Annotated in this window: 50 protein-coding genes, 1 tRNA gene and 1 pseudogene (2 of these 52 only partly in view); 23 read left to right on the top strand and 29 right to left on the bottom strand. The window is 72.2% G+C overall.

Going from position 1 to position 55611, the window contains the following annotated elements; genetic code table 11:
* The 6 genes and pseudogenes from pknB to ACQEVM_RS01310 form a co-directional block, all read right to left on the bottom strand.
* Positions 1 to 87: pseudogene (gene pknB, locus ACQEVM_RS01335) on the bottom strand (Stk1 family PASTA domain-containing Ser/Thr kinase) (it extends 1964 nt beyond the left edge of the window).
* 192 nt (positions 88 to 279) lie between these two features.
* Positions 280 to 1740 carry a peptidoglycan D,D-transpeptidase FtsI family protein gene (locus ACQEVM_RS01330; RefSeq protein ID WP_433073717.1) on the bottom strand — a complete coding sequence of 487 codons (1461 nt, stop codon included), beginning with the start codon at positions 1738 to 1740 and terminating at the stop codon, positions 280 to 282.
* Positions 1737 to 3161, bottom strand: coding sequence for an FtsW/RodA/SpoVE family cell cycle protein (locus tag ACQEVM_RS01325; protein WP_433073714.1), 1425 nt, complete (start codon positions 3159 to 3161; stop codon positions 1737 to 1739). Before ACQEVM_RS01325 ends, ACQEVM_RS01330 begins: the two co-directional genes overlap by 4 nt.
* 31 nt (positions 3162 to 3192) lie before the next feature.
* Positions 3193 to 4653, bottom strand: coding sequence for a PP2C family protein-serine/threonine phosphatase (locus ACQEVM_RS01320; protein WP_433073711.1), 1461 nt, complete (start codon positions 4651 to 4653; stop codon positions 3193 to 3195).
* Between the two features lie 144 nt (positions 4654 to 4797).
* Positions 4798 to 5295: an FHA domain-containing protein FhaB/FipA gene (locus ACQEVM_RS01315; RefSeq protein WP_053675567.1), complete on the bottom strand. Its 498-nt coding sequence runs from the start codon at positions 5293 to 5295 to the stop codon at positions 4798 to 4800.
* Between the two features lie 10 nt (positions 5296 to 5305).
* Positions 5306 to 6148 carry an FhaA domain-containing protein gene (locus ACQEVM_RS01310; RefSeq protein ID WP_433073707.1) on the bottom strand — a complete coding sequence of 281 codons (843 nt, stop codon included), beginning with the start codon at positions 6146 to 6148 and terminating at the stop codon, positions 5306 to 5308.
* Between the two features lie 291 nt (positions 6149 to 6439).
* Here ACQEVM_RS01310 and ACQEVM_RS01305 point away from each other — a divergent pair.
* The 6 genes from ACQEVM_RS01305 to ACQEVM_RS01280 all read left to right on the top strand — a co-directional run bounded on the left by ACQEVM_RS01305 (position 6440) and on the right by ACQEVM_RS01280 (position 11990).
* A tRNA-Leu gene (locus tag ACQEVM_RS01305) sits at positions 6440 to 6522 on the top strand.
* Positions 6523 to 6747: 225 nt separating this feature from the next.
* A complete protein-coding gene (locus ACQEVM_RS01300; protein WP_433079746.1) occupies positions 6748 to 8409 on the top strand; it encodes a sensor histidine kinase in 1662 nt (553 codons plus the stop codon).
* A gap of 8 nt (positions 8410 to 8417) precedes the next feature.
* Positions 8418 to 9077 (top strand): response regulator transcription factor, encoded by a 660-nt coding sequence (locus ACQEVM_RS01295; RefSeq protein ID WP_351749760.1) that lies wholly within the window; start codon positions 8418 to 8420, stop codon positions 9075 to 9077.
* A gap of 68 nt (positions 9078 to 9145) precedes the next feature.
* The gene (locus ACQEVM_RS01290) at positions 9146 to 10579 is read left to right on the top strand and encodes a DUF2252 domain-containing protein (RefSeq protein WP_433073702.1); all 1434 of its coding nucleotides are present in this window, start codon (positions 9146 to 9148) and stop codon (positions 10577 to 10579) included.
* 59 nt (positions 10580 to 10638) lie between these two features.
* A complete protein-coding gene (locus tag ACQEVM_RS01285; protein ID WP_433073699.1) occupies positions 10639 to 11526 on the top strand; it encodes a J domain-containing protein in 888 nt (295 codons plus the stop codon).
* 119 nt (positions 11527 to 11645) lie between these two features.
* Positions 11646 to 11990 carry a rhodanese-like domain-containing protein gene (locus ACQEVM_RS01280; RefSeq protein WP_433073696.1) on the top strand — a complete coding sequence of 115 codons (345 nt, stop codon included), beginning with the start codon at positions 11646 to 11648 and terminating at the stop codon, positions 11988 to 11990.
* Between the two features lie 33 nt (positions 11991 to 12023).
* On the opposite strand, the gene ACQEVM_RS01275 is transcribed toward ACQEVM_RS01280, so the two are convergent.
* The 6 genes from ACQEVM_RS01275 to paaA all read right to left on the bottom strand — a co-directional run bounded on the left by ACQEVM_RS01275 (position 12024) and on the right by paaA (position 16981).
* Entirely contained in the window at positions 12024 to 13166 is a 1143-nt protein-coding gene (locus ACQEVM_RS01275) for an acyl-CoA dehydrogenase family protein (RefSeq protein WP_433073693.1), read from the bottom strand.
* A gap of 155 nt (positions 13167 to 13321) precedes the next feature.
* Positions 13322 to 14449, bottom strand: coding sequence for a 2Fe-2S iron-sulfur cluster-binding protein (locus ACQEVM_RS01270; protein WP_433073690.1), 1128 nt, complete (start codon positions 14447 to 14449; stop codon positions 13322 to 13324).
* Positions 14450 to 14935: a 1,2-phenylacetyl-CoA epoxidase subunit PaaD gene (gene paaD, locus ACQEVM_RS01265; RefSeq protein WP_433079744.1), complete on the bottom strand. Its 486-nt coding sequence runs from the start codon at positions 14933 to 14935 to the stop codon at positions 14450 to 14452.
* Between the two features lie 14 nt (positions 14936 to 14949).
* Positions 14950 to 15699: a 1,2-phenylacetyl-CoA epoxidase subunit PaaC gene (gene paaC / locus ACQEVM_RS01260; RefSeq protein ID WP_433073687.1), complete on the bottom strand. Its 750-nt coding sequence runs from the start codon at positions 15697 to 15699 to the stop codon at positions 14950 to 14952.
* Positions 15696 to 15980, bottom strand: a complete 285-nt coding sequence (gene paaB, locus ACQEVM_RS01255) for a 1,2-phenylacetyl-CoA epoxidase subunit PaaB (protein WP_053675581.1) — start codon at positions 15978 to 15980, stop codon at positions 15696 to 15698. The genes paaC and paaB overlap by 4 nt, the downstream gene beginning before the upstream one ends.
* Positions 15977 to 16981 (bottom strand): 1,2-phenylacetyl-CoA epoxidase subunit PaaA, encoded by a 1005-nt coding sequence (gene paaA / locus ACQEVM_RS01250; RefSeq protein ID WP_433073683.1) that lies wholly within the window; start codon positions 16979 to 16981, stop codon positions 15977 to 15979. Before paaA ends, paaB begins: the two co-directional genes overlap by 4 nt.
* Positions 16982 to 17128: 147 nt before the next feature.
* On the opposite strand from paaA, the gene ACQEVM_RS01245 reads away from it, so the two are divergent.
* From ACQEVM_RS01245 to ACQEVM_RS01235, 3 genes are read left to right on the top strand one after another with little or no spacing between them, the layout of a single operon-like run.
* Positions 17129 to 17851 carry a DUF5819 family protein gene (locus tag ACQEVM_RS01245; protein ID WP_433073680.1) on the top strand — a complete coding sequence of 241 codons (723 nt, stop codon included), beginning with the start codon at positions 17129 to 17131 and terminating at the stop codon, positions 17849 to 17851.
* The gene (locus ACQEVM_RS01240) at positions 17839 to 19038 is read left to right on the top strand and encodes an HTTM domain-containing protein (protein WP_433073677.1); all 1200 of its coding nucleotides are present in this window, start codon (positions 17839 to 17841) and stop codon (positions 19036 to 19038) included. Before ACQEVM_RS01245 ends, ACQEVM_RS01240 begins: the two co-directional genes overlap by 13 nt.
* Positions 19039 to 19091: 53 nt before the next feature.
* Positions 19092 to 19859: a TrmH family RNA methyltransferase gene (locus ACQEVM_RS01235; protein WP_433073674.1), complete on the top strand. Its 768-nt coding sequence runs from the start codon at positions 19092 to 19094 to the stop codon at positions 19857 to 19859.
* Here the strand turns inward: ACQEVM_RS01235 and paaN are convergent.
* Positions 19856 to 21538 (bottom strand): phenylacetic acid degradation protein PaaN, encoded by a 1683-nt coding sequence (gene paaN / locus ACQEVM_RS01230; protein WP_433073671.1) that lies wholly within the window; start codon positions 21536 to 21538, stop codon positions 19856 to 19858. The two genes, ACQEVM_RS01235 and paaN, sit on opposite strands and share 4 nt — an antisense overlap.
* 167 nt (positions 21539 to 21705) lie before the next feature.
* Between paaN and ACQEVM_RS01225 the strand changes: the two genes are divergently transcribed.
* Complete coding sequence (locus ACQEVM_RS01225) at positions 21706 to 23274, top strand: 3-hydroxyacyl-CoA dehydrogenase (RefSeq protein ID WP_433073668.1); 1569 nt, start codon at positions 21706 to 21708, stop codon at positions 23272 to 23274.
* Entirely contained in the window at positions 23271 to 23858 is a 588-nt protein-coding gene (locus ACQEVM_RS01220) for a TetR/AcrR family transcriptional regulator (RefSeq protein WP_433073665.1), read from the top strand. The genes ACQEVM_RS01225 and ACQEVM_RS01220 overlap by 4 nt, the downstream gene beginning before the upstream one ends.
* Before the next feature lie 194 nt (positions 23859 to 24052).
* Here ACQEVM_RS01220 and ACQEVM_RS01215 read toward each other — a convergent pair whose 3' ends face one another.
* Positions 24053 to 24652: an Lrp/AsnC family transcriptional regulator gene (locus tag ACQEVM_RS01215; RefSeq protein WP_433073662.1), complete on the bottom strand. Its 600-nt coding sequence runs from the start codon at positions 24650 to 24652 to the stop codon at positions 24053 to 24055.
* 178 nt (positions 24653 to 24830) lie between these two features.
* Here ACQEVM_RS01215 and pdhA (ACQEVM_RS01210) point away from each other — a divergent pair, with 178 nt between their 5' ends.
* Genes pdhA (ACQEVM_RS01210) through ACQEVM_RS01200 form a run of 3 tightly spaced genes read left to right on the top strand, consistent with a single transcriptional unit; the run spans position 24831 to position 28338 of the window.
* A complete protein-coding gene (gene pdhA, locus ACQEVM_RS01210; protein ID WP_267801868.1) occupies positions 24831 to 25961 on the top strand; it encodes a pyruvate dehydrogenase (acetyl-transferring) E1 component subunit alpha in 1131 nt (376 codons plus the stop codon).
* Positions 25961 to 26974: an alpha-ketoacid dehydrogenase subunit beta gene (locus ACQEVM_RS01205; protein ID WP_433073658.1), complete on the top strand. Its 1014-nt coding sequence runs from the start codon at positions 25961 to 25963 to the stop codon at positions 26972 to 26974. The genes pdhA (ACQEVM_RS01210) and ACQEVM_RS01205 overlap by 1 nt, the downstream gene beginning before the upstream one ends.
* Positions 26974 to 28338: a dihydrolipoamide acetyltransferase family protein gene (locus tag ACQEVM_RS01200; RefSeq protein ID WP_433073655.1), complete on the top strand. Its 1365-nt coding sequence runs from the start codon at positions 26974 to 26976 to the stop codon at positions 28336 to 28338. The genes ACQEVM_RS01205 and ACQEVM_RS01200 overlap by 1 nt, the downstream gene beginning before the upstream one ends.
* Before the next feature lie 63 nt (positions 28339 to 28401).
* On the opposite strand, the gene ACQEVM_RS01195 is transcribed toward ACQEVM_RS01200, so the two are convergent.
* From ACQEVM_RS01195 to ACQEVM_RS01150, 10 genes are all read right to left on the bottom strand, one after another.
* Entirely contained in the window at positions 28402 to 29382 is a 981-nt protein-coding gene (locus tag ACQEVM_RS01195; RefSeq protein WP_433073652.1) for an NAD(P)H-quinone oxidoreductase, read from the bottom strand.
* A 45-nt stretch (positions 29383 to 29427) separates the two neighbouring features.
* Positions 29428 to 30528, bottom strand: a complete 1101-nt coding sequence (locus tag ACQEVM_RS01190; RefSeq protein ID WP_433073649.1) for a potassium channel family protein — start codon at positions 30526 to 30528, stop codon at positions 29428 to 29430.
* On the bottom strand, positions 30516 to 31856 hold the full coding sequence (locus tag ACQEVM_RS01185; protein WP_433073646.1) for a molybdopterin molybdotransferase MoeA: 1341 nt from the start codon (positions 31854 to 31856) through the stop codon (positions 30516 to 30518). Before ACQEVM_RS01185 ends, ACQEVM_RS01190 begins: the two co-directional genes overlap by 13 nt.
* Complete coding sequence (locus tag ACQEVM_RS01180; RefSeq protein ID WP_433073643.1) at positions 31853 to 32716, bottom strand: NTP transferase domain-containing protein; 864 nt, start codon at positions 32714 to 32716, stop codon at positions 31853 to 31855. The genes ACQEVM_RS01185 and ACQEVM_RS01180 overlap by 4 nt, the downstream gene beginning before the upstream one ends.
* 188 nt (positions 32717 to 32904) lie before the next feature.
* Positions 32905 to 33447, bottom strand: coding sequence for a bacterial proteasome activator family protein (locus ACQEVM_RS01175; protein WP_433073640.1), 543 nt, complete (start codon positions 33445 to 33447; stop codon positions 32905 to 32907).
* A gap of 158 nt (positions 33448 to 33605) precedes the next feature.
* On the bottom strand, positions 33606 to 36335 hold the full coding sequence (locus tag ACQEVM_RS01170; protein ID WP_433079742.1) for an FtsX-like permease family protein: 2730 nt from the start codon (positions 36333 to 36335) through the stop codon (positions 33606 to 33608).
* Between the two features lie 101 nt (positions 36336 to 36436).
* Positions 36437 to 37180 (bottom strand): ABC transporter ATP-binding protein, encoded by a 744-nt coding sequence (locus ACQEVM_RS01165; protein WP_351372318.1) that lies wholly within the window; start codon positions 37178 to 37180, stop codon positions 36437 to 36439.
* Positions 37181 to 37206: 26 nt separating this feature from the next.
* Positions 37207 to 37881, bottom strand: coding sequence for a PadR family transcriptional regulator (locus ACQEVM_RS01160; protein WP_433073636.1), 675 nt, complete (start codon positions 37879 to 37881; stop codon positions 37207 to 37209).
* A 108-nt stretch (positions 37882 to 37989) separates the two neighbouring features.
* Positions 37990 to 38712, bottom strand: coding sequence for a hypothetical protein (locus ACQEVM_RS01155; RefSeq protein ID WP_433073633.1), 723 nt, complete (start codon positions 38710 to 38712; stop codon positions 37990 to 37992).
* 176 nt (positions 38713 to 38888) lie between these two features.
* Positions 38889 to 40523: a protein kinase domain-containing protein gene (locus ACQEVM_RS01150; RefSeq protein ID WP_433073630.1), complete on the bottom strand. Its 1635-nt coding sequence runs from the start codon at positions 40521 to 40523 to the stop codon at positions 38889 to 38891.
* A gap of 228 nt (positions 40524 to 40751) precedes the next feature.
* On the opposite strand from ACQEVM_RS01150, the gene ACQEVM_RS01145 reads away from it, so the two are divergent.
* A complete protein-coding gene (locus ACQEVM_RS01145) occupies positions 40752 to 42398 on the top strand; it encodes a protein kinase domain-containing protein (protein ID WP_433073627.1) in 1647 nt (548 codons plus the stop codon).
* An 88-nt stretch (positions 42399 to 42486) separates the two neighbouring features.
* Here ACQEVM_RS01145 and ACQEVM_RS01140 read toward each other — a convergent pair whose 3' ends face one another.
* Positions 42487 to 42909, bottom strand: coding sequence for a pyridoxamine 5'-phosphate oxidase family protein (locus ACQEVM_RS01140; protein WP_433073624.1), 423 nt, complete (start codon positions 42907 to 42909; stop codon positions 42487 to 42489).
* 107 nt (positions 42910 to 43016) lie between these two features.
* Positions 43017 to 43679 (bottom strand): response regulator, encoded by a 663-nt coding sequence (locus ACQEVM_RS01135; RefSeq protein WP_433073621.1) that lies wholly within the window; start codon positions 43677 to 43679, stop codon positions 43017 to 43019.
* 480 nt (positions 43680 to 44159) lie between these two features.
* On the opposite strand from ACQEVM_RS01135, the gene pdhA (ACQEVM_RS01130) reads away from it, so the two are divergent.
* The 4 genes from pdhA (ACQEVM_RS01130) (at position 44160) to ACQEVM_RS01115 (ending at position 48710) form a co-directional block, all read left to right on the top strand.
* Positions 44160 to 45368: a pyruvate dehydrogenase (acetyl-transferring) E1 component subunit alpha gene (gene pdhA, locus ACQEVM_RS01130; RefSeq protein WP_433073618.1), complete on the top strand. Its 1209-nt coding sequence runs from the start codon at positions 44160 to 44162 to the stop codon at positions 45366 to 45368.
* A 5-nt stretch (positions 45369 to 45373) separates the two neighbouring features.
* A complete protein-coding gene (locus tag ACQEVM_RS01125; protein ID WP_433073615.1) occupies positions 45374 to 46354 on the top strand; it encodes an alpha-ketoacid dehydrogenase subunit beta in 981 nt (326 codons plus the stop codon).
* Positions 46355 to 46364: 10 nt separating this feature from the next.
* On the top strand, positions 46365 to 47837 hold the full coding sequence (locus ACQEVM_RS01120; protein WP_433073612.1) for a dihydrolipoamide acetyltransferase family protein: 1473 nt from the start codon (positions 46365 to 46367) through the stop codon (positions 47835 to 47837).
* A gap of 117 nt (positions 47838 to 47954) precedes the next feature.
* The gene (locus tag ACQEVM_RS01115; protein ID WP_433073609.1) at positions 47955 to 48710 is read left to right on the top strand and encodes a hypothetical protein; all 756 of its coding nucleotides are present in this window, start codon (positions 47955 to 47957) and stop codon (positions 48708 to 48710) included.
* A 14-nt stretch (positions 48711 to 48724) separates the two neighbouring features.
* On the opposite strand, the gene ACQEVM_RS01110 is transcribed toward ACQEVM_RS01115, so the two are convergent.
* Positions 48725 to 49144 carry a PPOX class F420-dependent oxidoreductase gene (locus tag ACQEVM_RS01110; protein ID WP_433073606.1) on the bottom strand — a complete coding sequence of 140 codons (420 nt, stop codon included), beginning with the start codon at positions 49142 to 49144 and terminating at the stop codon, positions 48725 to 48727.
* Positions 49145 to 49220: 76 nt separating this feature from the next.
* Entirely contained in the window at positions 49221 to 50447 is a 1227-nt protein-coding gene (locus ACQEVM_RS01105; RefSeq protein ID WP_433073603.1) for a DUF1266 domain-containing protein, read from the bottom strand.
* 169 nt (positions 50448 to 50616) lie between these two features.
* On the opposite strand from ACQEVM_RS01105, the gene ACQEVM_RS01100 reads away from it, so the two are divergent.
* Complete coding sequence (locus ACQEVM_RS01100; protein WP_433073600.1) at positions 50617 to 52506, top strand: C1 family peptidase; 1890 nt, start codon at positions 50617 to 50619, stop codon at positions 52504 to 52506.
* A 14-nt stretch (positions 52507 to 52520) separates the two neighbouring features.
* Positions 52521 to 52865 carry a protease inhibitor I42 family protein gene (locus ACQEVM_RS01095; RefSeq protein WP_433073597.1) on the top strand — a complete coding sequence of 115 codons (345 nt, stop codon included), beginning with the start codon at positions 52521 to 52523 and terminating at the stop codon, positions 52863 to 52865.
* On the opposite strand, the gene ACQEVM_RS01090 is transcribed toward ACQEVM_RS01095, so the two are convergent.
* The gene (locus ACQEVM_RS01090; RefSeq protein WP_433073594.1) at positions 52822 to 54027 is read right to left on the bottom strand and encodes a DUF418 domain-containing protein; all 1206 of its coding nucleotides are present in this window, start codon (positions 54025 to 54027) and stop codon (positions 52822 to 52824) included. The genes ACQEVM_RS01095 and ACQEVM_RS01090 overlap by 44 nt on opposite strands.
* Positions 54028 to 54234: 207 nt before the next feature.
* On the opposite strand from ACQEVM_RS01090, the gene ACQEVM_RS01085 reads away from it, so the two are divergent.
* Positions 54235 to 54885: a GntR family transcriptional regulator gene (locus ACQEVM_RS01085; RefSeq protein ID WP_433073591.1), complete on the top strand. Its 651-nt coding sequence runs from the start codon at positions 54235 to 54237 to the stop codon at positions 54883 to 54885.
* Positions 54882 to 55611, top strand: the 5' portion of a protein-coding gene (locus ACQEVM_RS01080) for an MFS transporter (RefSeq protein WP_433073588.1). Its footprint extends 653 nt past the window's final position; 730 of the gene's 1383 nt are visible here — the first part of the coding sequence; its start codon is at positions 54882 to 54884; the stop codon falls past the right edge of the window. The genes ACQEVM_RS01085 and ACQEVM_RS01080 overlap by 4 nt, the downstream gene beginning before the upstream one ends.

Raw genomic sequence — 55611 nt, 5'->3', positions numbered from 1 at the left:
GTGGCCGAGGTAGACCTCGGCCATGCCACCGCGGCCGAGCACGTGGCTCAGCTCGTACCGGCCGCCGAGGCGACGCGGCTCTTCCATAACTTGCAGCCCTCTCCGTCAGTCCCGACCGCACCGGTGTGTGGTCCGGCGGTGTGCTGTTCGCGCAAAGGCTACCGGCCGATCGTGGGTGATCGGTTCGTGACCACAGGCTGATACCCGACCGGTACCGTACGCTCCGATCCGGACCGGATCAGTGGTCCGGATCACCCTCCCCGCCGTGCCGGCGGACGCTCATCCCTTGCTCTTCAGTACGGCTTCCATGACGGCCTTCGCGACGGGAGCGGCCAGCCCGCCGCCGCTGATGTCCTCGCGTTCGGCGGCGCTGTCCTCGATCACGACGGCGACGGCGACGGGCGAGGTGCCGTCGGGGTTCTCGGCGTACGAGATGAACCAGGCGTAGGGGCGCTTGGCGTTCTTCTCGCCGTGCTGGGCGGTGCCGGTCTTGCCGCCGACCACGTAGCCCTTGATCTTGGCCGGGGTGCCCGTGCCCTTCTCGACGACGTTGACCATCATCTGCTGGACCTTCTGCGCGTTCGCCGGGGAGAGCGGGCGGCTCATCTCCTGCGGCTCGTGCTTCTCGACGGTGTCGAGATTGGGAGCGGTCAGCTGGTCGACCATGTACGGCTTCATCAGCTTGCCGTCGTTCGCGATGGCGGCGGTGACCATGGCCATCTGGAGCGGGGTGGCGGCGGTGTTGAACTGGCCGATGGAGCTCTGCGCGTTGCCGTCCTTGCCCATCGTCTTGTCGTAGACGCTGGCGAAGGCGCGGACCGGGGTGTCGACGGTGCTGTTGAAGCCGAACTTCTGGGCGGTCTCGACCATCTTGTCGCGGCCGACCTTGTCGCCCATGTTCGCGAACACGGAGTTGCAGGAGACCTGGAGCGCGAAGTTCAGCGTCGCCTTCTCGCAGCCGCTCGCGTGGTTGACCATCGGGGTCCGGGTACCGGGCAGCATGTACGGCTCGGGGGTGTCCGTGGCGGCGTTGATGTCGCTCACCACGCCGTTCTCCAGGGCGGCCGCGGCCGTGACCACCTTGAAGGTGGAGCCCGGCGGGTAGGTCTCGCGCAGGGCGCGGTTGACCAGGTTCTTGTCCTCGCTGTCCTTCAGCTGGACCCAGGCCTTCTCGTCGTTCTTCGAGAAGCCCGCGAAGCTGGACGGGTCGTACGAGGGGGTGCTGACCAGGGCCAGGATGGCGCCCGTGCGCGGGTCGAGCGCCGCGACGGCACCCTTCTTGTTGCCCAGCTGCTTGAAGGCGGCCTTCTGCGCGGCGGCGTTCAGGGTCGTGACGACGTTGCCGCCGGCCTTCTTCTCGCCGGTGAACATGCCGATGGTGCGGTCGAAGAACAGCCGGTCGTCGTTGCCGGTGAGGATGCCGTCGTCGAGGCTCTCCAACTGCGTGGAGCCGAACGCCTGCGAGGCGTACCCGGTGACGGGCGCCCACAGGGGGCCGTCGAGGTAGGTGCGCTTGTACTTGAAGTCGCTGCCGTCGGTCACGGAGGAGCCGGTGATCGGGTTGCCCTGGACGATGATGTTGCCGCGTTCCGTGGCGTACTGGGCGATCTGGACCCGGCGGTTCTCCTTGCGCGTGCTGAGGTCCTCGGCCTGGACGTACTGCAACCAGTTGGTCCGCACGAGCAGCGCGAGGACGAGGAGCCCGCAGAACAGCGAGATGCGACGCAGGGGCTTGTTCATGACGGACGAACCACCTGGGTCATCTCGGAGTCGGGGGACGGAGCGGGGGCCGGAGCGGGGCGCCGTGCGGTGTCGCTGATCCGGATGAGGATGGCGATGAGCACCCAGTTCGCGAGGACGGAGGAGCCGCCCGACGCGAGGAAGGGCATCGTCATGCCGGTGAGGGGGATGAGGCCCATGACTCCGCCGGCGACGACGAAGATCTGGATGGCGAAGGCGCCGGAGAGACCGATGGCGAACAGCTTGCCGAAGGGGTCCCGGGCGGCGAGGGCGGTGCGGGCACCGCGCTCGATGATCAGGCCGTAGATCAGGAGGAAGGCCATCACGCCGGCCAGGCCGAGTTCCTCGCCGACCGTGGAGAAGATGAAGTCGGAGTTGGCGGCGAAGCCGATCAGGTCCGAGTTGCCCTGTCCCCAGCCGGTGCCGAGCACGCCACCGGAACCGAAGCTCATGATCGACTGGCCGACCTGCTCGCAGGCACCGGACTTGGCGTAGCAGGCGAAGGGGTCGAGCCAGGCGTCCACGCGGGCCTTGACGTGGCTCGCGGTGGTGCCGACGACGACCGCGCCGCCGACGGACATGAGCAGACCGATGACGATCCAGCTCGTGCGCTCGGTGGCGACGTACAGCATGATCACGAACATGCCGAAGAACAGCAGCGAGGTGCCGAGGTCGTTCTCGAAGATGAGGACGAGCAGGCTCATCGCCCAGATCATCAGGATCGGGCCGAGGTCGCGACCGCGCGGCAGGTAGAGACCCATGAATCGGCGGCTTGCCAGGGCCAGGGCGTCACGCTTGACCATCAGGTACCCGGCGAAGAAGATCGCGATGACGATCTTCGCGAACTCGCCCGGCTGGATCGAGAAACCGCCGACGCTGATCCAGATCTTCGCGCCGAAGACGTCGGCGCCGAGACCCGGGACGACGGGCAGGATCAGCAGGACCAGCGCGGCCGCCATCGAGATGTACGTGAACCGCTGGAGCACGCGGTGGTCCTTGAGGACCAGCAGCACGCCCACGAACATGGCCAGGGCCATCGCCGTGTACATCATCTGCCGCGGCGCCGACTCGGAGAACGCGCCGAAGCTCCGCTTCGCGAGGTTCTGGAGCCGCTCGGACTGGTCGAGCCGGTAGATCAGCACCAGCCCGAGGCCGTTGAGCAGGGTGGCGAGCGGCAGCAGCAGCGGGTCGGCGTACTTCGCGTAGCGACGCACGGCGACATGCGCGAGACCGGCCAGGACGCCGAGGCCGAGGCCGTAGGCCACCATGCCCGGGGGCAGGGAGCCGTTCATGGCCAGGCCCACGTTGGCGTAGGCGAAGATCGGGATGACCACGGCGAAGCCGAGCAGCAGGAGCTCGGTGTTCCGCCGGCTCGGCGCCTCGATGGCGCCGATGGTGGTCGTGTTGGTGACAACGCTCATGGTGTGGCAGGCCCCCTGCGCCCGCGTATCTCTACTGCTTTTCGCACTGGCCGGCCAGTTGCTGCTCGGCGGCAGTCAGGCTGGGGCCGGGTGTCGTGCTGGGCTTCGCCTCGGCGGCGCGGCGGGCTTCGTCCTTCTTGCAGGCGGACACCTGCGCGCTGAGCTCGTCGATCTTCTGACGCGCTCCGTCGAGGCTGTCCTCGCTGATGGTGGCCTCGACCTGCTTGCGCTTGAAGGGCGGCAGGTACTTGAGTTCGATGTCGGGGTGATCCGCCTCGACCTTCGACAGGTGGATCCACGCGAGGTTCTGGCTGATGCCGCGGTACAGCGCGACGTGCTCGTCCTTGACGCCCACGTAGAACTGGGTCTGCGTCCACCGGTGACCGGCGTACACGCCGCCGCCGACGAGCCCGGCCACGAGCAGCAGGAGCAGCGTGCGCACGGTCCACTTGCGACCTTTGCCGCGACGTCTGCGCGGGTGGTCGTACGTGTCCTCTTCGGCGTCGTAGGCGTCGGGTTCGCCGAAGCCGTACGCGCCGCCGCCCTGGCCCTGGTCCTGGTTCTGGTCGGGGTAGCCGTAACCGGTGGCCTCACCGCTGCCGGGAGGGCCGAAGGAGCCCGCGGGCGGGGAGGCCTGGCGGCCGAGCCCGGAGGCGCGGCCGGCCGGGGTCTGCATGGCGTTGCCGTCGAACAGCTGGTGCTGGTTCTCGGCGACCGCGCCCACGACGACCGGGCTGTCGTTGATCTGGGCGGCCAGGGTGTCGCCGCTGTCGGTGTCGAGGACGTCGGCGACGATGCAGGTGATGTTGTCGGGTCCGCCGCCGCGCAGGGCGAGTTGGATCAGCGCCTGCACGGTCTCGTGGGGACCGTGGTAGTCGGCGAGGGTCTCCTCCAGGGTCTGGTGGGAGACCACGCCGGAGAGCCCGTCGGAGCAGATGAGGTAGCGGTCGCCGGCGCGGACCTCGCGGATCGACAGATCGGGTTCGACGATGTCGCCGCTGCCGAGCGCACGCATCAGCAGCGAGCGCTGCGGGTGGGTGGTGGCTTCCTCTTCGGTGATCCGGCCCTCGTCGACGAGCCGTTGCACCCAGGTGTGGTCCTGGGTGATCTGGGTGAGGACGCCGTCGCGGAGCAGGTAGGCGCGGGAATCGCCGACGTGCACGAGGCCGAGCCGCTGACCGGTCCACAGCAGGGCGGTGAGCGTGGTGCCCATGCCTTCGAGCTGGGGGTCCTCCTCGACCATGACGCGCAACTGGTCGTTGGCGCGCTGCACGGCCACGCTGAGCGCGGTGAGGATGTCGGAGCCCGGGACGTCGTCGTCGAGCTGCACGAGCGTGGAGATCACCTCGGAGCTCGCGACCTCACCGGCTGCCTGGCCGCCCATGCCGTCGGCGATGGCGAGGAGACGTGGACCGGCGTAGCCGGAGTCCTCGTTCCCCTCGCGGATCATGCCCTTGTGCGATCCGGCGGCGAACCGTAGGGACAGACTCATGCGCACCTGCCCTGTCGACGATGCCTCCGGGTACAACCGGTCTCGAGCCACACTGCCCACCCTCCGGTCGGGAGCGCGCTCCGGTCGCAGTCCCCGGTGGGACGGACCGCCGCGGCTCGCTCGCTCCGCTCGCTCATTCTCGTACTACTTCCGCAGCTCGATGACGGTCTTGCCGATGCGGATCGGGGCGCCCGGCGGGATGGGCGTCGGGGTGGTCAGCCGGGTCCGGTCGAGATACGTGCCGTTGGTGGACCCGAGATCCTCGACGATCCACTGGCCGTCACGATCCGGGTAGATCCTGGCATGACGGCTCGACGCGTAGTCGTCGTCCAGCACGATCGTGGAGTCGTGGGCGCGGCCCAGCGTGATCGTCTGCCCGGCGAGGGCCACGGTGGTGCCCGTGAGGGTGCCCTCCGAGACGACCAGCTTGGTCGGCGCACCGCGCCGCTGGCGCTGCTGTGGTGGCGCGGACTGCCGCCCCGCCTGTTGCGGAGCGCTGTTGGCGCCGCCCCGGCGCGAGCCGCGTTGCGTGACTCGCGTTCCGAAGAGGTCGCTGCGAATGACCTGGACGGCCACGATGACGAACAGCCACAAAACGGCCAGGAAACCCAACCGCATGACCGTCAGGGTCAGCTCTGACATTGCCCCCGCTTCACCCTTCGGCTTGCCGATAAATGATGGTCGTGCTGCCCACGACGATCCGCGAGCCGTCGCGGAGCGTAGCGCGGGTGGTGTGCTGCCCGTCCACCACGATGCCGTTGGTGGACCCCAGATCCTGGATCGTCGGGGGCGTTCCGGTCCGGATCTCACAGTGCCGGCGGGAAACGCCGGGGTCGTCGATCCGCACATCGGCCTCGGTGCTTCGGCCGAGTACGAGCGTGCCGCGCGAGATCTGATGGCGGGTGCCGTTGATCTCGATCCAGCGGCGCATGGTGCCGCCGCCGGAAGTCATGGGGGCCGCTCCGCCGGGACCGCCGGGGGCGGTCCTGCGGGCGCCGGGTCCGCCGGGGGGCGGGGCGCTGGGCATGGGCGGGGCGGCGACCGGGGGGTACCCGTATCCGCCCTGCGGGCTGTCGGGAGCCGGGGCCTGCCCCTGGGGGCCGCCGCCGGACTGGGAGGTGCTGGAGGCGAGCGTACGGCTTCGGACGCGGTAGAGGCCCGTGTCGAGGTCGTCGGCCTTCTCCAGGTGGACCTTGATCGGTCCCATGAAGCTGTACCGCTGCTGCTTGGCGTAGTCGCGGACGAGGCCCGCGAGCTCGTCGCCGAGCTGACCGGAGTAGGGACTCAGGCGGTCGTAGTCGCCGGCGCTGAGTTCCACGATGAAGTCGTTGGGCACGACGGTCCGCTCACGGTTCCAGATGGTGGCGTTGTTGTCGCACTCCCGCTGGAGGGCGCCGGCGATCTCCACCGGCTGTACCTCGGACTTGAACACCTTGGCGAAGGTGCCGTTCACCAGACCTTCGAGTCGCTGCTCGAACCGCTTCATGACTCCCATGGGGCACCTCCTCCGTCGTTGTCGCCCTGTACTGCTTACTGATCGTATCCACGCGTGGCGGATTCGGCTGGTTCCCCTTCGGCCTCGCGCCGAGGAGTGTTGGTCCTCACAAGCGATCGTAGGGGCGCTCAAGGGACAGTGTCCCGCACCGGGACGGGAGTGCGGGAGGGGCTGTCGAGAGTGAGGTGGGGGGAGCGGGAAAAGGGATGTGATTCCACCCCGTCTGGCGTGCTAATCTTTCGACGTCGCCAGGGGAACGGCCCGAAAGGGAAGATCCACTGGTAGCCGCTCGGGCGAGTGGCGGAACGGCAGACGCGCTGGCTTCAGGTGCCAGTGTCCTTCGGGACGTGGGGGTTCAAATCCCCCCTCGCCCACTTCGAGTGGTTCTCGAACCACTAGGGTCGAATTGAGAGAACCCCCACTCCGGAGAAATCCGGAGTGGGGGTTCTTTCGTCGTGTCCGGAAGTCGATGTGTGGCGGCGCTCTCTCCGGGGCCTTCTCGCCGTCGTCAGACTTTCGTCGGGTGGGGTGCGACGAAAGAGGGCGGCGGGCGACGCGTGCGGATGTCTAGGGTCGGGCACGTGGAAGCGACGGCGGGGATGCGTGCGGGGTGGGACTGGCTGAGGGGGCCGGAGCCCTGGTCCCGTCGGATGGTGGCGGGGGACCTGGCGCTGGCCGGTGTGATCGCCCTGCTCGGCCTGGGGATCGAGGAACTCGACGACGGCACCCCGCTGCGGATGTGGGCCGGCGCCCTGGTCGTGGTGGCGCTGACGCTGCTGCGCCGGCGACTGCCCGCGACCACGCTGATCGTGGGGGCGGCGGTGTCGCCGTTCCTGCCCGGAACGTTCCTGATCACTGCCCTGCTGGGCTGGTCGGCGGGGCGCCGGGTCGAGGACGTCGGTCGGGCCCTGGGGGCCTTCACCGCCGCCTTCGTCGCCGAGGTCGGCTTCAGCGTGGTGGCCGAGTGGTCGCATACGCGGCTCCTGCTGACGATCGTGTTCTCCACGCTGATGTTCCTGGCCGTCACCGTCATGCCGGGTCTCGCCAGCCGGTACTGGTCCCAGCGCCGTACGTTGCTGCGCGCCCTCCAGGAACGCAACGGACAACTGATGCGCGAGCGGGCCATGGTCGCCGGACAGGCCCGACTGCGGGAACGGCAGCGCATCGCGCAGGACATGCACGACAGCCTGGGCCACCAACTGGCGCTGATCTCGGTGCACACCGGCGCCCTTGAGGTGGACCCCAAACTCACCGACCGGCAGCGCGAGGCGGTCGGAGTGCTGCGGCACGCCTCGGTGGCCGCGATGCACGAACTCCGAGAGGTGGTCGGGATCCTGCGCGATGGGGTCGAGGCACCCGTCCCCGTCGAGGAGGCGTCGCAGCCCGCCGCCCGGGGGGTGGCCGGGATCGCCGGGATCGTGGAGGCGGCGCGCATCGCGGGTACCGACGTCCGGCTGACCGTCTCGGGACAGCAGCGGCCGCTGGTGGCGGCCTGCGATCACGCGGCGTACCGGATCGCGCAGGAGGCGCTCACCAACGCCTACAAGCACGCGCCGGGGGCGCGGATCACCGTGGAACTGCGGTACGAGGACGACTCCCTGGTGGTGGAGATCGCCAACGGTCCCGCGGAGGGACCGGGAGCCGGCGAGGTGGTGTCCGGCGGGCAGGGGCTGACGGGGCTGCGCGAGCGGGCCCGGCTGGTCGGCGGCATGGTCCACACGGGGGCCGCCGAGGGCGGCGGGTTCCGGGTGGCGGGTGTTCTTCCGTACGGCGCGGAACCGGCCGGGACGGTCGAGGACGTGGCCGACGACTTCGGACAGCAGACGCAGGCCATGGGGCTCAAGGGCGCACCGCCGATGGACTGGGCGGCCGTCGACCGGGAGTTGGCGGTCCGCAGCCGCACCGGTGGCGTCGCGTTGGGCTGCGGCATCGCGGTCGCCGCGGTGATCCTGCTCGTCATCGTGATCGGGGCGGGCGTGGCCCTGCTGGTGGGTTCCGCGAACAACGCCATGATCAGCGAGTCCGAGTTCGACGCGACGCACGTGGGCGAGGCGGAGGACGCGGTCCGCAAGCGCCTTCCCGACGGGGACAGCATCCTCACGTCGGGTCTGACGGGGAAGGGGCCGGCGGAGCCCGCCGGCACGGACTGCGTGGCGCTGCTCTCCTCGGAGGAGACGCGGCTGAACACCGATACGGTTTACCGGTTCTGCTTCAAGGACGGGAAGCTCGTCGACAAACAGACGTACGAGGTCAAGCAGTAGGAGCACGGGTGACACCCAGAGTGATCCGCGTCGTGATCGCCGACGACGAGCCGCTGATCCGGGCGGGCATAAGGATGATCCTGACCTCGGCGTCGGACATCGAGGTCGTGGCGGAGGCGGCCAACGGTCGGGAGGCGGTGGAACTGGCCCGGGCGCACCACCCCGACGTCATGCTGCTCGACATCCAGATGCCGGTGATGGACGGGCTGACAGCACTGGGCGAACTGGGCCGCGCCGTGCCCGAGGTGCGGGCCCTGATCCTCACCACCTTCGGCGAGCGGGAGAACGTCCTGCGCGCGCTGGGCGAGGGCGGTGCCGGGTTCCTGCTGAAGGACTCGGCGCCGGGTGAACTGATCGGCGCGGTGCGGGCCGCGGCGGCCGGCGACGCCTATCTCTCGCCCGCGGCGACCCGGCACGTGGTGGATCAGCTGGCCTCCGGGCAGTCCACCGGGCGGGGCGAGGAGGCCCGCCGTCGCGTGGCCGGGCTGAGCGAGCGGGAACGCGGGGTGCTGGCCTTGCTCGGCGAGGGACTGTCCAACGCGGAGGCCGGGCGCCGGCTGCACATGAGCGAGGCCACGGTGAAGACCTACGTCAGCCGGATCCTGGCGAAGCTGAAGTGCGAGAACCGGGTGCAGGCGGCCCTGCTGGCCAGGGACGCGGGCCTGTAGATACGGTCGGGGCCCGCATCGATCGATGATGTGGGCCGAGTACGACGTGACGGGTGGGGGCGGCAGGCATGGCGACGGTACCGGGGCAGCGCGAGAGAGCGGCTGACGTGGCGGACGGCGGGCGGATCCCGGTGGTGGAGGGGTTCGCTCCCCGTGTCGAGGGCGGCTCCCCCAAAGAGGCCGGCAAGGCGCTGAGGCTGCGGGTGCCGCGCGCGGCGCACGCGCGGTTCGAGCCCCCGACCGACCGGCCCGACGCCGTGCGGGCCGTCGAGGAGTCCAATGTGGGCCGGGTCGCCGAGCTGACGCCGATACGGGTGGGCCGGATGGCCGCCAACCCCTTCGCGTTCCTGCGCGGGTCGGCCGGTCTCATGGCGCACGACCTGTCCGGCGGCCCGGTGACCGGCGTCGGCGCCCAGATCTGCGGTGACGCGCACGCGGCGAACTTCGGCCTCTACGGGGACGCGCGCGGGCGACTGGTCATCGACCTGAACGACTTCGACGAGACCGAGTTCGGTCCGTGGGAGTGGGACGTCAAGCGGCTCGCGACCTCGCTGGTGCTGGCGGGGCGGGTGGCCGGGGCCGACGAGGACACCTGCCGGGCCGCCGCCCTGGACGCGGTGGGCGCGTACCGCCGGACCCTGCGGCTGTTGGCCAAGCTGCCCGCGTTGGATGCCTGGAACGCCATCGCCGACGAGGAACTGGTCTCGCACGCCGACGCCCGTGATCTGCTCGGCACGTTGGAGCGGGTCTCGGAGAAGGCCCGGAACAACACCTCGGCCCGGTTCGCCGCCCGGTCGACGGAGGTCGGGACCGACGGACGGCGCCGCTTCGTGGACGCGCTGCCGGTGCTGCGCCGGGTCGGCGACGCCGAGGCCGCGGCCGTGGCCGCCTCGCTCGGCCCGTACCTGCACACCCTCCAGGGGGACCGGCTGCCGCTGCTGGCCCGATACGCGATCCACGACGTGGCCTTCCGCGTGGTCGGGACCGGAAGCGTGGGAACGCGCTCGTACGTGGTGCTGCTGCTGGACCACCGGGGAGAGCCGCTGGTCCTCCAGGTGAAGGAGGCGCGGCCCTCGGTACTGCTTCCCCACCTGCCCGCGCTGGGCTTCCACGCGGCGCCGGAGGAGCACGACGGGCGGCGGGTGGTGGCCGGGCAGAAGCGGATGCAGGTGGTCTCGGACATCCTGTTGGGGTGGACCACGGTGGAGGGGCGGCCGTTCCAGGTGCGCCAGTTCCGCAACCGCAAGGGCAGTGTGGACCCGGCGGCGCTGGCCGTGGACCAGATCGACGACTACGGCCGGATGACCGGGGCGCTGCTGGCCCGGGCGCACGCGCACAGCGTCGACCCCCGACTGCTGGCCGGGTACTGCGGCAAGAACGAGGAGCTGGACGAGGCGATGGCCGACTTCGCGGTGGCCTACGCGGACCGCAGCGAGGCCGATCACGAGGTCCTGGTGGCGGCCGTGCGCAACGGGCGGATCGCGGCCGAGGCCGGGGTCTGAGTGTTTCACGTGAAACATGGGCCCGACCGGACCGGCCGGACCGGCCTTAGGGTGGCCGGGTGAGCGAGCAGACCGAGCAGAGCGACCAGACAGATCCCGAAGAGCCCGTCGCGTCCACCGACGCAGGTGTCGACGCAGGTGTCGACGCAGGTGGGGCCGGTGGGGCCGGTGAGGAGCGGCCCGAGGCTCGGCTGGACCGGGCCGTACGGGCGGCCGAGCAGGCGCTCATCGAGTTCGAGATCGCGGTGGAGACCTTCCGGGTGGAGGTCGAGAACTTCTCCCGCCTGCACCACCAGAAACTCGGACCGATGTACTCGCGTCTCGACGAGCTGGACGCGTTGATCGCGGAGGCCAGGGCGGCGCGCAGCGGCGACCCCGAGGATCTGCGGCGGGCACACGAGGCACGCGCCCTGGTGATGCCGATGCCCGGTGTCGACGAGCTGTTCAACGACTGGCTCGACTCGGACGGGATGTCCGACGACGCGTCCGCCATGCTCACCGAGCGGTCCGTGCGACCGCCGGAGCGGGTGCGGCCGTCGGAAGAGGTGCGCAAGCTCTACCGCGAGCTGGTCCGCAAGGCACACCCCGACCTCGCGCAGGACGAGACCGAGCGCGAGCGACGCGACGCCTTCATCGTGCGGGTCAACGCGGCCTACGGACGGGGCGATGAACAGGCGCTGCGCGAGCTGGCCGAGGAGTGGGCGGCGGGCCCCGTGCCGGAGGCCGCCCGGCCGAGCGAGAGCGAGGAGCTGTACGCGCGGCTGGAGTGGCTGGCGGCGCGCAAGGAACTGCTGGCGGCGGTGGCGCGCGAGCTGGAGGACAGCGCGATCGGTTCGATGCTGCGGATGGCACCGGAGGATCCGGACCGGCTGCTGGAGGAGATCGCGGAACAGCTGCTGGAGCGGGTGTCCGAGCGTGAGTCGGAGCTCGCCGAACTGGCCGGCTAGCGCGGCGGGCGGTGTCGCCGGGAGCCGCCGCGCGCGCGGGGCCGCGTCGGGTGGCTGGGGCGTCGGTGGGCGGTCGGATAGGTTGGCAGCCGGATTCGTGACGAGAGAAGGCGACAGCTATGAACTTCGGACCGCTTCCCTCGGTGGACGCCGCCGCGGTGCCCTCCGAAGGCTTTGTCCTGGACGTCCGTGAGGACGACGAATGGGCGGCCGGGCATGTCGAGGGCGCGCTGCACATCCCGATGAGCGACTTCGTCGCGCGCTTCGGCGAGCTGACCGAGGCCATCGAGGACGACGGTCGGGTGCACGTGATGTGCCGGGTCGGCGGGCGCTCCGCGCAGGTCACCCAGTACCTGGTGCGCCAGGGGATCGACGCCGTGAACATCGACGGCGGCATGCAGGCCTGGGACGGTGCCGGGCGCCCGATGGTGAGCGACAACGGGAACCCGGCCTTCGTGCTGTAGTCCGCTCCCCGGGGGTCGCACCCCGGGGTTCGCTCAGGTGAGGGGGTGGGCGGCCAGCAGGTCGCCCAGGGCCTCCTCGTGCGCCGCGGCCGGGCCCAACTGGAGTTCCAACTGCTTGGCCCAGGCGTGGTAGCGGTGCAGCGGGTACTCGGTGTCGGCGCCGAAGCCTCCGTGCAGGTGTTGGGCGGTCTGCGCGACCCGGCGTACGCCCTCCGAGGCCCAGATCTTGGCCACCGCGACGTCGCCGGCGATCGGCAGCGGCCCGCCCGCGCCGGCCGTCGCCGGTTCGAGCCGCCAGGCGGCCTGCCAGAGGGTCACCTCCATGGCCCGCAGGTCGATGTAGCGGTCGGCCGCCTGGACGGCCACGGCCTGGAAGGTGGCGACGGGAAAGCCGAACTGCTCGCGCTTGCCGGTGTACTGGCTGGTCATGGCGAGTACGGCCTCCCCCAGCCCGAGCGCGAGCGCGCACGTGCCGGTGGTCAGCAGCCGGCGGAGCCCGTCCCAGGCGTCGGGCGCGTCGAGGAGGTGCGTGACGGGCACCCGCACGCCGTCGAGCGTGAGCTCGGCGAGCCGCTCCCCGCTCGTCGAGTACTGGTCCGCGAGGGTCACCCCCTCGCCGGTGCGCGGCACCAGCGCGAGCACGGCCTCGCCCTCCCCGGCGTGGGCCGGGACGGCGATCCAGTCGGCGTTGTGCCCCCAGGCGACGGAGGTCTGCACCCCGTCCAGGACCCACTGGGCGCCGTCCCGCCGCGCGGAGACCGCGAGTTCGGCGGGATCGTGTCCGGTGCGACCGTGCGCGGCGGCGGTGAGGACGATCTCGCCCCGACCGGCGCCGGGCAGCAGGGCCGCCGCCAGCTCGGGGCTGCCGTGGGCCTGGACGGCCATCGCGGTGGCGCAGTGCTCCAGCAGCGGCACCCGGGCCAGCACCTTCGCCGCCTCGCGGAGCACCAGGCACAGGGCGATGGCGTCGAGCCCCGCCCCGCCGTGTTCCTCGGCGAGGACCAGGCTCAGCAGGTCGGATCCGGCGAGCCTGGCCCACAGGGGGCGGTCGAAGTCGTCGGCCACGGCCCCGGGCGAGAGCGCGGGACTGGGTACGCCGTCGGGGGCGACGTTCGCGAACACGGCCCTCGCCGCCTCGACGGCCGCCTGCTGTTCCTCGGTGAAGGTGAAGTCCACTGCCTGTCCTCCCGCGTGCACCGGATCCCGTTCAGGTCTGACGGAGCGTCAAGATAGAACAGGTTCTCAAAAATGCACAGCCTCGGAGAAGGGGCGGCCTCGGAGAGTGCACGGCCGCGGAGAATGCGCGGCCGTGAGCGGGAGGAGGCGGCCGGTCAGCGGTCGAAGTCGATCTCCACTTCCTCCGTCACCGCGTGCGACTGGCAGGCCAGGACGAAGCCGGCCTCCGTCTCCTCCGCCTCCAGCGCGAAGTTTCGGTCCATCCGGACCTCGCCCGAGACCAGGAACGCCCGGCAGGTTCCGCACACTCCGCCCTTGCACGCGTACGGGGCGTCCCCGCGGTTGCGCAGCACCGCGTCCAGCAGGGACTCGCCGTCCTCGACCGGCCAGGTGCCCGAGCGGCCGTCGAGCCGTGCCGTGACGCGGCCGTGGGTGGCGGTCGCGGTACGGGTCGGGGCCGACGGGGCGGCGTCCTCGACGTGGAAGATCTCCTCGTGCACCCGGGTCCGGCCGACGCCCAGCGCGCCCAGGGCCCGTTCCGCGCCCTGTACCAGGCCGTAGGGGCCGCACAGGAACCAGCCGGTCACCTCGGCGACCGGCAGCAGTGCGGGCAGCAGCGTCGTCAGGCGTTCCTCGTCCAGCCGGCCGGACGGCAGCCCGGCCTCCTGCTCCTCGCGGGACAGGACGGTGACCAGCTGGAAGCGGTCCGGGTAACGGTCCTTGAGGTCCGCGACCTCCTCCAGGAACATCGTCGAGGCGGCCGTACGGTCACTGCGCACCAGGCAGAAACGGGCGTCGGTCCGGGCCGACAGCAGCGAGGCGGCGATCGACAGCACCGGGGTGATGCCGCTGCCGCCGACGATCGCCGCGTAGTGCGCGGCGGCCGGCGCGGCCACCGGGTCCAGCACGAACCGCCCGGCGGGCACCATCACGTCGAGCACGTCGCCGGCGGCGATCTCCTTGTGCGCGAAGGTGGAGAACTCCCCGCCTTCCACCAGTCGCACTCCGACCCGCAGCAGCGCGGGGCCGGCGGCGCCGGGCGCGGGCGAGCAGATCGAGTACGTACGGCGGACCTCCGTCCCCTCGGGGCCGCGCCGGCGCAGGGTGAGGTGCTGGCCGGGCGCGTGGAGGTACTCGGCGCGCAACTCCTGGGGCACGCTCAGGGTCAGCGCCACCGAGTCGTCGGTGAGCCGGTCGACCGCCGCCACCGTCAAGGAGTGGAACGCGCCGTGTCGTGCGGGGCGCGCGGACACCGGTGTGGGCGACGGCGGGGACACGGCCATCTAGAGCTCCTTGAAGTGGTCGAACGGTTCGCGGCAGGCGACGCAGCGGCGCAGTGCCTTGCACGCGGTGGAGGAGAACCGGCTGAGCAGCTCGGTGTCGGTCGATCCGCAGTGGGGGCAGCGGACCGACAGGGTGAGCGGTACCGGTCCGCCGGCGGAGTGGGGGCGGGGCGGGGCGATGCCGAACTCGGCGAGCTTGCGGCGGCCTTCGGCGCTGATGTCGTCGGTCGACCAGGCGGGGGCCAGGACCGTCCGGACCCGGACCTCCGGTATGCCGTGGTCGGTCAGCACCCGCCGGATGTCGTCGGACATGGCCTCGATGGCCGGGCAGCCCGTGTAGGTCGGGGTGAGGGTGACCTCGACGTGCCCGTCGTCGTGCATCCGGACCCCGCGCATGACGCCCAGCTCGGCGAGACTGAGGACGGGCAGCTCCGGGTCGGGGACCGACCCGGCCAGGTCGGCCAGCTCGGTCTCCAGCCGGGTCATTTCCGTGCCGGTGGTCACCACGACGCTCCCGGGTGGCTGCGGTGCAGGTGCTGCATTTCCGCGAGCATCCGCCCGAACGATTCCGTGTGCAGCCCCTCGCGGCCGGCGCCGGCCGCCCAGGCGCCGGTGCGCCTGCCCTCGGGCAGGGTGAGCCCGGCCCGCTCCAGGACGTTGCCCACGGCGGCGAGCCAACGCTGCTCCAGGGCCTGCCAGTCCACGCCGTCGAGCCCGTCGATCGGCTTGAACATCTCCCCCGTGTACCGCCACAGCGCGGTCAACGCGGTCAGCATCCGGGCGCGGCTCTCCTCGGTGCCGTCGCCGAGCCGCAGCGTCCACTGCTCGGCGTGGTCGCGGTGGTACGCGGTCTCCTTGACGGCCTTGGCCGCCAGCGGGGCGAACGGGCCGTCGCCCGCGGCCAGCTCCGTGTACAGCTCGTGCTGGTGGAAGGAGAAGTAGAGCTGGCGGGCGATGGTGTGGGCGAAGTCGCCGTTCGGCTGCTCGACCAGCTGGAGGTTGCGGAAGGACCGCTCGTCGCGCAGGAACGCCAGCTCGTCCTCGTCCCCGACCATGGAGAGCAGGACGCGGGCCTGTCCGAGCAGGTCGAGGGCGATGTTGGCGAGGGCGACCTCCTCCTCCAGGACGGGGGCGTAACCCGCCCACTCGCCGAGGCGGTGGGACAGGATCAGCGCGTCGTCGCCGAGGGCGAGGGCGGCGGGGCGGAGCGTGGCGGGGCTGGTCTCGGTGGTGGTGTCGGTGCCGGTCACAGGTGGCGCACCCCCTCGGGGATCTCGTAGAAGGTGGGGTGCCGGTACGGCTTGTCCGCGGACGGGGCGAAGAACGGGTCCCGCTCGTCGGGGGACGAGGCGGTGATCCCGGTGGAGGGCACCACCCAGATCGAGACGCCCTCGTTGCGCCGCGTGTACAGGTCACGGGCGTTGCGCAGGGCCATTTCCGCGTCCGGTGCGTGGAGGCTTCCGGCGTGCGTGTGCGAGAGGCCGCGGCGCGAGCGCACGAACACCTCCCACAGGGGCCAGTTCTGCGTCATACCCGTGCCTCGCTTTCGGTGCTTGCCTTGCTCGCTTGCTTCTCGGCGTACGCCGCGGCCGCGTCGCGGACCCAGGCGCCTTCCTCGTGGGCCGTGCGGCGGCGCGTGAGGCGTTCCTCGTTGCAGGGGCCGTTGCCCTTGAGAACGTCCCAGAACTCGGCCCAGTCGATGGCGCCGAAGTCGTGGTGTCCGCTCTCCTCGTTCCACTTGATGTCCGGGTCGGGCAGCGTCAGGCCCAGCGCCTCGGCCTGCGGCACGGCGATGTCCACGAAGCGCCGGCGCAGCTCGTCATTGGAGTGCCGCTTGATCCGCCAGGCCATGGACTGCGCGGAGTGCGCCGACTCGTCGTCCGGCGGGCCGAACATCATGAGCGAGGGCCACCACCAGCGGTCGACGGCGTCCTGCGCCATCGCGTGCTGCTCCTCGGTGCCCTTGGAGAGCGCCATCAGCAGCTCGAAGCCCTGGCGCTGGTGGAAGGACTCCTCCTTGCAGATCCGGACCATGGCGCGGGCGTACGGGCCGTAGGAGCAGCGGCAGATCGGAACCTGGTTGGTGATGGCCGCGCCGTCCACGAGCCAGCCGATCGCGCCGACGTCGGCCCAGGTCAGGGTGGGGTAGTTGAAGATCGACGAATACTTCTGCCTACCCGAGTGGAGCTTGTCGAGGAGTTCGTCGCGGCTGGTGCCGAGGGTCTCCGCGGCGCTGTACAGGTACAGGCCGTGGCCGGCCTCGTCCTGGACCTTGGCCATCAGGATCGCCTTGCGGCGGAGCGAGGGCGCGCGGGTGATCCAGTTGGCCTCGGGCTGCATGCCGATGATCTCGGAATGCGCGTGCTGGGCCATCTGGCGGACCAGGGAGGCGCGGTACTCGTCGGGCATCCAGTCGCGCGGCTCCACTCGCTCGTCCGCCGCCACGGCGGCGTCGAAGGCAGCCAGCAGCTGGGCCCCGAGGTCGGTCCCCAGGGCTTCGTCCTGCCCAGACTCCGGGGTCACTGTGACCATTCCGGGCCCCCTGTCAGAGTTTGTCGGCCGGTCGCCGGTCACCCGACCGACCGATCGTTCGGTTCGTCCTCTTCAATGGTGAGACGGCGGCCCGTAGGGTGTCAACCTCTGTGGGCAACCCTGTGGAAGCCGGATGATCGGGGCGGGATGGATTCGAACGAGCGCGAGCCTTCGGAACAGCCCGTTCCGGAGCCCCTCACGCCGGGTGCGCCCGCCGACACCGAGGCCGGCCCGCCGGTCGTCGCGCCGCCGCCCCGGGCGCCCGGGATCGCCGGTCTGTCCACCCCGTACCGGGTGGTCGTGGCCCTCGCGCTGGGGATCGTCGCCGTGGCCGCCTGCGGACACCTCGCGGCCGTCTTCCTGCACGTGGCCCCGTCCAACACGCTCAGCAAGCGGCACGCGAGGACGATCGACGCCTGGATCTACCCCGAGTTCGAACAGAACTGGAAGCTCTTCGCCCCCAACCCCCTCCAGCAGAACATCGCGGTCCAGGTGCGGGCCCAGGTACGGACCCCGGACGGCGAGCTGACCACCGGCGGCTGGCGCGACCTGTCCGCCGAGGACGGCGCGGCGATCCGCCACAGCCTGCTGCCGAGCCACACCGAGCAGAACGAGCTGCGGCGGGCCTGGGACTTCTTCACCGGCTCCCACGACGAGAACAACAAGCCGAACGGCGAGCGCGGCGCCTTGTCGGAGGAGTACCTGCGCCGCATCGCGATGGACCGGCTGGGGCCCCGGGAACGGGAGGACGACCGGATCGTACGGATCCAGTTGCGCTCGGCGACGACCGCCGTGGCCGCGCCGAAGTGGAGCGACGAGCAGAGCGACACCCGGACCTACTACCGGGAGCTGCCGTGGTGGACGGTCTGAGGCCGAGCGCGCGCAGCCGTGCCCGCGCGGCCGCCGGGCGGGCCCTGGCGCAGGTCACCGGCCGGGCGCTGGGGCCCTACCAGAGCGCCGTGGTGCGCATCGGGTTCTCCGCGACCTGGCTGTTCTTCCTGCTGCGGGAGTTCCCCCACCGGCACGAGCTGTACGGGCCCGACGGCCCCTGGAGCTGGGGGATGGCCGAGCGGCTGATCGCCTCGAACCGGGCCTTCACGGTGCTGATGTGGTCCGACGCGACCTGGTGGTTCGAGCTCGTCTACGGCGTCTCGGTGCTCGCGAGCGTGCTGCTGATGCTGGGCTGGCGGACCCGGGCGACGTCCGTGCTCTTCATGATCGGCGTGCTGTCCCTCCAGAACCGCAGCGTCTTCATGGGGGACGGCGGGGACAACGTCATCCACCTGATGGCGATGTACCTCGTGCTCACCCGGTGCGCGCGGGTCTGGTCCCTCGACGCCCGCCGGGCGCGGCTGCGCGGCTCGGCCTCGGCCGGAGCGGCGGGGCCCGTGCTGTGGAGCGTGCTCGGGCTGCTCTTCGCCCACGGGGCGGTCACCGGGAGGTTCGGCGCCGGCTGGCTCGCCGCGTTCGCGGCGCTGTGGGTGGTGCTCGGGCTGTGGTGGCTCGTCGACCGCTTCGAGCCGCAGGGGGAGGGCAGGGCCGTCCTCGACGTGCTGGCGAACCTGCTGCACAACGCGGGGATGCTGGTGATCATGGCGGAGGTCTGTCTGATCTACGCCACTGCGGGCTGGTACAAGATCCAGGGCTCGCGCTGGCAGGACGGCACCGCGCTCTACTACCCGCTCGGCCTGGACTACTTCACCCCGTGGCCGGGGTTGTCCGGGGTGCTGGCGGGCAGCGGGACCCTGGTGATGCTGCTGACCTACGGGACGGTCGCGGTACAGGTCGCGTTCCCGTTCACGCTGTTCAACCGGCGGATCAAGAACGTGCTGCTCGCGGTGATGATGCTGGAGCACGCCGGGATCGCGGTGCTGCTCGGACTGCCGTTCTTCTCGCTGGCCATGATCGCGGCCGACGCCGTGTTCCTGCCGACGGTGTTCCTCGTCTGGCTCGGGGCCCGGGCCGGCGCCCTGCGCCGGCGCGACCGGGTCGCCCCGGAGCCGCCGCCGGGCCCGCTCGACACCCCGACCCCGACCCCGGCCGAGGTCGCGCGCTGACGAGGACGCCCGCCGGTCCCGGGGCACCCCGCGCGGCCCGTAGGGTCGGCGGTATGAGTGAGCAGCACGGGGAGCCCGGACAGGTGGCGCGGGAGTGGCGGGAGGCCGCCGGGCGGGAGGACGTGGTCCTGCTCGACGGGTTCCACGCGCTGAAGCACGCGCTGCGCTTCGGCGCCCGCGTGGAAGCCGTCGTCGCCGATGATCCCGAGGCCGTCGGGGCGCTGGCCGCCGAGCTGGCCCCGGACGTGGAGGCGCGGGTCCGCGGGCTGGTGCGCGGGGCGGAACTCAAGGGGTTGCTGTCCCGGGTGCACCCCACCGGGGTGGCCGCGCTCGCCGTGCGACCGGACCGGGAGGCGGGCCGTGAGGCGCTGCGCAGGCCGGGCCGCACCGCCCCGATCGTGGTCCTGGACAACCCGCGCAACCTCGGCAACGTGGGCGCCGTCGTCCGGCTCGCCGCCGGTTTCGGCGCCACCGGGGTGGTCACGCGGGGCGACCTCGACCCCTGGCACCCCAACGTGGTCCGGGCCGGGGCCGGCCTGCACTACGCGACCACCGTCGACCGGGTCGAGCTGGAGACCCTGCCGCCCGGGCCGCTGTACGCGCTCGACCCGGAGGGCGAGGACATCCGTGCCCTCACCCTCCCGGACGACGCCCTGCTCGCCTTCGGCTCGGAACGCCACGGGATCTCGCCGGAGCTGCGGGCCCGCGCCGATCACCTGGTGTCCCTGCCGATGCGGCCGCAGGTCTCCAGCTACAACCTGGCCACCAGCGTGGCCATGGCCCTCTTCCACTGGGGCGGGCCGCACCCGGACACCTTCTAGGCCTGGCGGCGGACCTCCACCACGCGGAACCGGTTCGCGACGAAGGCGCCGTCGCACAGGGCCGCGTTGGCCGCCGGGTTGCCGCCGGAGCCGTGGAAGTCCGAGAAGGCCGCCGTCTGGTTGACGAAGACGCCGCCGGTCAGGTTCAGCGACAGCTGCGCCGACTCCTCCAGGCAGACCGCCTCGACGGCCCGCTCGGTGTCCGCCGACGTGGTGTACGCGCCCACGGTCATCGCGCCCTTCTCCCGCACCGTGCGGCGCAGCAGCTCCAGTGCGTCGGCCGTGGAGTCGACCGCGACCGCGAACGACACCGGGCCGAAGCACTCCGAGAGGTAGGGGGCCTCCGGGTCGGCCTTGGCGGCGTCCAGCTTGACCATCACCGGCGTGCGGACCACCGCGTCCGGGAACTCCGGGTTCGCGACCTCCCGCGAGGCCAGCGCGACCTCGCCCAGTCCGGCCGCCGCCTCCAGCCGGGCCTTGACGTCCGGGTTGACCAGCGCGCCCAGCAGGGCGTTGGCCCGGGCGTCGTCGCCCAGCAGGCCGCCCACCGAGGCCGCGAGGTCGGCCACGACCTCGTCGTACGTCTTGTGTCCGGCGTCGGTGGCGATGCCCTCGCGCGGGATCAGCAGGTTCTGCGGGGTGGTGCACATCTGGCCGCTGTAGAGGGACAGCGAGAACGCCAGGTTGGACAGCATGCCCTTGTAGTCGGCCGTGGAGTCGAGGACGACGGTGTTCACGCCGGCCTTCTCCGTGTACACCTGCGCCTGGCGGGCGTTGACCTCCAGCCAGTCGCCGAACTCCGTGGAGCCGGTGTAGTCGATCAGCTTGATCTCGGGGCGCACGGCGAGCGTCTTGGCGATGCCCTCGCCCGGCCGCTCCACCGCCAGCGCCACCAGGTTCGGGTCGAAGCCGGCCTCGGCGAGGACCTCGCGGGCCACCCGCACCGTCAGTGCGAGCGGGAGGATCGCCCGGGGGTGCGGCTTGACCAGGACGGCGTTACCGGTGGCCAGGGAGGCGAACAGGCCCGGGTAGCCGTTCCAGGTGGGGAAGGTGTTGCAGCCGATCATCAGCGCGATGCCGCGCGGCACGGCGGTGAACGTCTTGCCGAGCTTGAGCGGGTCCTTCTTGCCCTGCGGCTTCTCCCAGTCGGTCTGCCCCGGGACGCGGGTCTGCTCCTCGTAGGCGTAGGCCACGGCCTCCAGGCCGCGGTCCTGCGCGTGGGGGCCGCCCGCCTGGAACGCCATCATGAAGGCCTGGCCGCTGGTGTGCATCACCGCGTGGGCGAACTCGTGGGTGCGGGCCGAGATCCGGGCGAGGATCTCGATGCAGACCACGGCGCGGGTCTCGGGGCCGGCGTCCCGCCAGGCGCCCATGCCCGCGCGCATCGCGGGCAGCAGCACCTCGGGGTCGGCGTGCGGGTACTCGACGCCCAGCTCGGGGCCGTACGGGGACACCTCGCCGCCCGTCCAGCCGTCGGTGCCGGGCTGGTCGAGCTCGAAACGGGTGCCGCGCAACGCCTCGAACGCCGCGAGGCCGTCGGCCGGGGCGGTCTCCCCGTAGGCCTTGGGGTGCTCGGGGTGCGGGGACCAGTAGGCGCGGGTGCGGATGGCCGACAGCGCCTGGTCCAGGGTGGGACGGTGCTTCTCGGTCAGCTGGGGGACGGTGGGCTCGGCGGCCATCAGGGACCAACTCCTCGTTGAGCCGGGCAAGATCGGGCTGGTTCGCAGACTGGGATCAGGCAGGGGCGGGTGAAGAAGAGCAGACTGGAGTTAGAGTAACCGAACGATCGGTCGGGACAAGAGGGCCCGGCGGACCTGTGGACAAGTCGGTGCGGGAGGATCGGGTCATGACAGCAATCGAGCGGTCCCGCACTGTGGCGGTCATCGGCGCCGGCACCATGGGGCAGGGCATCGCCCAGGTCGCCCTCCTCGCAGGTCACCCGGTGCTGATCCACGACGTCAACGAATCCCTCGCGCGGGACGGCCTCGGCCTCGTGCAGGACCGCGTCGAGCGCATGGTCGCCAAGGGGCGCCTGGACCGCGCCGAGGCCGACGACGCGATCGGCCGGATCGGCTGCGCCCGCGACCTCGCCGCACTCGCGGACGCCGGACTCGTCATCGAGGCCGTCGTCGAGGACGTCACCGTCAAGCGCGCGCTCTTCGCCGCGCTCGAAGAGGTGGTTTCGCCGGACGCGCTGCTGGCCACCAACACCTCCTCCCTCTCCGTGACGGAGATCGCCGCGGGACTCGCGCACCCCGGCCGCTTCCTCGGCCTGCACTTCTTCAACCCCGCCCCGCTGCTCCCGCTCGTCGAGGTGGTCAGCGGCTTCGCGACCGACCCGGCCGCCGCCGAGCGCGCGTACGACACCGTCCTGCGCTGGCGCAAGACGCCGGTCCGCTGCGCCGACACCCCCGGCTTCATCGTGAACCGGATCGCCCGCCCCTTCTACGCCGAGGCCTTCGCGGTGTACGAGGAGCGGGGCGCCGACCCGGCCACCATCGACGCCGTGCTCCGCGAGAGCGGCGGCTTCAAGATGGGCCCGTTCGCGCTGACCGACCTCATCGGCCAGGACGTCAACGAGGCCGTCACCCGCTCCGTCTGGGAGTCGTTCTTCCGCAGCCCCAAGTTCACCCCCTCCCTCGCGCAGCGCCGGCTGGTCCAGTCGGGTCGACTCGGCCGCAAGTCGGGCCACGGCTGGTTCCCGTACGGCGAGGCCGCCCCCGAGCCCGTCCCGCACACCGCGGGCCCCGAGGAGGCACCCGCCAAGGTCACCGTCGTCGGGGACCTCGGCCCGGCGTCCGCGCTGACGGACCTCCTGGAGGAGGCCGGGATCGCGGTCGAGTCCACCGAGCACGGGGGCCCGTACATCCAGCTCCCCGGCGAGGGGCAACTGGTCCTCGCGGACGGCAAGACCTCCATCGAGTTCGCGGACGTCGTCTACTTCGACCTCGCGCTCGACTACCGCGACGCCACCCGGATCGCCCTGTCCGCCGGCGAGGACACCACCGAACAGACCCTGGCCGAGGCGATCGGCCTGTTCCAGAAGCTCGGCAAGAAGGTCTCCGTCATCGGCGACGTCCCCGGCATGATCGTCGCCCGGACCGTCGCCATGCTGATCGACCTCACCGCCGACGCCGTCGCGCGCGGGGTCGCCGCCGCCGAGGACATCGACACCGCGATGCGACTCGGCGTCAACTACCCGATGGGCCCCGCCGAATGGCACGACCGGCTCGGCCGGGACTGGGCGTACGACCTCCTGCACCACCTCGACGAACGCTGTCCGGGCGGCCGCTACGCCCCCTCGCTCGCGCTGTACCGGCTCGGCTACGCGGCGGGCGACGAGGACGCGGTCGACGAGGGTACCGACGGGACGGGCGCCGCGGGCACGGACGGGACGGAGGGGGACACGGAGTGACGACGCCCCGGAGGGACACCTACACACCGGAGACGCTGCTCTCCGTCGCGGTCCAGGTCTTCAACGAGCGCGGCTACGACGGCACCTCGATGGAGCACCTCTCCAAGGCCGCGGGGATCTCCAAGTCCTCGATCTACCACCACGTCGCCGGCAAGGAGGAACTCCTGCGCCGGGCCGTCAGCCGGGCGCTGGACGGTCTCTTCGCGGTCCTGGAGGAGCCGGGCTCGGTACGCGGCCCGGCGGTCGAGCGCGTCGAGTACGTCACCCGGCGGACGGTCGAGGTGCTGCTCGCCGAACTCCCCTACGTGACGCTGCTGCTGCGGGTGCGCGGCAACACCCGGACCGAACGCTGGGCACTGGAGCGCCGCCGCGAGTTCGACCACGCGGTGGCCGACCTCCTGAAGGCCGCGGCGGCCGACGGCGACCTGCGCGCGGACGTGGACATCAGGCTCGCGACCCGCCTGCTCTTCGGCATGGTCAACTCCCTGGTCGAGTGGTACCGCCCCCACCCGGGCGCCGACCACGCCCAGCTCGCCGACGCGGTCGTCCACATGGCCCTGGACGGTCTCCGCGCCCAGAAGTGACCCCGGCCGGCACGGCCGCGGCGTCCGGATGTCACCCGGACGGGCCGGCGGGCGCGCGGGAGTCCCGGTGCCGCCCGAGGAACCGGGCCGTCGGGGCCGTCGCCCCGAGGTCCCGGCGCATCACGGCCCTCATGGCCTTGAGCGGCTCCCGGACGGCGTACCGCGCCTCGGCCGCGCCGGCCGCCGTCTCGCCCTCACGCCGGGTCCGGGTCGTCCGGGAGGGTGGGGGCGGGCGGGGGCGTGCCCGTGTCGAGGAGGTCCGTCTCCTCGAACACCAGCAGCGTGCGGGTGGACAGGACCTCCGGGATGGACTGGAGGCGGGTGAGCACCAGCTCCCGCAGGGTGCGGTTGTCAGGGGTGTGGACCAGCAGCAGGACATCGAAATCACCGCTGACCAGGGCGATGTGCGCCGCGCCCGGGAGTTCGCGGAGCTGCTCGCGCACCGTCCGCCAGGAGTTCTGCACGATCTTCAGGGTGATGTAGGCGGAGGCCCCCTGGCCCGCCCGCTCGTGGTCGACCCGTGCCGTGAAGCCGCGGATGACCCCGTCGTCGATCAGCCGGTTGATCCGGGCGTACGCGTTGGCCCGTGACACGTGGACCTGCTCGGCCACCGACCGTATCGACGCCCTGCCGTCCGCCTGGAGGAGCCGCATGATCGACCGGTCGATCGAATCGAGCGGCCGGGGCGGCGCGGCGGCCGTCGCGGGGGGACCGGACGGGACCGGTGGGGCGCCCGCGACACCACCGGCCACCGCCGGCGCGGAACCGGCTCCGGCCATTTGTTCATCCGGCATTGCCCACTGCCTCCCTGCGTTGGACGTCCTGCACCCATCCCACGGCCCCGCCGCCACTTTGTCCACAGCCTGGAGCCGGCTGTAGCCAAATTGCGCGAACAACCGAACAATCGGTAGGTGAGGCGCCTCACACCCGGGGTGCTCCCTGCCCGCTTCCCACGAGGAGGTGTACGCCGCCATGACGGTCCAAGAGCTGCCCGGTGCCGGTGCGTCCCACCGTTTCACGCCGCCCGCCTGGAGTCCCCGTACGGATGCCGCCCCGCTGCTCCCGGACCCCGAGCCGTACCGGGTGCTGGGCACCCCGGCCGCCGACGGGCTCGACCCCGAGCTGATGCGCCGGTGCTACGCCGAGCTCGTGCGAGGCCGCCGCTACAACGCCCAGGCCACCGCGCTCACCAAGCAGGGCCGGCTCGCCGTGTACCCCTCGACCGTCGGCCAGGAGGCCTGCGAGATCGCCGCCGCGATGGTCCTGGAGGAGCGCGACTGGCTCTTCCCGAGCTACCGCGACACCCTCGCCGCCGTGGCGCGCGGGCTGGACCCCGTACAGGCCCTGACGCTCCTGCGCGGCGACTGGCACACCGGGTACGACCCGCGCGAGCACCGGATCGCCCCGCTCTCCACCCCGCTCGCCACCCAGCTCCCGCACGCGGTCGGCCTGGCACACGCCGCCCGGCTGCGCGGGGACGACGTGGTCGCGCTCGCCATGGTCGGCGACGGCGGCACCAGCGAGGGCGACTTCCACGAGGCGATGAACTTCGCCGCCGTCTGGCAGGCGCCGGTCGTCTTCCTCGTGCAGAACAACGGCTTCGCGATATCCGTCCCGCTCGCCAAGCAGACCGCCGCCCCGACCCTGGCCCACAAGGCCGTCGGGTACGGGATGCCGGGCCGGCTGGTCGACGGCAACGACATCGCCGCGATGCACGAGGTGCTGTCCGAGGCGGTGCGGCGGGCCCGCTCGGGCGGCGGCCCCACCATGATCGAGGCCGTCACGTACCGCATGGAGGCACACACCAACGCCGACGACGCCACCCGCTACCGCTCGGACGCCGAGGTGGAGGCCTGGAAGGCGCACGACCCGGTGGCCCTGCTGGAGCGCGAACTGACCGCGCGCGGCCTGCTGGACGCGGAGGGCATACAGGTGGCCAAGGACGCGGCCGACGCGATGGCGGCGGCGCTGCGCGACGGGATGAACGCCGACCCGGTGCTCGACCCGATGGACCTCTTCGCGCACGTCTACGAGGAGCAGACCGACCGGCTGCGCGAACAGGCCGAGATGCTGCGCGCCGAACTCGAAGCGGGGAACGAGTGATGACGACCACCACCGCGGCCAAGCCCGTCGCCAAGCCGGCGACCATGGCCCAGGCCCTGGGCCGGGCGATGCGCGACGCGATGGCCGAGGACCCGACCGTCCACGTGATGGGCGAGGACGTCGGCACGCTCGGCGGGGTCTTCCGGATCACCGACGGGCTCGCGAAGGAGTTCGGCGACGACCGGTGCACGGACACCCCGCTGGCGGAGGCCGGCATCCTCGGCGCCGCCGTGGGCATGGCCATGTACGGGCTGCGGCCGGTCGTGGAGATGCAGTTCGACGCGTTCGCGTACCCGGCCTTCGAGCAACTGATCTCGCACGTCGCGAAGATGCGCAACCGCACGCGCGGCGCCATGCCGCTGCCGATCACCATCCGGGTGCCGTACGGCGGCGGGATCGGCGGTGTCGAGCACCACTGCGACTCCTCCGAGGCGTACTACGTCGCCACCCCCGGCCTGACCGTGGTCACCCCGGCGACCGTGGAGGACGCGTACGGGCTGCTGCGCGCGTCCATCGCGAGCGACGACCCGGTGATCTTCCTGGAGCCGAAGCGGTTGTACTGGTCGAAGGCCGACTGGTCGGCCGAGGCCCCGGCGGCCGTGCCCGGCATCGGCAAGGCGCTGGTCCGCAGGGCGGGCACGAGCGCGACGCTGATCACCTACGGCCCCTCCCTGCCGGTGTGCCTGGAGGCCGCCGAGGCGGCCCGCGAGGAGGGCTGGGACCTGGAGGTCGTGGACCTGCGCTCGCTGGTCCCGTTCGACGAGGAGACGGTCGTCGCCTCGGTGCGACGCACCGGGCGTGCGGTGGTGGTCCACGAGGCCGGCGGCTTCGGCGGACCGGGCGCGGAGATCGTCGCCCGCGTGACGGAGCGCTGCTTCCACCACCTGGAGGCGCCGGTGCTGCGGGTGACCGGGTTCGACATCCCGTACCCGCCGCCGATGCTGGAGAAGCACCACCTGCCCGGCGTGGACCGGATCCTGGACACCGTGGCCCGCCTGCAGTGGGAGAACTGATGCCGCAGGTACTGGAGTTCAAGCTGCCGGACCTCGGCGAGGGACTGACCGAGGCGGAGATCGTCCGCTGGCTGGTGGCGGTCGGCGACGTCGTCGAGATCGACCAGCCGGTGGTCGAGGTGGAGACGGCCAAGGCGATGGTCGAGGTCCCCTGCCCCTACGGCGGTGTGGTCACCGCCCGGTTCGGGGAGGAGGGGACCGAGCTGCCGGTGGGAGCCCCGCTGATCACCGTGGCGGTGGGAGCGGGCACGGAGCCGACGGAGAGCGCCGCGCCGGCCTCCTCCGGTTCCGGGAACGTGCTCGTCGGCTACGGCACGGACCACTCGCGTCCGGCGCGTCGCCGGCGGGTCCGCCCGGCGGCGTCCGGGTCGCATCCGGTCGCCGCGGTCGCCCCCGTGGCGGCCGGCTCCACCCTCGCTCCCGCCCGTGCCCCGGCAGCCGCCCGGGTCGCCGCGGTCGCTTCCGCCCCGGTCGCCGTGGCGGTCGGGCCGGTTCCGGTGATCTCGCCCCTGGTGCGCAAGCTGGCCCGGGACAACGGGCTCGATCTGCGGGCGCTCAGCGGGTCCGGGCCCGAGGGCCTGATCCTGCGCGCGGACGTCGAGGCGGCCCTGCGGGCGCCGCAGTCGACGGCCGAGCCGGCCGCCCCCGAGCCGGTCCCCGTCGCCGCCGTCGCAGGCGAGGTGCGGATCCCGCTCAAGGGCGTACGGGGGGCCGTCGCCGAGAAGCTCTCGCGCAGCCGGCGGGAGATCCCCGAGGCCACCTGCTGGGTCGACGCGGACGCCACCGAACTGATGGCCGCGCGGACCGCGATGAACGCCGCGGGCGGCCCCAAGATCTCGGTACTGGCGCTGCTGGCCCGGATCTGCACGGCCGCCCTGGCCAAGTACCCGGAACTCAACTCCACCGTGGACCTGGCGGCGAAGGAGATCGTCCGGCTGTCGTCGGTGCACCTCGGCTTCGCCGCGCAGACGGAACGCGGCCTGGTCGTCCCGGTGGTCCGGGACGCGCAGACCCGCAACCCCGAGACGCTGTCGGCGGAGTTCGGGCGACTGACGGAGCTGGCGCGGGCCGGGAAGCTGACCCCGTCCGACCTCACGGGCGGGACGTTCACCCTCAACAACTACGGGGTGTTCGGGGTGGACGGCTCCACGCCGATCATCAACCACCCGGAGGCGGCGATGCTGGGGGTGGGCCGGATCATCCCGAAGCCGTGGGTGTACCGGGGGGAGCTGGCCGTCCGTCAGGTCGTACAGCTGTCGCTGACGTTCGACCACCGGGTCTGCGACGGGGGCACGGCCGGCGGCTTCCTGCGGTACGTGGCCGACTGCGTCGAGTCGCCCGCCGTCCTGCTGCGCTCGCTGTAGCACCCCGCCGTCCCGGGGCCGCCGTACGCGGCCCCGGGACGGACACGGGATCGGCCGAGGGGCTCAGGCCGTGGTGAGCAGCAGCTTGCCGACGTGCGCGCTGGATTCCAGGACGCGGTGCGCCTCGGCGGCGTCCCGCATCGGGTAGGCCGCGTGGACCACGGGGCGCACCCGCCCCGCCGTCACCAGAGGCCACACGTGTTCTCGTACCGCCGCGACGATCGCCGCCTTCTCCTCCAGCGGCCGGGCCCGCAGTGAGGTCGCGGTGATCGCCGCCCGCTTCGCCAGCAGCGCGCCCAGGTTCACCTCGGCCTTCACCCCGCCCTGGAGCCCGATGATCGCCAGCCGGCCGTTGACGGCCAGGGCGTCCAGGTTCCGCGCCAGGTACTTCGCGCCCATGATGTCCAGGATCACGTCCGCCCCGGCCCCGTCCGTCGCGGACCGCAGCTCCTCGACGAAGTCCTGCTCGCGGTAGTCGATCAGGATGTCCGCGCCCAACTCCGCGCAGCGCGCCAGCTTTTCCTTGCCGCCCGCCGTCACCGCCACCCGCGCGCCGATCGCCTTGCCCAACTGGATCGCCATGGTGCCGATCCCGCTGGAGCCGCCGTGCACGAGGAGGGTCTCGCCGGGGCGCAGCCCCGCCACCATGAACACGTTCGACCACACCGTCGTGACCACCTCCGGCAGCGCCGCCGCCGTCACCGGGTCCAGGCCGTCGGGCACCGGCAGCAACTGTCCCGCCGGGACGGCCACCCGCTCCGCGTAGCCGCCGCCGGCCAGCAGGGCGCACACCTCGTCGCCGACCGACCAACCGGACACTCCCGGCCCGATGGCGGTGATCCGACCGGAGCACTCCAGCCCCGGGTACCGGGACGCGCCGGGCGGGGGATCGTAGAACCCCTGCCGCTGGAGGACGTCCGCGCGGTTCACGGCGCTCGCCGCGACCTCGACGAGCACCTCGCCCTCGCCCGCCACCGGATCGGGTACGTCGGTCCAGACCAGGGCCTCGGGGCCGCCGGGCTGCTCGATGGTGATCGCATGCATGGCCCGGAGGCTACGCGACCCGCTCCCCGCCGGCCGGCAACCCGGCTACTCCGCGGGCCCCAGGGTGGCCGGCGGCGTGTGCGGCGGCACCGCGCGGACGATGGTGATGACGCGGTCCGTGGACTGGAGCGGGCTGGCGTGCGGGTCGTCGTACGCCAGCAGCCGGTGGCCGCGCAGCACGCTCACCACGAGGTCCTCGGTCTCCCGGACCGACTTGCCGACCTCCGGCTTCCGGACGGGCCGCTCGATCAGGTCCAGGCCGCTGCCCTGCTGGATCAGGTCCTCCATGACGGTGCCGGCGCTGGGACTGAGCACCGACAGGCCCAGCAACCGGCCCGCCGCGCTCGCGCTCGTGATCACCGCGTCCGCGCCCGACTGGCGCAGCAGCGGGGCGTTCTCCTCTTCCCGCACCGCCGCGACGATCTTCGCGCCGCGGTTGAGTTGACGCGCGGTCAGCGTCACCAGGACGGCCGTGTCGTCCCGCTGCGTGGCGATGACGATCTGGCGGGCCTTCTGCACCTCGGCGCGGAGCAGCACGTCGGAGCGGGTGGCGTCGCCCACGACGCCCGTGAGCCCCTCCGCGTTGGCGATGTCGACCACCTTGGCGCTCGGGTCGACGACGACGACCTGCTCCTTGTGGAGGCCGGTGGCCAGCAGCGTCTGCAGGGCCGAGCGCCCCTTCGTGCCGAAGCCGATCACGACCGTGTGGTCACGCAAGTTCTTCCTCCAGCGGTTCAGCCGCCATTCTTCCCTGGTCCGCTCGGTGAGGACTTCCAGGGTGGTGCCGACGAGGATGATCAGGAACAGCACCCGCAGCGGCGTGATCAGCAGGACGTTGAGCAGCCGCGCGCTGGCGCTGTACGGGACGATGTCGCCGTATCCGGTCGTCGACAGGGTGACGGTCGCGTAGTAGACGCAGTCGAGCAGGTCGATGCTGTCGTCGGCGTTGTCGTGGTAACCGCCCCGGTCGAGCCACACGATCAGGACGGTCAGGCACATCACGAACAGGGCCATCAACAGGCGTCGGGTGACCTGTCGCAGGGGCTTCTCGACTTCCCGTTTGGGCAGTTTGATGCGCCGGGAGACGAGCTTCTCGTCCGCGCCCCGGGCCATGGCGTCCTGGCCGTGCAGTTTCACGTGAAACATCCCCCCGCTGCCCACGGCAGATCGAGTACTTCGAGTTCCTGCCCGGACCGCGCGCCGCCGATCGGTACGACGGCCAGCGCGTCGGCGGCAGCCACCCCCCGGAGCATCGCGGGGCCGTGGTAGCGCAGCGGCACCGCGTGCTCGTCGGTCAGCAGCACCGGGACGAGACGGGTGTCGTACGGGTGCCCGGGTACGTCCCCCTCGACCGCGACCGTGTACCGGGGGCGTTGCCGGCGCCCCGCGAGGGCCCGCAGCAGTGGTTCGGCCAGGGTCAGCAGCCCGGACACGGCGGCGAGCGGGTTCCCGGGAAGCCCCACCAGGTGGCGGCCGGCGGTCCGGTCCCCGAGCCGGGCCAGCAGCATCGGATGCCCGGGACGCACGGCGACCCCGTCGACGAGGAGTTCGGCCCCCGCGCGCCGCAGCACGGGACGCACGTGGTCGACGGGGCCGGAGGCGGTGCCGCCGGTGGTGACGACGAGGTCGGCGTCGGAGGTGGTGACGGCCTCGAACAGGGCCTCGGCCCCGGCGGGGTCGTCGCCGAGCCGCCGTGTTCCGACGACCTCGGCGCCGAGTCGGGTGAGCCACGGGCCGAGCATGGGGCTCAGGGCGTCGCGGATCAGGCCGTCGTGCGGGAGGCCCTCGGTCAGCAACTCGTCGCCGAGCACCAGGATCTCCACGCGCGGCCGGGGCCGGGTCTCCAGTTCGTCGTACCCCGCGGCCGCCGCCAGACCGAGCACCGCCGGGGTGACCAGGGAGCCGGCGGGCAGCAGCAGGTCGCCGGAGCGGCACTCCTGGCCGCGCGGGCGGATGTCCTGGCCGGTGGCGACGGGCCGTTCGGCGAACAGGTGGGAGCCGGCTTCGCGGGAGTGCTCGGAGCGGATCACGGCGGTGGTGTCGGCGGGGATCCGGGCCCCGGTGGCGATCCGTACGGCCTCGCCGTCCGCGAGGGGTTCGGGCCGGTCCGCGCCGGCCAGTACCCCGCCGTCCCGGACGGTCCACGGGCCGGGGCCGGCGACCGCCCAGCCGTCCATGGCCGAGGTGTCGAAGGACGGCAGGTCGGTGAGGGCGTCGAGGGGCCCGGTCAGCACCTCGCCGAGGGCGTCGGGGAGCGGGACCCGGTGCGAGCGGGCCCGCACGCCGGAACCGGCCCGGACGGCCGCCTCCCGGGCCCGGAGCCAGGGCGCGGCGCGGTGCCCGCCACCGTCCGGGGCGCGCGAGACGAGGGCCAGGGCCTCGTCGAGGGCCTGGTCGGCGGAGGAGCCGGGAGACCCCTCGGGGCCCGGGGCGGCGGCTTCGGCCGGAACGCGCTCGGCGTCGGTACGGGTCATCCGGAGCCGGCCTCGGTGTTCTTCTCGGGGGTTTCCGCCGCCCAGCGCAGCGCCAGGTCGGCCGCCTTGCGGGAGGCCTCGGCGACGGCCCGGGCCGGGTCCGCTCCGGCGGCCTCGGCCCGGGCGGCGGCGTAGCCGATGAGGAAGGTGGTCAGCGGGGCGGCGGGCCGGGCGACGCCGTGGGCGGCGTCACGGGCGAGGTCGAGCAGGGCCTCGGTGTCGACGTCCACGTCGATGCCCAGCTCGTTCTTGACGGCGGTGATCCATTGATCCAGCACGGTCCCATGCTCTCTGATCCGGGCCCGGGCGGCCGCGAGATCGTCCCAGGTGTCGCAGTCGAAGGAGGCGAGTGGCGCAGTGGCGGTGACGGTCGCCACGTCGAGTCGGGCGGTGAGTTCGCGCAGGGGGAGGCCCGCCAAGTCACCGTGCGCGGCGGCCAACCGGGCGAGCCCCGCACGGAGCGGCTCCGTACGGTAGGAGGCGACGAGGGGTTGGTCCCGACCGTCCGGATCCCGCAGCATCGCCCCGTCGGGGCCGGGCGCGTCCAGCAGGGACCGTACGGTGGCGCGGTCCAGGAACGGCAGGTCGGCGGAGAGCACGAGCACCCGCGCCGCGGTCGTCTCCCGCAGCCCGGCGTCCAGCGCGGCCACCGGTCCGCCGCCCGGCGGGTCCTCGCGGGTCCAGCGCACGGGGCGGGAGGTGGCGCGGGTCCCGCCGACGACGACGGTGGCGTCCGCGTCGACGCAGGCGTCGAGCACCCGGTCGAGCAGGGCCCGGCCGCCGACGTGCAGGGCGGGCTTGTCGGCTCCGCCGAGTCGCCGCGCGGCGCCGCCTGCGAGGACGATCGCGTCGTAGCTCATGCCTCTGAGTATGAGGGGGCCGTGTTGCGCGAGGGTTCCCCCGGTTACCGGCCGCTTGCCGCGCCGCTGTGAGGAACCGCCCGGGCGGTCGCCGCGCGACGCCCGCCCCGGACATGCGTCACCCCGGAGGAGCCGGGGCTCCGCCGGGGTGTGGGGGTCCGGAGACGGGCGGGGTGTCCGGGATCGGGCTACAGGTACGGGCCCGAGCGGACCGCGCCGTGCGGACCCTCGTCGTCGTCGTCCTCGTGCGAGGCACCCGGAGGCAGGGCCCGCCGCATCTGCTCCAACTGTGCCCGCGCCGCCATCTGTTGCGCGAACAGGGCCGTCTGGATCCCGTGGAAGAGACCTTCCAACCAGCCCACCAACTGCGCCTGTGCGATCCGCAGTTCCGCCTCGGAGGGGATCGCCTCCTCGGTGAACGGCAGGGACAGCCGTTCGAGTTCCTCGACCAGCTCGGGAGCCAGGCCGTCTTCGAGTTCCTTCACCGACGCTGCGTGGATGTCCTTGAGCCGGACACGGCTCGCCTCGTCGAGAGGTGCGGCACGAACCTCTTCCAGGAGTTGCTTGATCATGCTGCCGATCCGCATGACCTTGGCGGGTTGTTCGACCATCTCCGTCACCGGGACCTCGCGCGACTCGTCATCGGCGCCGCCGACCGCCATCCCGTCCTGTCCCACGATCAGGACGTGCGGGGGGCTGTCCTGCGACCGTTCACTCCTCGGCATCTCCATGCCGTCATTCTCTCGCACACCTTCGTTCTCACACGGTGTGCCCCCGTACAGGCGTGATCCAACCTGTACGGGGGCACACGATGACCCCGTCGTCACTCGTACGTCACCGAGCGGTCACCCTGGTCACCCGTGTCACGGGCGCCCCGGGAGATCCGGCGTCAGCCCGCCGCCCGGCGGGCCAGGGCGCCGCTCGACTTCGTGACGATCGCGGCCAGCAGGGCCGCGCCCAGCGGGACCACGACCAGCAGTCCGGCCAGGGTCTCCCACGGCACCGCGATCGGGACGTACAGGCCGTCGGTGACGCCGGACTCCTCCAGGAGCCGCTTCGCGGTCTCCCGCTCGGTGAGTCGCAGCCCGACCGCCGGCAACAGTCCGGCGGCGGAGCCCAGGACCACGCCCATCAGGGCCACCACACCGCACTGGAAGCCGCTCAGCGTCCGCCGCACCCGCGGCGGGGCGCCGACGGCGGCCAGCGTCTTCAGGTCGGCCTCGGCGTCGGCCTGGGCGAGGCCCGTGGCGATGCCCGCCGCGCCGATGGTGACGAGACCGGCGAAGATGGTGAGGGCGAGCATGGGCAGGGTGTCCCGGCTCTTGTAACCCTCCTCGATCGAGACCGAGGCATCCAGGCCGATCTGGTCGATGCGGCTGTCCAGCTTCTGACGCTGCGTGCTGCCGGGCTTGCCGTCGAGGGTGAAATAGGAGCCGGCCGGCGCGGTGGTGAGCCCGGCCGCCTTCACGGCACTCGCGGGGAAGACCACGCCGAGTCCGTAGCCCGCGTCGGGATCGGTCGCCTGGTGGACCGGCATGACCTTCTCGACGCCCTTCGGCTCCTCGTCGGGATCCATGCCCTTGGGCTCCTCGGTCACGATGACGAGGGTGAGCCTGCCGTCCTTGACGAAGCGCTTGTCGAAAACGACGGGCTTTCCGGCCTTGAGCGCGGTCGCGGCGCCGGGGTCGGTCACTCCGAAGACCTTCATCAGCTTCTCGTCGGCGACGACCAGTTGGAAGTGCTGCTGGTAGTTGCTCTGCTTGCACCGCCAGTCCTGGGACAGCTCACGCCGCTGCGCGGGAGTGAAGGAGTCGTAGGAGTTCCTCGACGCGTAGAGCGGGCAGCGGTTCTCCTTGGGCGTGACGATCTCCGCCCGGCCGCAGCCCGGTTCCACCGAGTACGAGTCGCACGTCGGCTTCCCGACGACGATCCGGTCCACGTCCGCCCGGACCGCCAACGAGAACTCCTTCGCGAGCGCGTCGCGGACGGCGGGCACGTCCCGGTACCGGTCGTTCTCGTTGCTCGCCAGCACGCCGGCGCCGGCCGGCATGTTCGCGACGTACTCGTGGCGGGCCTGCACGTCGCTGCTGTACTCGTACGTGGCCACCGCCACGGTGCCGGCGACGGCGGCCAGGACCGCCGCGACGGCGGGGGCCGTACGCCCCCGGTTGCGCACGGCGTCGCGCAGGGCGAGCCGCGGCGACAGCGGCAGCCACCGCCCGAGCCGCCCGAACAGGCCGACGAGGGTCGGGGTGAGGGCGACCACGCCCAGCTCGGCGAGGGCGCTGCCGCCCCCGACGACTGCGGTCCCGGCGTTGGAGACGGCTCCGTAGAGCGCGATGGCGGCGCCGGCCGCGATGGCCACCAGCCCGATGAACGGCAGGACCCGGTTGGCCTTGCGGACCCCCCGACGGCCGGTCAGCGAGGCCAGCACGGTCTGCCGGGAGGCGGTGATCGCCGGGACGATCGAGGCGAGCAGGCCGGTGATCACGGCGAGCAGCGCGATGCCGAGGAGTTCCAGGGGACGGACCTCGAAGCCGCCCCAGCGCAGCCCCAGGTACTCCTCCAGGACCGGCCGGAGACCGAGGGTGAGCGCGCCGCCGAGGGCGAGGCCGATGACGGCGGACGCCGCACCGATGACCAGGCCGCCGGAGAGGACGATGGCGCGGATGTGGCGGCGGTCGCCGCCGTTGGCTCCGACCAGGCCGAGTTGGCGGCGCGAGCGCCGGGCGCCGACCGCGAACGCGGGGCCGGCGAGCAGGCAGATCTCCAGCATCGCGAGGCCGACGACGGTGGCCAGGATGGTCATCTCGACGGTGCGCATGCCCGACGACCCGTCGAACTGGCCCTGTTCCTTCTCCTGCTCGTACAGCGGGACGTCGGAATCGGCGGGCGGGTTCAGGTTGACGGCGCGGGAGACCACGAGGACGCTCTTGGCGTTCGCGGCCTTCACCATGTTCCACGTGAAACCTTCGCCGCCGACCTTCACGAGGTAGGTGTCGTCGACCGACACCCCTTCGGTGCCGCCGGCCCGGAGTTCCTTGTCGAGCGGGGTGAGCAGGGTCCCGGGCCGGGCCGTGACCTCCAGCTCCTTCAGGGCGGAGGGGAGTTCGTACGCTCCCACGATCCGCAGGGCGCGGGACGAACCGCGCGCGGTGACCTGGGAGCCGACGAAGAACCCGGAGTCCTTCAGGAAGGCGTCGGTGGCGATGATCTCGCCCGCCGCGGCGGGGAGCCGACCCCGCTTGAGGGTGAGCATGCCCTTGACGAGCGGGTCGGCGGTGTCCAGCTCGCGCAGGCTGACGTCCAGCAGGCCGTGCGTGGTGCGGACCTTGGCGTGCCCCTTGCTGTCCTTCACGGACCGCGCACCCGGCGGGAGGGTGGAGGGGAGGGAGTCCTCGGCTTTGTCGCGCGCGGAGGGGTCCCAGGACGAGTAGCCGCCGACGGGGGCGGAGTAGTCGCCGTTCGGCCGCTGGTACACGGGTACGCCCATGCCCGAGGCCGACAGCAGGGCGTCGGCGGTGCCGATCCGACGGGACATCGTCTCGTTCACGCCGAGCGTGGCGCTGCGGGTGGTGAGGTCGACGGCGCTCACCCCGACGATCGGCAGCGCGATCATCGCGAGGACGAGGGCACTGCGCCCCTTCGCGCGCCAGGCGTCGCGGCGGGCGATCCGGATCGCGGCGATCCAGGAGTGGTACCAGGTGTGGAGCGGGGTGGTCACAGGCCGGCCGCCCGCCCGGAGAGCAGGGAGTCGGCGTGGCTGCGCAGGGTCTCGTCGACGACGCTGCCGTCGCGCAGGAAGACGACCCGGTCAGCCCACGCGGCGAACCGGGGCTCGTGGGTGACGAGGATTCCGGCCGCGCCCGCGTCGCAGCGCGAGCGCAGCAGGGCCAGCACGGATTCCCCGGTCTCCGAGTCGAGGGCGCCGGTGGGCTCGTCGGCGAGGACCAGGCGGCGGTCGCCGACGAGGGCGCGGGCGATGGCCACGCGCTGCTGCTGTCCGCCGGACATCTCGTCGGGGAAGCGGTCGGCGAGCTGTCCCAGGCCCATCTCCTCCAGCGCCGCCAGGGCGGAGGCGCGGGCCTTGCGGGCCGATATCCCGTCGAGTTCGCGGGGCAGCGCCACGTTCTCGGCGGCGGTGAGGGCCGGGATCAGGTTGTAGTCCTGGAAGACGTAGCCGATGCTGCGGCGGCGCAGCGCGGCGAGCTGCTTGCGGCTCGCGGTGGTGATGTCGGTGCCCTCCACGATCACCCGGCCGCTGCTGGGGGTGTCGAGCCCGCCGGCGAGGGTGAGCAGGGTGGACTTGCCGGACCCCGACGGGCCCATGACGGCGACGAGTTCGCCGGGGTACACGGCGAGGTCGATGCCGCGCAGGGCGTGCACCTCCGTGGCACCGCTGCCGTGCGTGCGGACGAGTTTGTCCAGCTGGAGTACGGCGTTCTGTGACTGCTGGTCAGGCATGGAAGGGTCCCCCTGGGACGGTTCGTTCAACTCCGCCGCGCGCGGGCGGTGGAGGGGAGGTCGGTGGCGCCGCCGGCTGCGGTGGCGGTCGTCGCTTCGGCGCCGGATGCGGTCGGGGCGGCCTGGGGCGGATCGGGTGCGGCTCTCCGGTCGGCCGGCAGGGAGAGCCGGACGAGCCGGGCTTCGCAGTGGTCGAGCCAGCGGGCCTCGGCCTCGGTCTGGAAGATCAGCTGTTCCAGCACCAGCAGCCAGGCGATGTCGTCGCGTTCGTGGGAGGTGCCGCTCTCGATCGCGGTGAGCGCCTGCGCCTTGAGCCGGGTGTAGTCCTGCATCGCCCTGATCGTGGCGTGCCGCTGGGACTGGATGACGGAGCGGATGTCCACGCCGGGGGCGCCGACGGCCATGGCGAGCTTGATGGACAGTTCGTCCCGGGGCGGGTTGGCGCGGTCCACGGGGCGCTCGTACCACTCGTGGAGTTCGGCGCGGCCGGAGTCGGTGATGGCGTACAGGGTGTGCCCGGCGGGGTCCTCGCCGCCGGGGGCGACGAGCCCGTCGCGCTCCAGGCGGGCGAGGGTGGTGTACACCTGCCCGACGTTGAGGGGCCAGGTGGACCCGGTGCGGGATTCGAACTCGGTACGCAGCTGAGAGCCGTACCGAGGACCCCTTTCGAGCAGGGCGAGAAGCCCGTGGCGGATCGACATACTCAGTATGTATACCGGGTATGCCCGGGCGCGCAACCGTCTGTGGACGGACTCCGCAGGAGGGACGCGCGGGGCGGCCTCCGTCCCGAGTGCCACGCGGGCGGCCGGTCAGCGTCCCCGGCGCAGCCGTACTCCCATGAAGCCCAGACCCAGTCCCATCAGGGCGAACCCGGTGCCGAGCGGCAGCAGGTGGGCGGCCAGATCGGCCGCCCGTTCGTTGGGTCCGGTGCCCATCGCCTCGACCGCGGAGCTGCCGGTCGGCTCGGGGGTCGGCTTCGTCACCGATTCGCGACGGGAGGGAACGGGCAGTTCCGACGCCTGCGGCCGTGCGTGCGCCAGGGGGGGCCGCGTCCGCTCCCGGGGCTCCGGCCGCTCCCGCAATCCCGGCCGCTCCCGCAGCCCCGGCCGTTCGGGTCGCGCGGGCCGTTCCGCCGATCCGGGCCGTTTCGCGGCTCCGTCCCGCAGACCGGGGTGCTCCGGGTGCTCCGGCCGCTCGGGCCATGCGGGCCGCTCGGGCCGCTCGGGTCGCAGTGGGCGGGTGACCGGCACGGTCATGGGGCCGGCCGGCTCCGCCACGGGGCGCCCGGGGCGCTCCCGCCCGGAGCCGGCGGCGCTGCCGGCCAGTTCCTCGTAGGCCTCTTCGGGTACGACCGACGCCGGATCGGTGGCCGTGGTCGCGGCGGCGAGGGCGGGGACGAACGCGCGGGCGAGGGAGCGGACGGAGGGGGCCGCGGAGGCGGGGCCCTGGGCGTGCGCCGGCGCCGCGACCAGCAGCGCGGCGGCCGTCAGTGCGGCGCCGGCCGTCCAGCGCGGGGCGCGGGCGTGAGTCACGCGCTCAGGTTTACATAAACGGACAAAAGCGGCATCTCGTACACCGTGTACGGGATGCCGCTTCCACGAAAGAGCAAGAAGGGCGCGAACGACACGATGCACGCGAACGACACGATGAAGGGGAGGGGCGGTCGGCAACCGCCCCCGGCCGTCGTCCCCCCGCGCCCCGCTCCGTCCTACTCCGGGTTCCCGGTGGAGACGCGGAGGGTGAAGGTGGTGTCCTTCGGGTCGATCTTCTCGCCGGCGGAGGGCAACTGGTCGACCACGGTGCCGTCACCGTAGACGGCCTCGTCGCGGGGCTCTTCCTTGATCTTCCAGCCCGCGGCCTGGATGCAGTCCTTCACCGAGCGGATGTTCTTGTACCGGAAGTCGGGGGCGTTGACCTTCTTGGCGTCGTCGTAGGCCTTCGACGGGCTCTTGCACTTCTCCGCGTCGATCGTCCGGGAAAGGTCCGGCCCCCGGTAGCCCGGGCGCGTGGAACCGGACGCCGAAGTCGAGGAGGAAGGCGACGCGACGTCCTTGTCCTTGTCGCCGCCGCCCAGGTTGAGCACGGCGATCAGCCCGCCGATGGCCACCAGCGCCACCACGATCGAGCCGACGATCACGCCCGTGTTCTTCTTCGACCCGCCGCCCACGCCCCCCGGGGCCGGGTTCTGGTTCGGGTTGGGCGAGATGGTGAACGGCGGCGGGGTCTGCGGGGCGTACTGATGCGGGGCGTGCTGCTGCTGGGGCGGGTACGCGTATCCGGCCTGCGCCGGTGCCTGCGGCGCGTACGGGGACGGCGCCGGGGTGTGCGGCGGCTGGTACGGCTGCTGCACCGACTGCGGCGGCGCCTGGAACCCGGAGTCCACCGGCGGGAACACGGCCGAGCTCACGCCCGCCCCGTTGCCGCCCGAGGCCGCGCCGGGCACGATCACCGGGGCGCCCGTGCGACCGGCCGCCATCACGCGGTCGATCTCGTCGCGCATGGCCGCCGCGGTCGGGAAGCGCTCGTTCGGGTTCTTCTTCAGGGCCCGCGCCACCAGCGCGTCCATGGCCGGCGTCACCGACCGGTTGATGGAGGACGGGGCGACCGGCTCCTCCTGCACGTGGGCGTACGCGATGGCCAGCGGCGAGTCGGCGTCGAAGGGGATCCGACCCGTCAGCAGCTGGAACAGCATGATGCCGACGGAGTACAGGTCGGACCGGGCATCCACACCGCGGCCCAGCGCCTGCTCGGGCGACAGGTACTGCGGGGTGCCGACGACCATACCGGTCTGCGTCATCGAGGTGACGCCCGACTGCATGGCGCGGGCGATGCCGAAGTCCATGACCTTGACCACGCCGCGCTTGGTCATCATCACGTTGCCGGGCTTGATGTCGCGGTGGACCAGTCCCATCTCGTGGCTGGTTTCGAGCGCCGCGAGCACGTCGGAGGTGACCTTGAGCGCCTTGTCGGCCGGCATCGCGCCGTACTGCGCGATGTCCGCCTGGAGCGCGGAGCCGAGCGGCTGCCCCTCGACGTACTCCATGACGATGTACGGCATCAGCGCGCCGTCGAGCTCGCCCTCACCCGTGTCGAATACCGAGACGATGTTCGTGTGCGACAGTTTCGCTACAGCCTGCGCCTCGCGGCGGAACCGCTCGCGGAAGGACGCCTCGCGCCCCAGTTCGCTGTGCAGTGTCTTGATGGCGACCTGTCGGTCGAGGGCCGAGTCGTACGCCAGGTAGACGGACGCCATGCCGCCTTCGCCGAGCAAGTCCCTTAGCTGGTAACGGCCACCGGCCAGGGAGCCGCCTGCGTACCGGCCCTGTGTGCCGTCCTGGCTCATGACTGTTGCTTCCCCTCGGGCGGTGTCCTGACGCGTCTGGCAGAGCGCATGTGGCAGCCAGTCTGCCGGAGGGCAAGCACACGTCAAGCCAGGTGCCCGTTCCGTGACCACAAGGCCACCGCGAGCCATTGTCCGAACGGTGAACGGTTCGGAGGCTGTAGCGTTCGTCGCAGCACCCCAAGAGGACACCGCTGAGTTGCGGCCCGAGAGAGACGACGGCGAGGACTGATGGCACCCGAACCCGAGGGAAACGGCGCCGGGATGGCCGAGGATCCTGAGCATTGGGGCGCAGGCGGCCTGGTGGGCGAAGGCCGATATCGGCTGACCCACCGCCTGGGCCGCGGTGGCATGGCGGAGGTCTTCGCCGCCGAGGACGTCCGGCTCGGACGCACCGTCGCGGTGAAGCTGCTGCGCGCCGACCTCGCCGAGGACCCCGTCTCCAAGGCCCGTTTCACGCGTGAGGCACAGTCGGTCGCCGGGCTGAACCACCACGCGGTCGTCGCCGTGTACGACTCGGGCGAGGACCGGGTCGGACCGAACGTCGTCCCCTACATCGTGATGGAGCTGGTCGAGGGCCGCACCATCCGCGACCTGCTGATCAGCGCCGAGGCCCCGGGCCCCGATCAGGCGCTCATCATCGTCGCGGGCGTGCTGGAGGCCCTGGCCTACTCCCACCAGCACGGCATCGTGCACCGCGACATCAAGCCCGCCAACGTGATCATCACCGACACCGGTGCGGTCAAGGTGATGGACTTCGGCATCGCCCGCGCCCTGCACGGCGTGCAGTCGACGATGACCCAGACCGGCATGGTCATGGGCACCCCGCAGTACCTGTCTCCCGAACAGGCCCTCGGCAAGGCCGTGGACCACCGCAGCGACCTGTACGCCACCGGCTGTCTGCTGTACGAACTCCTGGCGCTGCGGCCCCCCTTCACGGGCGAGACGCCGCTGTCGGTGGTCTACCAGCACGTCCAGGACGCGCCGATCCCGCCGTCGCACCTGCCGGAGGGTCATCACATCCCGCAGGAGCTCGACGGCCTGGTCATGCGCTCGCTGGCCAAGGACCCGGACGACCGTTTCCAGTCGGCCGAGGAGATGCGCGGGCTCGTCCAGTACGCCCTCCAGATGCTCCACGACCAGGGGCCGAACACCGGCACCTGGAACACCGGCCCCGTCACCATGACGCTGCCGCACGGGCAGCCCGGATCCAACCCCACCACGGCGATGCCGCAGGGTGGCACGGGTGGTCAGCAGTACCCGCAGCACGCCACGACCTCGCAGTTCCAGCAGCCGATGGTGCCCCCGCTCAACCCCGACGACGGGTCGGCCTTCCCGGGCGGCGGCGGATACGGCAACGGCAGGAACGGCAACGGGAACGGTCACGGAGGCCAGGGCGGTCACGGCGGCCAGGGCGCCGGCGGAGGCCGCTGGAAGATGGTGGTCTTCGCGCTGCTCGCGGTGCTGGCCATCGCCGGCGGTGTCGCGTACGCGGTGAAGACCGTGGGCGGCAACGGCGGTTCGGGCAACGAGAAGAAGTCCCCCGGCACCACGCAGAGTTCGCCGAAGACCCCGGCCAGCTCCGCGGAGACGCCGGCGGACTCCCCCTCCGCGCAGTCCCCGGACACTCCGCGCACGAACGACAGCGACGACGAGGAGACGTACAGGCCCTCGCCGAGCCGGACCAGGGTCTCGCCGAGCCACAGCGCGCCGTCGAGCTCGCCTTCGCCCTCGTTCTCGGAGAAGCCGACGCCGAGCACCGAGCCGTCGTCGTCCAAGCCGTCGACCTCTTCGAAGCCACCGACGGACCCGTCGCCCGAGACCGGAGGCCCGGGAGGCCCCGGCGGTGGTGGCGGCGACGACGGCACCCTGCCGTAAACCTCGTGACGAAAGGGCCCGACGGAATCCATTTCCGTCGGGCCCTTTCCCGTGCGCGTGCCGGCCGGGCCCTGCGCGTGCCGGCCGGTCAGAGCGCTTGTTGGTACTCCCGGTCGCGCGCGTGGCTTCCGGCCAGGGTGTGCGCGGTGACGAGGCGCGGTGCGATGCGCATGTAGACGGGGTCGAAAACGGCTCCGTCGACGAAATGCGGACCCGGACCGAAGAGTTCCAGTTCCGCGTTGGTCGGTTCGACGAGTTCCGCGGTGCCGGTGAACTGGACCGACCACAGGCGTCGGTCCCCGGAATTGAAGTTGTCCGCGCCGTACGAGACCACGCTGCCGTTGCACGCCTGGTGGTGGCCGAACCCGGCGTGCATTCTCAGCACGACCCCGCCGTCCACCACGATGTGGCGGGCGAGGGCGAGGAAGGGCAGCGCGCGCATGCTGGTGGCCACTCGGCCGTACGGCACCCGGCGCAGCAGTTCGATGGCGTGGAGTTCCTCAGGGGACATGTGATCCACTGTCCGCCTCCGACACCTGGGCGGGAAAGGGGATCCCGCCCCGTTGATCAGGGACGTTGGTCCCGAATCGACACGTCCGCAACCCCTTTTCAGCCGGCCTAGGCGCGCTTTTCGGCCTGGAGGCGGGCCACGAACGCGGCGGCCTGGGAGCGGCGTTCCATGCCGAGCTTCGACAACAGGCTGGAGACGTAGTTCTTGATCGTCTTCTCCGCCAGGTGCAGCCGCTCGCCGATGACGCGGTTGGTCAGACCCTCGCCGATCAGGTCCAGGATCTTGCGTTCCTGCTCGGTGAGGTGGGAGAGGCGGTCGTCGCCCTTGCCGTGCTTGCCGTCGCGCAGCCGCTCCAGCACCCGGGCGGTCGCCACCGGGTCCAGCAGGGACTTGCCGGCCGCGACGTCCCGGACGGCGCTGAGCAGCTCATTCCCGCGGATCGCCTTCAGGACGTAGCCCGAGGCGCCCGCCATGATCGCGTCGAACAGCGCCTCGTCGTCGGCGAACGAGGTCAGCATCAGGCACTTGATGTCCTCGTTCTGGGAGCGGACCTCGCGGCAGACCTCCACGCCGCTGCCGTCCGGGAGGCGGACGTCGAGAACGGCCACGTCGGGACGGGTGGCCGGGATGCGGACGAGTGCGTCGGCGGCCGTACCGGCTTCCCCGACGATCTCGATGTCGTCTTCGACCGACAAGAGTTCATGGACGCCCCGACGGACCACCTCGTGGTCGTCCAGGAGAAATACCTTGATTTTTCCGTCTTCGCGCACAAACTCATCTTCACACACTCGTTCACATACTCGCCGTTATCGTCCGGTGCAGCCGTTCGACCCTTCTTGCCCGTCCGGGCGTTCGTCTTTGTGTGCGATTGCGGGTACGGAGGGTTGGCGATCGGGTCCGCCCGTTCGGGAGCTGCGGCGTTCCTCCATCAGTGATCACCCTTGAACCCCTTCCCTGGGGGAGTTACCCGGGATAACGTGCCGTTGTTCCGGCCCCCTGCAAGGCTGTGACCAGTGGTTGTTCCCGAAGTCGCCGATTTACTTGGATATCCAAGCAAAATCGCAGGTCAAACGGGGTTTCGCAGTTATGCGGGGCACTGGGTAACGTGCATTGCGCAGGGCACTCGCCGGGGCACCTGTCACGCCTGAATCCCGTACGTTCCGCGCACCCACCCCGTGCTCGGGTACAGATACAGGTGAGCCGCACTGGACCCCGGAGAACCCGGGTGCCGGACCGACGGAGGAGCACACGTGACCGTGGAGAGCACTGCCGCGCGCAAGCCGCGACGCAGCAGTGGCACCAAGCGGGCAGCAGGCGCAGCCGGCGCCCGCAAGACCGCCGCTGCCACCGCACAGCCGCACGACGCCGAGCCTCAGCTCGTACAACTGCTGACGCCCGAGGGAGAACGGGTCGAGGTCGCGGACAACCCCGACATCGCCGAGTTCGCTCCTTTCGTCGCCGACATCACCACCGAGGACCTGCGCGATCTGTACCGCGACATGGTCCTCACCCGCCGCTTCGACGGCGAGGCGACCGCCCTGCAGCGTCAGGGCGAGCTGGGCCTGTGGGCCTCGCTGCTCGGCCAGGAGGCCGCGCAGATCGGTTCCGGGCGCGCGCTGCGCGACGACGACTACGTCTTCCCGACCTACCGCGAGCACGGTGTGGCCTGGTGTCGTGGCGTCGACCCGACCAACCTGCTCGGCATGTTCCGCGGTGTGAACCACGGTGGCTGGGACCCGAAGATCAACAACTTCCACCTGTACACGATCGTCATCGGCTCGCAGACCCTGCACGCGACCGGTTACGCCATGGGTGTGGCCAAGGACGGCGCCGACTCGGCCGTCATCGCCTACTTCGGCGACGGCGCGTCCAGCCAGGGCGACGTGGCCGAGGCGTTCACCTTCTCGGCCGTCTACAACTCCCCCGTGGTGTTCTTCTGCCAGAACAACCAGTGGGCGATCTCCGAGCCGACCGAGCGCCAGATGCGCGTACCGCTCTACCAGCGCGCCCAGGGCTTCGGCTTCCCGGGCGTCCGGGTGGACGGCAACGACGTCCTGGCCTGTCTCGCGGTCACCCGATGGGCGCTGGAGCGGGCCCGCCGCGGAGAGGGCCCGACCCTCGTCGAGGCGTTCACCTACCGCATGGGCGCGCACACCACCTCCGACGACCCGACGAAGTACCGGCGCGACGAGGAGACCGCGGCCTGGGAGGCGAAGGACCCGATCCTGCGCCTGAAGGCCCACCTCCTCGCCACGGGCGGCGCCGACGAGGCGTTCTTCGAGCAGCTGGAAGTCGAGAGCGAGACCCTGGGCAAGCGGGTGCGCGAGGTCGTGCGCGCCATGCCCGACCCGGACACGATGGCGATCTTCGAGAACGTCTACGCGGACGGGCACGCGCTCGTCGACGAGGAGCGCGCCCAGTTCGCCGCGTACCTCGCGTCCTTCGAAGGTGGGGAGTGACCGCCATGGCCGTTCAGAAGCTGACCATCGCGAAGGCGCTCAACGATTCGCTGCGCAAGGCCCTGGAGACGGACCCCAAGGTCCTGATCATGGGTGAGGACGTCGGCAAGCTCGGCGGCGTCTTCCGCATCACCGACGGACTCCAGAAGGACTTCGGCGAGGAGCGGGTCATCGACACCCCGCTCGCCGAGTCGGGCATCGTCGGCACCGCGATCGGCCTGGCCCTGCGCGGCTACCGACCGGTCGTCGAGATCCAGTTCGACGGGTTCGTCTTCCCGGCGTACGACCAGATCGTGACGCAGCTCGCGAAGATGCACGCGCGGTCGCTCGGCACGATCAAGATGCCGGTCGTCATCCGCATCCCGTACGCGGGCGGCATCGGCGCGGTCGAGCACCACAGCGAGTCCCCGGAGACGCTGTTCGCGCACGTCCCCGGCCTGAAGGTGGTCTCGCCCTCGAACGCGAGCGACGCCTACTGGATGCTCCAGCAGGCCATCCTCAGCGACGACCCGGTGATCTTCTTCGAGCCGAAGCGGCGCTACTGGGACAAGGGCGAGGTCGACGTCGAGGCCATCCCGGACGCCCTGCACGGGTCCCGGGTGGCGCGCGAGGGCACGGACCTCACCCTGGCGGCCTACGGCCCCATGGTGAAGGTCTGCCTGGAGGCGGCGGCCGCCGCGGCCGAGGAGGGCAAGTCGGTCGAGGTCGTGGACCTGCGCTCGATGTCCCCGATCGACTTCGACGGACTGCAGGCCTCGGTGGAGCGGACCCGCCGGCTCGTGGTCGTCCACGAGGCGCCGGTGTTCCTCGGCGTGGGCTCGGAGATCGCCGCCCGCATCACGGAGCGGTGCTTCTACCACCTGGAGGCGCCGGTGCTGCGCGTGGGCGGATTCCACGCCCCTTACCCGCCGGCCCGCCTGGAGGACGAGTACCTGCCGGGCCTGGACAGGGTGCTCGACGCCGTCGACCGCTCGCTGGCGTACTGAGGAGAGCCCTGTGACGATCCGTGAATTCAAGCTGCCCGACGTGGGCGAGGGCCTCACCGAGGCCGAGATCCTCAAGTGGTACGTCCAGCCGGGTGACACCGTCACCGACGGTCAGGTCGTCTGCGAGGTCGAGACGGCGAAGGCGGCCGTCGAGCTGCCGATCCCGTTCGACGGCGTGGTCCACGCCCTCCTCTTCGAGGAAGGCGTCACGGTCGACGTCGGCGCGGTGATCATCTCGGTGCGGACCGGTCCGGCGGAGGAGGCCCCCGAGGCCGCCGCCCCGGCGGCCGTCGTGGCCCCGGCCGCCGCCCCGGCGGCGGAGCCCGTCGCCGAGGTCCGTCAGCCGGTCCTGGTCGGCTACGGCGTGTCCACGGCCTCCACCAAGCGCCGCCCCCGCAAGGGCGCCGCCGAGGCGGGCGCCGCCCCGGCCGCCTCCGTGGCCGCGCGCAACGGCTCGGCCGTCGCGCCGGCGGCCGTGCCGGCCGTCGTACCGGCCCCCGTGGTTCCCGCGCAGAACGGCTCGGCGACCGCCGCGCCGGTCGCCGGTTCCGAGCGCCCGCTGGCGAAGCCCCCGGTGCGCAAGCTCGCCAAGGACCTCGGCATCGACCTGGCCCTGGTGATCCCCACCGGCGACGGCGGGGTCGTGACCCGGGAGGACGTCCACGCGGCGGCCGCCGCGGCGATCACCCCGCAGACCGCGCAGGTCCAGGCGCCGGCCGTCGTCCAGGCCCCCGCCCCGGTGGTGGCCGAGGCGGTCGTCCGGGCCCCGGTCGACACGGCCGCGCGCGAGACCCGGATCCCGGTCAAGGGCGTCCGCAAGGTCACCGCCCAGGCCATGGTCGGCTCCGCCTTCACCGCGCCGCACGTCACCGAGTTCATCACCTTCGACGTGACCCGGACGATGAAGCTGGTCCAGGAGCTCAAGGACGACCCGGACCTCGCCGGTCTGCGGATCAACCCGCTGCTCCTGATCGCCAGGGCCGTTCTCGTCGCGATCCGCCGCAACCCGGACGTCAACGCGTCCTGGGACGAGGCGGCCCAGGAGATCGTGCTCAAGCACTACGTCAACCTGGGCATCGCGGCGGCCACTCCGCGCGGTCTGATCGTCCCGAACATCAAGGACGCCCACACCAAGTCGCTGCGCGAGCTGTCCGAGGCCCTGTCGGCCCTGGTCGGCACGGCCCGGGACGGCAAGACGTCCCCGGCGGACATGCAGAACGGCACGCTCACCCTCACCAACGTCGGCGTCTTCGGCGTCGACACCGGTACGCCCATCCTGAACCCCGGCGAGTCCGCGATCCTCGCCATCGGCGCGATCAAGCTCCAGCCGTGGGTCCACAAGGGCAAGGTCAAGCCGCGCCACGTCACCACCCTGGCGCTGTCGTTCGACCACCGTCTCATCGACGGCGAACTCGGTTCCCGCTTCCTGGCCGACATCGCGGCGGTCCTGGAACACCCCCGCCGACTCCTCACCTGGTCGTAGCGGTCGCGGCACCGTCGTACGCGCCGATGGCCGGGTCTCCCTCGCGGGAGCCCGGCCATCGGCCGTCGCGGGCCCGCCCCGCCACCGGGTAGCCTCCCGCCGGGGAAAGGGGGCCGGGTGCCCATCGCCGAACTGCAGGTGTACTCCGTCGAGCGGGCCGACGTGACCGGCGGGGTGTGTGTCGTCCGCTGTATCGGCGGGGTCGCGCGCGCCGGGCAGGTCTACGCCGTCGGGGACCTGCGGCTCGGACTGCGGCGGATAGAGCGGTACGGGCGGACCGTCGGCTCCTTCGACGCCGGGCACGTGGCGCGGGTCCACCTCACCGGGGCGGTGGTCGGGCTGCTCGGCCGCGGGCAGGTGCTGACGTACGTACCGCCGGACGGCCATTCGCTGGACGAGCTGGAGGCCTGGCTGGCCACCGATCCACCCCTGCTCGACGAACCCCACCCCGAGACCCTGCGCGCAATCGCCGTCGCCCGCATGCACGACCGGGCGCTGCCCGACACGGCGCGGATGCGGTGGGGGAGGGTGGCGCTCGCCGCGATCCTGCGGGCGGGGCGGCCCGACGACATGACGCGCGGGGCCGAGACGGCGGCCGTACGGGGCTACCTGATCCGGGAGTTCGGGCCCGATCGCGGCGGTGACCCGGCGGCCCTGTGCCGGGACGTGCTCGCGCTGATCGACCTGACCCCGGCGCGGGCGGCGGCCGAGGCGCGGGACTGGCGGGACCTGCCGCGCGAGCGCATCCTGCACCTGCGGCGGATCAAGAACCTGGTGCCCTGGGCGACCCTGGTCCGCGACCACCTGGCGGCCGACGACCCCCTCGCGGAGATCGTCGACGCCTGGACGGCGGTCCGGGTCCTGCTGCCCTGAGGGTGGTCGAACGGCTAGCCGGCGGCCTTGGCGGCGTTGCCGAGCACCTTCGTCGGGGTGATGCGCAGGACCACCCGCACCTGCTCGGCGGGGGCCTCCACGTATTCCTTGCCGCCGCCCGGGCCCAGGTACTCCTCGGCGATCCGTTGCGCCACGGCCCGACCGGTGTCCTCGGTCACCGAGGCGGTGCCGCGGATCTCGGCGTACAGGAAGGGGTTCGCGAGGTCGAAGACGGTCAGGCCGACCCGCTCGTCGCGGACGAGGTTGCGTTCCTTGCGTCGGCCCCGCTCGGTGGAGACCAACAGCTCGTCGCCTTCGCGGGACACCCAGACAACAGAACTCTGCGGTCCGCCATCGGGGTTGATGGTCGTGAGGACGGCGGGATGCGGCGCGTCCAGCAGCCCCCGCACGGTGTCGTTCAGCTCAACAGTCATGCGGGCGAGCCTAGTCGGGGGCCCCTCGCGCGCGGCTCGGTTCGCGTACGGCGACCCGACTAACCGAGGTTCCCGCTCACCCCCAGGGCAGGTTCACCCAGGGGCTGCCCGGGTCGTTGGTCAACTCCCGGTGCACGAGGACCATTTCCTCGTACCAGTGGCCGAACTCCTCCTCGTCGAACTGCATGCACCGACCGAGGACGAACCCGGCGGACAGCTCCTCCCACGAGCGGTACGCCAGCCGGCAGGCCTTCCCGGCCCGGACGACGGCCCGCTCGGTCTCCTCCAGGGTCCCGAAGCGGGCGCCGAGTCCCCAGCGGGCCATCTGGGAGGCCCGCCCGAAGTCCCACGCCTCGACGGAACGGACGTACGCGCCCCCGCCGAGCACCCCGTCGGCCCGGAAGCGCTGCTCGTAGCGGGCGATCCGCCCGATGACCCGCTGGAGGCCCGCGATCTCCCCCTCCACCTCGGCGGTGGGCCGGGGCCGTGCGACGGTCACCCCGTCGGGGGTCAGGCGCGGCTCGGCGGCCCGGTCCGCGTTGGCCCGCAGGGTGGAGGCGGTGGCGTGGCGCCAGTGCTCGATGTCCACCGGCCCGGCGAACTCCTTGGCGAGGGCGACGCGCACGCGCAGCGCGAACTCCCACACCGGGCTGACCACGTCGGCGTTCAGCAGCCGCTCGGTCATGACGAGCCACTCCTCGCGGGTGGTGACGCCCCAGGACTCCCGGAGCTTCTCCCGCTCCAGGGAGTAGCCCTGACCGTGGTAGGCGAGCGCGTTCCAGAACGTCCCGGCGCGCACCGACAGGTGTGCGCCGCAGGCCAGCCCGAAGGCGACGGGCCCCCGCAGGGGGCCGCCGAGGTGGAGGGCGTGGACCTTGTCGCGTTCGAGTCCGGTGTAGTCGCGCGGGCGCCGCTTCACATGGGACTTCCAACTCGCCGCGTGCGCGGGCGAGATCGGCAGGAACACCTCGAAGGGGGTGCCCGGGTTGACGGCCAGGTAGGGGACCGCGCCCGACGGATAGCAGTCGGCGAACCAGTCGAGGCTCGCGATGTCGAAGACCAGGTCGGGGGTGGGTACGGGCAGCATGCCCTCGGTGAAGGCGATGTAGGCGTGCGCCTGGAGCTGCGGGAACCAGATCCGTTCGGGTCGGACCTGGGTGGGATGGGCGTCGAGGAACGCGCGGGACTGCGGGACCAGGAGGCGGGCCCGCGCCAGCACGTCGAGGAGGCCCGGCCAGTTCCCTGCGGCCCTCGCCTCGTGCAACTCTCGTTCGATGACGCTCGGCGCGGTCCAGGTCCCCATGCGGAAACCCTAGGCCCTGTCGTCCGCACCCCCGCGCCCGCCTCCCGCGGCGTACGACCCCCGTGCCACCGCGCGACCTCGCGGACCCCCTTGACGCCCCCCGCCGGCAGGGAGACGCTCCCGGGTCTCGCTCGCATCCGTACGGGCGACCGCACACTGGGGGGCCGGTATGCCGCAGGAGTCTGTCGGGACGGCGGGGGAGTTGAGGGCGCGGCTCGCGGAACGGGGGGCGCGCTGGTCGGTGACCGAGCACCTGGCCGACGCGGAGCGCGTGCCGCGTGCCGCCCTGGGACTGGAGCCGGGGGCGAACCTGACGTCCGCCGGAGAGGCGGGGACCGTCGATCTGCGGGGGCTGATCGGGCGGCCCAGCGGCAACCCGCACCTCACCCGGCGCAGGGCCGCGCACGGCCTGTTGCCCGGGTCCGGGGGGTCGCCGGCGGGGGCCCGGCCGGCCGCCGTGGACTGGCGGAGCCGGTGGGGGTGGCCCTGGCTCACGAAGGTGAAGGACCAGAACCCCTGCGGGTCGTGCTGGGCCTTCGGGGCGGCCGGGCTGGTGGAGTCGATGGCCCGGATCGAGCACGACGTGTGGGCGGAGCGGTCCGAGGGGGACGTGCACGACGGATTGAAGTTCACCTGCGGGCAGGGCTCCAACCCGGAGACCGCCCTGGACTGGATCACCACCCACGGCGGGCTCGCCGACCCGGACTGCTGGCCCTACTCCACGCCCCCGCCCGGCCTGCCCGCCGAGCGGCGCGAGGCCTGGCGGGCCGAGTACACGCCCAGTTGGGACCGTTCGGGCCGCACGGTGCGGGTCACCGAGTACGTGCGCCTGGGCGACACGGAACAGCAGAAGGTGTGGCTGGACACGGTCGGCCCGTTGACGGCCTGCTTCGACGTCTACGACGACTTCTTCGGGTTGGGCGCGGGCGTCTACCACCGCACCAGCGACCGACTCGCGGGCGGGCACTGCGTGTTGATCGTCGGCTACGACGACGCGGCCGGTTGCTGGCTGTTCAAGAACTCCTGGGGGGCCGGCTATCACGTGGGCGGCTACGGCCGCATCGCCTACGGCGAGGTCGACATCGACCGCTGGGCGAAGTGCGGGCTGCGCGACACCAACATCGACCCGTGGAGCAAGCGCCGCCTGCACACGGGCAACGTGTACGAGAGCGGCAACGGGCGCGCCCACCGCAACTTCGAGCTGCTCGCGTCCACCGGCGCGGGCGCCCTGCGGCACTGGTGGCGCGAGGGCGACGCGCCCTTCGCCTGGTCCGGGGCCGCCGCCTTCGCCGGGGACGCCTCGGGCCAGCCCGCCTTCACCGGCACCACCTACAACCGGAACATGGAGTCCCTGCACGTCACCACGGGCGGCCGGCTCCGCCACTGGTACTACGAGCAGTCCGGCGGCGCCTGGCGCGACGGCGGCGCCTTCGGCCCGGGCGACGCGGCGGTCGGCTCGACGCCCGCGTTCATCCAGAGCGACTACGGCAAGCCGGGCAACTTCGAGGTGGTCGTCCGGACCGCCGACGGCCGGCTGAACCACTGGTGGCGGATCAACGGCGCGCCCTGGACCTGGAACGACGGCGGTCGCTTCGCCTCCGGCGTCGCCCACTACGGTCCGGCGCTGGTCCAGACCCGCGGCCGGCACCTCGACCTGGTCGCGGCCCGTGACGACGGCCGGATGCAGCTGTGGTGGCGCGACGACCCCAACGGCTTCGTCTGGCGCGCCGGCGAGGTCTTCGGCGCAGGGATCGTCTCCGCGCCGTGCCTGATCGAGGGCCAGTACGGGGCCGTCGACGAGGACACCGCCGGGAACTACGAGTTGTGCGTCGTCGCCGAGGGCGGCCGGGTCGAGCACTGGTGGCGCGGGAACGCCGCGGGGGCCGCCTGGACCCGCGGCGCGGTCTTCGGACACGACGCGTTGGCCGTCACCGGGATGCTCCAGGGCAGTTTCGGGTTCAACCTGGAGGTCATCGTCCTGCGCACCGACCGCCTCCTCCAGCACTACTGGCGCGACGGCGCGGGCTGGCACGAGGGGCCGGTGATCGGCCCCGCCTGAGAGGGGCCGCGCGGATGGAGGTACGGAGCATCGTGCTCGCGCCGGGCGAGACGTACGAGCTGCGGCTGACCGGGCGCGGGGCGCGCGGGTACGTGTGGACCTGGCAGGTCGGCGGCGACGCGGACGCGGTCGCGGTGACGGAACCGGACGGGCCCGGGCGGGAGCAGGCCCCACCGTTGCCGGGGGCGGCGGTGGAGCGGGTGTACCTGGTGCGGGGGATCGGCGCGGGCGGCCGGGCCCGGGTGCGGTTCGCCCAGGTCCGGCCGCCGTACCCGCAGGAGGCCCCGTACGACGAGTTCCTGCTGGAGGTGGAGGTCAGCGACCGCCCGTCCCGATCGGCCGGGGCCGGCGGGGCTTGAGGGCCCACCGTTGTACGGCTTCGAGCGGGCCCCGCTCGAAGCGGCGCAGCCACAGGGCGGAGCCGGCCGTCAGGGTGAGGGCGACGCCCGCCCACAGCCCCATCACCCACCAGGGGCCGGTGCCCGCGAGGCGCCCGGCGAGACCCAGGCCGAGGCCGTAGCAGAGCAGGACGCACAGCAGGTTCTGGGCGACGTAGCAGGACAGGGCGGTGCGGCCGACCGAGCCGAGGGCGCCGGTCACGGCGGCGGGGATCCGCAGCCGGTCCAGGGCGATGCCGATCAGCCCCGTGTAGCCGACGGCGATGAGCGGGGCGATGGCGTAGCGGCCCAGCACGAAGAACGCGTCGCCGCCGAGGACGGCGGCGATTCCCGCCGGCATGCCCAGACCCAGTCCCCAGGCTGCCATCCGGCCCCGGATCCGACGGCCGTCCGCGGTCGGGGAGAACGCGCCCGCGCGGTGCAGGCGGACGCCCAGCAGGAAGAGGAACACGAGCAGACCGAAGCTGAAGACGGGCTCGATGCGCAGTATCGCCGCGTGCTGGAGGCGGAAGGCGATCTGCTCGGCCCAGGTGCCGTCGGCGTACAGCGCCACCGCGTCCGGGTCGGGCCCGGTCGGGGTGCCTTCGGGCCCGGCGACGGAGGCGACCGTCACCAGGGCCATCAGCGCCAGGTGCGTCCCGCCGGCCACCCACATCGCGCGCCGCCGCACCTTCTCGGACCGGGCGAGCAGCCAGGCGACGAGGAGCGCGGTGACGGCGTAGCCCATGAGCACGTCCCAGGCGAAGATCAGCAGGAAGTGCAGGGTCCCTTCGAGGAAGAGGAAGGCGGCCCGCCGCCCGTACCGGCCCGGCCAGGGGGCGCCCCGGCGGGACGCGGAGTCGTACTGGATGGCCAGGCCGACTCCGAACAGGATCGTCAGCAGCGACAGGAACTTGCCGTCGGCGAGGAAGCGGAAGAGCGTCTCGGCGAGGTGGGCGGGGGTGGGGTCCGCGAGGACGTCGGGGCTCCCCAGGCCGCCCTGGACGACACCCCATTCGGAGCCCGGCGAGGCGAAGATCCACACGTTGGTCATGAGCGTGCCGAGGATCGCGGCTCCGCGCAGCACGTCGAGGAGGGGGAGCCGGGTCGTCGTCACCGGTGGTGCGAGCAGGGTCTCGGACATGACTCCAGCGTCTCGGCGGACGGGGCGGCGTACGTCCTGCGGGTGAACGAAGCCGGGGTACATCCTTCGATGCAGCGACGGGGCCGTCGTCTCGTCCCCGCCCCCGCGCGGCCCCTCGCGTGCGGTCCCTCGCGTGGTGTCCGGATGTGGTGTCCGGATGCTGGACGCGGAAGGTCGTTGCACGCTTCATGTATCTATCCTGTGCGCATGCCATCCGCCGCCACCGCCGTGACCGCCGCCGACCGCGTCTACCGCCACGTCAAACAGGGCGTCCTGGACCGCCGATTCGAAGGCGGCGTCCTGCTCACCGAGGGCGAGGTCGCCGAGGCCGTCGGCGTGTCCCGCACACCGGTGCGCGAGGCGCTGCTGCGGCTGGAGACCGAGGGGCTGCTGAAGCTGTACCCGAAGAAGGGCGCGCTGGTCCTGCCGGTCTCCGTACAGGAGATCGCGGACGTCATGGAAACCCGGCTGCTGGTCGAGGAGTTCACCGCCCGCAAGGCCGTGCCCGCCCCGCCCGCCCTGCTGGACCGGCTCGCCGCGCTCATCGAGGAGCAGCGCCGGCACGCCGCCGAGGGCGACCTGGTCGCGCTGATGGCCGCGGACCGGGGCTTCCACGCCGAGATCGTGCGCCACGCCGGCAACCGGATCCTGTGCCGGCTCTACGACCAGCTCCGTGACCGACAACTCCGCATGGGCGTGGCCCTGTTGCACTCCCATCCCGAACGGGTGGAGCGCACGCTCGTCGAACACGCCGAGATCCTGGACGCGTTGCGCTCCGGGGACGCGGACACGACCGCCGCCGCCGTACGGGCGCACGTGGGCCGCGTCGAGGCGTTGGTGCGGGGGGACGCGCGATGAGCGCCCCCGTGCCCGCCCCGCGGACCGCCGCCCCGCCCTTCGATCCCCCCGGCGGGCGGAAGGCCGTGGCCGTCTGGTCGATCGGCGTCGCCGTCTACTTCGTCGCGGTCATCTTCCGTACCAGCCTGGGCGTCGCCGGCCTCGAAGCCGCGGACCGCTTCCACGTCAACGCGTCGGCGCTCTCGACCTTCTCGCTGCTCCAACTGCTGGTGTACGCGGGCATGCAGATACCCGTCGGCCTGATGGTGGACCGGCTCGGCACCAAGAAGGTGCTGACGCTCGGCGCGGTGCTGTTCACCGCCGGACAGATCGGCTTCGCCCTGTCCCCCTCCTACGGGACGGCGTTGGCCGCGCGGGCCCTGCTCGGCTGCGGTGACGCCATGACGTTCATCTCCGTGCTGCGGCTCGGGACCCGCTGGTTCCCGGTTCGGCGCGCGCCCCTCATGGCGCAACTGGCCGGGCTGGTCGGCATGGCCGGCAACCTGGTCTCCACGCTGGTGCTCGCGCCCGTGCTGCACGGCGTCGGCTGGGTGCCCGCCTTCGCGGGCAGCGCGGTGGCCGGACTGATCGTGCTGGTCCCGCTGACGCTGTTCCTGCGGGACCAACCCGACGGCCACGCGCCCACCCCGGCGACCGTCACCGGGACGCCGGTCGCGGGCGGGTTCGTACGCCGTCAGATCGCCGCGTCCTGGCGGGAGCCCGGCACCCGGCTCGGGCTGTGGGTGC

This window comes from Streptomyces sp. CA-243310 (assembly GCF_050936775.1).
Taxonomy (GTDB): Bacteria; Actinomycetota; Actinomycetes; order Streptomycetales; family Streptomycetaceae; genus Streptomyces.
The sequence above is the reverse complement of the archived record's forward strand: the minus strand, read 5'-3'. Positions and strand labels throughout refer to the sequence as shown.

What these genes read in the sequence shown, in the direction of transcription:
- ACQEVM_RS01190 (WP_433073649.1), bottom strand. Translation starts at nt 30,528, where the DNA reads ATGTTTCACGTGAAACTGCACGGCCAGGACGCCATGGCCCGGGGCGCG.
- ACQEVM_RS01300 (WP_433079746.1), top strand. Translation starts at nt 6,748, where the DNA reads ATGCGTGCGGGGTGGGACTGGCTGAGGGGGCCGGAGCCCTGGTCCCGT.
- ACQEVM_RS01325 (WP_433073714.1), bottom strand. Translation starts at nt 3,161, where the DNA reads ATGAGCGTTGTCACCAACACGACCACCATCGGCGCCATCGAGGCGCCG.
- ACQEVM_RS01100 (WP_433073600.1), top strand. Translation starts at nt 50,617, where the DNA reads ATGCCGCAGGAGTCTGTCGGGACGGCGGGGGAGTTGAGGGCGCGGCTC.
- paaA (WP_433073683.1), bottom strand. Translation starts at nt 16,981, where the DNA reads ATGGTCACAGTGACCCCGGAGTCTGGGCAGGACGAAGCCCTGGGGACC.
- ACQEVM_RS01095 (WP_433073597.1), top strand. Translation starts at nt 52,521, where the DNA reads ATGGAGGTACGGAGCATCGTGCTCGCGCCGGGCGAGACGTACGAGCTG.
- ACQEVM_RS01315 (WP_053675567.1), bottom strand. Translation starts at nt 5,295, where the DNA reads ATGTCAGAGCTGACCCTGACGGTCATGCGGTTGGGTTTCCTGGCCGTT.
- pdhA (WP_267801868.1), top strand. Translation starts at nt 24,831, where the DNA reads ATGACGGTCCAAGAGCTGCCCGGTGCCGGTGCGTCCCACCGTTTCACG.
- ACQEVM_RS01160 (WP_433073636.1), bottom strand. Translation starts at nt 37,881, where the DNA reads ATGTCGATCCGCCACGGGCTTCTCGCCCTGCTCGAAAGGGGTCCTCGG.
- paaD (WP_433079744.1), bottom strand. Translation starts at nt 14,935, where the DNA reads ATGACCCGGCTGGAGACCGAGCTGGCCGACCTGGCCGGGTCGGTCCCC.
- ACQEVM_RS01145 (WP_433073627.1), top strand. Translation starts at nt 40,752, where the DNA reads ATGGCACCCGAACCCGAGGGAAACGGCGCCGGGATGGCCGAGGATCCT.
- ACQEVM_RS01150 (WP_433073630.1), bottom strand. Translation starts at nt 40,523, where the DNA reads ATGAGCCAGGACGGCACACAGGGCCGGTACGCAGGCGGCTCCCTGGCC.
- ACQEVM_RS01175 (WP_433073640.1), bottom strand. Translation starts at nt 33,447, where the DNA reads ATGGAGATGCCGAGGAGTGAACGGTCGCAGGACAGCCCCCCGCACGTC.
- ACQEVM_RS01090 (WP_433073594.1), bottom strand. Translation starts at nt 54,027, where the DNA reads ATGTCCGAGACCCTGCTCGCACCACCGGTGACGACGACCCGGCTCCCC.
- ACQEVM_RS01330 (WP_433073717.1), bottom strand. Translation starts at nt 1,740, where the DNA reads ATGAACAAGCCCCTGCGTCGCATCTCGCTGTTCTGCGGGCTCCTCGTC.
- ACQEVM_RS01125 (WP_433073615.1), top strand. Translation starts at nt 45,374, where the DNA reads ATGGCCGTTCAGAAGCTGACCATCGCGAAGGCGCTCAACGATTCGCTG.
- ACQEVM_RS01195 (WP_433073652.1), bottom strand. Translation starts at nt 29,382, where the DNA reads ATGCATGCGATCACCATCGAGCAGCCCGGCGGCCCCGAGGCCCTGGTC.
- ACQEVM_RS01235 (WP_433073674.1), top strand. Translation starts at nt 19,092, where the DNA reads ATGAGTGAGCAGCACGGGGAGCCCGGACAGGTGGCGCGGGAGTGGCGG.
- ACQEVM_RS01170 (WP_433079742.1), bottom strand. Translation starts at nt 36,335, where the DNA reads ATGATCGCGCTGCCGATCGTCGGGGTGAGCGCCGTCGACCTCACCACC.
- ACQEVM_RS01225 (WP_433073668.1), top strand. Translation starts at nt 21,706, where the DNA reads ATGACAGCAATCGAGCGGTCCCGCACTGTGGCGGTCATCGGCGCCGGC.
- ACQEVM_RS01165 (WP_351372318.1), bottom strand. Translation starts at nt 37,180, where the DNA reads ATGCCTGACCAGCAGTCACAGAACGCCGTACTCCAGCTGGACAAACTC.
- ACQEVM_RS01140 (WP_433073624.1), bottom strand. Translation starts at nt 42,909, where the DNA reads ATGTCCCCTGAGGAACTCCACGCCATCGAACTGCTGCGCCGGGTGCCG.
- ACQEVM_RS01270 (WP_433073690.1), bottom strand. Translation starts at nt 14,449, where the DNA reads ATGGCCGTGTCCCCGCCGTCGCCCACACCGGTGTCCGCGCGCCCCGCA.
- paaN (WP_433073671.1), bottom strand. Translation starts at nt 21,538, where the DNA reads ATGGCCGCCGAGCCCACCGTCCCCCAGCTGACCGAGAAGCACCGTCCC.
- ACQEVM_RS01180 (WP_433073643.1), bottom strand. Translation starts at nt 32,716, where the DNA reads ATGAGCTACGACGCGATCGTCCTCGCAGGCGGCGCCGCGCGGCGACTC.
- ACQEVM_RS01280 (WP_433073696.1), top strand. Translation starts at nt 11,646, where the DNA reads ATGAACTTCGGACCGCTTCCCTCGGTGGACGCCGCCGCGGTGCCCTCC.
- ACQEVM_RS01245 (WP_433073680.1), top strand. Translation starts at nt 17,129, where the DNA reads ATGGATTCGAACGAGCGCGAGCCTTCGGAACAGCCCGTTCCGGAGCCC.
- ACQEVM_RS01105 (WP_433073603.1), bottom strand. Translation starts at nt 50,447, where the DNA reads ATGGGGACCTGGACCGCGCCGAGCGTCATCGAACGAGAGTTGCACGAG.
- ACQEVM_RS01320 (WP_433073711.1), bottom strand. Translation starts at nt 4,653, where the DNA reads ATGAGTCTGTCCCTACGGTTCGCCGCCGGATCGCACAAGGGCATGATC.
- ACQEVM_RS01215 (WP_433073662.1), bottom strand. Translation starts at nt 24,652, where the DNA reads ATGCCGGATGAACAAATGGCCGGAGCCGGTTCCGCGCCGGCGGTGGCC.
- ACQEVM_RS01085 (WP_433073591.1), top strand. Translation starts at nt 54,235, where the DNA reads ATGCCATCCGCCGCCACCGCCGTGACCGCCGCCGACCGCGTCTACCGC.
- ACQEVM_RS01310 (WP_433073707.1), bottom strand. Translation starts at nt 6,148, where the DNA reads ATGGGAGTCATGAAGCGGTTCGAGCAGCGACTCGAAGGTCTGGTGAAC.
- ACQEVM_RS01110 (WP_433073606.1), bottom strand. Translation starts at nt 49,144, where the DNA reads ATGACTGTTGAGCTGAACGACACCGTGCGGGGGCTGCTGGACGCGCCG.
- ACQEVM_RS01200 (WP_433073655.1), top strand. Translation starts at nt 26,974, where the DNA reads ATGCCGCAGGTACTGGAGTTCAAGCTGCCGGACCTCGGCGAGGGACTG.
- paaB (WP_053675581.1), bottom strand. Translation starts at nt 15,980, where the DNA reads ATGACGCAGAACTGGCCCCTGTGGGAGGTGTTCGTGCGCTCGCGCCGC.
- ACQEVM_RS01185 (WP_433073646.1), bottom strand. Translation starts at nt 31,856, where the DNA reads ATGACCCGTACCGACGCCGAGCGCGTTCCGGCCGAAGCCGCCGCCCCG.
- ACQEVM_RS01290 (WP_433073702.1), top strand. Translation starts at nt 9,146, where the DNA reads ATGGCGACGGTACCGGGGCAGCGCGAGAGAGCGGCTGACGTGGCGGAC.
- ACQEVM_RS01205 (WP_433073658.1), top strand. Translation starts at nt 25,961, where the DNA reads ATGACGACCACCACCGCGGCCAAGCCCGTCGCCAAGCCGGCGACCATG.